General features: G+C 30.6%; 43 protein-coding genes and 1 riboswitch. Of the genes, 38 read left to right on the forward strand and 5 right to left on the reverse strand.

The window, feature by feature from the left end; genetic code table 11:
• Positions 1-46 precede the first annotated feature (46 nt).
• Positions 47-427, forward strand: a complete 381-nt coding sequence (locus AC27L2_RS11455) for a hypothetical protein (protein WP_487211892.1) — start codon at positions 47-49, stop codon at positions 425-427.
• On the opposite strand, the gene AC27L2_RS11460 is transcribed toward AC27L2_RS11455, so the two are convergent.
• On the reverse strand, positions 428-1,174 hold the full coding sequence (locus tag AC27L2_RS11460) for a phosphatase PAP2 family protein (RefSeq protein ID WP_487211893.1): 747 nt from the start codon (positions 1,172-1,174) through the stop codon (positions 428-430). It lies immediately after the preceding gene.
• A gap of 145 nt (positions 1,175-1,319) precedes the next feature.
• Here AC27L2_RS11460 and AC27L2_RS11465 point away from each other — a divergent pair, with 145 nt between their 5' ends.
• From AC27L2_RS11465 to AC27L2_RS11505, 9 genes are all read left to right on the forward strand, one after another.
• Positions 1,320-2,237, forward strand: coding sequence for a DUF4097 family beta strand repeat-containing protein (locus tag AC27L2_RS11465; protein WP_487211894.1), 918 nt, complete (start codon positions 1,320-1,322; stop codon positions 2,235-2,237).
• Positions 2,238-2,397: 160 nt separating this feature from the next.
• Positions 2,398-2,637, forward strand: a complete 240-nt coding sequence (locus tag AC27L2_RS11470) for a hypothetical protein (protein WP_487211895.1) — start codon at positions 2,398-2,400, stop codon at positions 2,635-2,637.
• Positions 2,619-3,854, forward strand: coding sequence for a type IX secretion system plug protein (locus AC27L2_RS11475; protein WP_487211896.1), 1,236 nt, complete (start codon positions 2,619-2,621; stop codon positions 3,852-3,854). Before AC27L2_RS11470 ends, AC27L2_RS11475 begins: the two co-directional genes overlap by 19 nt.
• A complete protein-coding gene (locus AC27L2_RS11480; protein ID WP_487211897.1) occupies positions 3,851-4,855 on the forward strand; it encodes a Gfo/Idh/MocA family protein in 1,005 nt (334 codons plus the stop codon). The genes AC27L2_RS11475 and AC27L2_RS11480 overlap by 4 nt, the downstream gene beginning before the upstream one ends.
• A 67-nt stretch (positions 4,856-4,922) precedes the next feature.
• A complete protein-coding gene (locus AC27L2_RS11485) occupies positions 4,923-7,466 on the forward strand; it encodes a putative LPS assembly protein LptD (protein WP_487211898.1) in 2,544 nt (847 codons plus the stop codon).
• 360 nt (positions 7,467-7,826) lie between these two features.
• Positions 7,827-9,119 carry an ammonium transporter gene (locus tag AC27L2_RS11490; RefSeq protein ID WP_487211899.1) on the forward strand — a complete coding sequence of 431 codons (1,293 nt, stop codon included), beginning with the start codon at positions 7,827-7,829 and terminating at the stop codon, positions 9,117-9,119.
• A 20-nt stretch (positions 9,120-9,139) separates the two neighbouring features.
• On the forward strand, positions 9,140-9,847 hold the full coding sequence (locus AC27L2_RS11495) for a TorF family putative porin (protein WP_487211900.1): 708 nt from the start codon (positions 9,140-9,142) through the stop codon (positions 9,845-9,847).
• Positions 9,848-9,863: 16 nt separating this feature from the next.
• A complete protein-coding gene (locus AC27L2_RS11500) occupies positions 9,864-10,202 on the forward strand; it encodes a P-II family nitrogen regulator (protein ID WP_487211901.1) in 339 nt (112 codons plus the stop codon).
• A 9-nt stretch (positions 10,203-10,211) separates the two neighbouring features.
• Complete coding sequence (locus AC27L2_RS11505) at positions 10,212-10,901, forward strand: glutamine amidotransferase (protein ID WP_487211902.1); 690 nt, start codon at positions 10,212-10,214, stop codon at positions 10,899-10,901.
• Between the two features lie 11 nt (positions 10,902-10,912).
• On the opposite strand, the gene AC27L2_RS11510 is transcribed toward AC27L2_RS11505, so the two are convergent.
• On the reverse strand, positions 10,913-11,791 hold the full coding sequence (locus AC27L2_RS11510; protein ID WP_487211903.1) for an ABC transporter substrate-binding protein: 879 nt from the start codon (positions 11,789-11,791) through the stop codon (positions 10,913-10,915).
• Between the two features lie 596 nt (positions 11,792-12,387).
• On the opposite strand from AC27L2_RS11510, the gene AC27L2_RS11515 reads away from it, so the two are divergent.
• The 14 genes from AC27L2_RS11515 (at position 12,388) to AC27L2_RS11580 (ending at position 28,926) form a co-directional block, all read left to right on the forward strand.
• Complete coding sequence (locus tag AC27L2_RS11515) at positions 12,388-13,698, forward strand: NarK family nitrate/nitrite MFS transporter (RefSeq protein WP_487211904.1); 1,311 nt, start codon at positions 12,388-12,390, stop codon at positions 13,696-13,698.
• Positions 13,699-13,738: 40 nt separating this feature from the next.
• Positions 13,739-17,263, forward strand: coding sequence for a molybdopterin-dependent oxidoreductase (locus AC27L2_RS11520; protein WP_487211905.1), 3,525 nt, complete (start codon positions 13,739-13,741; stop codon positions 17,261-17,263).
• Entirely contained in the window at positions 17,260-18,723 is a 1,464-nt protein-coding gene (locus tag AC27L2_RS11525) for a rubredoxin (RefSeq protein ID WP_487211906.1), read from the forward strand. The genes AC27L2_RS11520 and AC27L2_RS11525 overlap by 4 nt, the downstream gene beginning before the upstream one ends.
• A 1-nt stretch (position 18,724) precedes the next feature.
• The gene (locus tag AC27L2_RS11530) at positions 18,725-19,678 is read left to right on the forward strand and encodes a GTP 3',8-cyclase MoaA (protein ID WP_487211907.1); all 954 of its coding nucleotides are present in this window, start codon (positions 18,725-18,727) and stop codon (positions 19,676-19,678) included.
• Between the two features lie 24 nt (positions 19,679-19,702).
• Entirely contained in the window at positions 19,703-19,945 is a 243-nt protein-coding gene (locus AC27L2_RS11535) for a MoaD/ThiS family protein (protein WP_487211908.1), read from the forward strand.
• Position 19,946: 1 nt separating this feature from the next.
• A complete protein-coding gene (locus tag AC27L2_RS11540; RefSeq protein ID WP_487211909.1) occupies positions 19,947-20,357 on the forward strand; it encodes a molybdenum cofactor biosynthesis protein MoaE in 411 nt (136 codons plus the stop codon).
• Between the two features lie 57 nt (positions 20,358-20,414).
• Positions 20,415-22,961 (forward strand): nitrite reductase large subunit NirB, encoded by a 2,547-nt coding sequence (gene nirB, locus AC27L2_RS11545; protein WP_487211910.1) that lies wholly within the window; start codon positions 20,415-20,417, stop codon positions 22,959-22,961.
• A 19-nt stretch (positions 22,962-22,980) separates the two neighbouring features.
• Positions 22,981-23,784 carry a uroporphyrinogen-III synthase gene (locus tag AC27L2_RS11550; protein ID WP_487211911.1) on the forward strand — a complete coding sequence of 268 codons (804 nt, stop codon included), beginning with the start codon at positions 22,981-22,983 and terminating at the stop codon, positions 23,782-23,784.
• Between the two features lie 69 nt (positions 23,785-23,853).
• Positions 23,854-24,207, forward strand: coding sequence for a nitrite reductase small subunit NirD (gene nirD, locus AC27L2_RS11555; protein WP_487211912.1), 354 nt, complete (start codon positions 23,854-23,856; stop codon positions 24,205-24,207).
• Positions 24,208-24,431: 224 nt separating this feature from the next.
• Positions 24,432-24,526, forward strand: a riboswitch (TPP riboswitch).
• A 66-nt stretch (positions 24,527-24,592) separates the two neighbouring features.
• Positions 24,593-25,711, forward strand: a complete 1,119-nt coding sequence (gene thiO, locus AC27L2_RS11560; RefSeq protein ID WP_487211913.1) for a glycine oxidase ThiO — start codon at positions 24,593-24,595, stop codon at positions 25,709-25,711.
• A gap of 27 nt (positions 25,712-25,738) precedes the next feature.
• Positions 25,739-25,954 (forward strand): sulfur carrier protein ThiS, encoded by a 216-nt coding sequence (gene thiS, locus AC27L2_RS11565; protein ID WP_487211914.1) that lies wholly within the window; start codon positions 25,739-25,741, stop codon positions 25,952-25,954.
• 43 nt (positions 25,955-25,997) lie between these two features.
• A complete protein-coding gene (gene thiG, locus AC27L2_RS11570) occupies positions 25,998-26,777 on the forward strand; it encodes a thiazole synthase (RefSeq protein ID WP_487211915.1) in 780 nt (259 codons plus the stop codon).
• Complete coding sequence (gene thiE, locus AC27L2_RS11575) at positions 26,770-27,396, forward strand: thiamine phosphate synthase (protein WP_487211916.1); 627 nt, start codon at positions 26,770-26,772, stop codon at positions 27,394-27,396. Before thiG ends, thiE begins: the two co-directional genes overlap by 8 nt.
• Positions 27,397-27,654: 258 nt before the next feature.
• Positions 27,655-28,926 carry an NAD(P)/FAD-dependent oxidoreductase gene (locus AC27L2_RS11580; RefSeq protein WP_487211917.1) on the forward strand — a complete coding sequence of 424 codons (1,272 nt, stop codon included), beginning with the start codon at positions 27,655-27,657 and terminating at the stop codon, positions 28,924-28,926.
• 428 nt (positions 28,927-29,354) lie between these two features.
• Here the strand turns inward: AC27L2_RS11580 and AC27L2_RS11585 are convergent, their stop codons facing one another.
• Entirely contained in the window at positions 29,355-30,116 is a 762-nt protein-coding gene (locus AC27L2_RS11585; RefSeq protein ID WP_487211918.1) for a nitrilase-related carbon-nitrogen hydrolase, read from the reverse strand.
• A gap of 148 nt (positions 30,117-30,264) precedes the next feature.
• On the opposite strand from AC27L2_RS11585, the gene AC27L2_RS11590 reads away from it, so the two are divergent.
• From AC27L2_RS11590 to hepT, 13 genes are all read left to right on the forward strand, one after another.
• The gene (locus AC27L2_RS11590) at positions 30,265-31,878 is read left to right on the forward strand and encodes a nucleoside recognition domain-containing protein (RefSeq protein WP_487211919.1); all 1,614 of its coding nucleotides are present in this window, start codon (positions 30,265-30,267) and stop codon (positions 31,876-31,878) included.
• Between the two features lie 2 nt (positions 31,879-31,880).
• On the forward strand, positions 31,881-32,837 hold the full coding sequence (locus AC27L2_RS11595; RefSeq protein WP_487211920.1) for a 2-hydroxyacid dehydrogenase: 957 nt from the start codon (positions 31,881-31,883) through the stop codon (positions 32,835-32,837).
• Between the two features lie 252 nt (positions 32,838-33,089).
• Positions 33,090-34,211 (forward strand): alanine dehydrogenase, encoded by a 1,122-nt coding sequence (locus tag AC27L2_RS11600; protein WP_487211921.1) that lies wholly within the window; start codon positions 33,090-33,092, stop codon positions 34,209-34,211.
• Positions 34,212-34,255: 44 nt separating this feature from the next.
• The gene (locus tag AC27L2_RS11605) at positions 34,256-35,608 is read left to right on the forward strand and encodes an acetyl-CoA hydrolase/transferase family protein (protein ID WP_487211922.1); all 1,353 of its coding nucleotides are present in this window, start codon (positions 34,256-34,258) and stop codon (positions 35,606-35,608) included.
• Between the two features lie 2 nt (positions 35,609-35,610).
• Positions 35,611-36,300 carry a metallophosphoesterase gene (locus tag AC27L2_RS11610; protein ID WP_487211923.1) on the forward strand — a complete coding sequence of 230 codons (690 nt, stop codon included), beginning with the start codon at positions 35,611-35,613 and terminating at the stop codon, positions 36,298-36,300.
• 471 nt (positions 36,301-36,771) lie between these two features.
• Positions 36,772-43,452: a T9SS outer membrane translocon Sov/SprA gene (gene sov / locus AC27L2_RS11615; protein WP_487211924.1), complete on the forward strand. Its 6,681-nt coding sequence runs from the start codon at positions 36,772-36,774 to the stop codon at positions 43,450-43,452.
• A gap of 26 nt (positions 43,453-43,478) precedes the next feature.
• Positions 43,479-45,053: a T9SS response regulator signal transducer PorX gene (gene porX, locus AC27L2_RS11620; protein ID WP_487211925.1), complete on the forward strand. Its 1,575-nt coding sequence runs from the start codon at positions 43,479-43,481 to the stop codon at positions 45,051-45,053.
• Complete coding sequence (gene tsaE, locus AC27L2_RS11625) at positions 45,053-45,475, forward strand: tRNA (adenosine(37)-N6)-threonylcarbamoyltransferase complex ATPase subunit type 1 TsaE (RefSeq protein WP_487211926.1); 423 nt, start codon at positions 45,053-45,055, stop codon at positions 45,473-45,475. The genes porX and tsaE overlap by 1 nt, the downstream gene beginning before the upstream one ends.
• Positions 45,475-46,128, forward strand: a complete 654-nt coding sequence (gene tsaB, locus AC27L2_RS11630) for a tRNA (adenosine(37)-N6)-threonylcarbamoyltransferase complex dimerization subunit type 1 TsaB (RefSeq protein ID WP_487211927.1) — start codon at positions 45,475-45,477, stop codon at positions 46,126-46,128. The genes tsaE and tsaB overlap by 1 nt, the downstream gene beginning before the upstream one ends.
• Complete coding sequence (locus AC27L2_RS11635) at positions 46,125-46,844, forward strand: DUF1573 domain-containing protein (protein WP_487211928.1); 720 nt, start codon at positions 46,125-46,127, stop codon at positions 46,842-46,844. The genes tsaB and AC27L2_RS11635 overlap by 4 nt, the downstream gene beginning before the upstream one ends.
• Positions 46,844-47,683: an acetyl-CoA carboxylase, carboxyltransferase subunit beta gene (gene accD / locus AC27L2_RS11640; protein ID WP_487211929.1), complete on the forward strand. Its 840-nt coding sequence runs from the start codon at positions 46,844-46,846 to the stop codon at positions 47,681-47,683. The genes AC27L2_RS11635 and accD overlap by 1 nt, the downstream gene beginning before the upstream one ends.
• A gap of 15 nt (positions 47,684-47,698) precedes the next feature.
• Positions 47,699-48,127, forward strand: coding sequence for a type VII toxin-antitoxin system MntA family adenylyltransferase antitoxin (gene mntA, locus AC27L2_RS11645; protein ID WP_487211930.1), 429 nt, complete (start codon positions 47,699-47,701; stop codon positions 48,125-48,127).
• Positions 48,112-48,507 carry a type VII toxin-antitoxin system HepT family RNase toxin gene (gene hepT, locus AC27L2_RS11650; protein ID WP_487211931.1) on the forward strand — a complete coding sequence of 132 codons (396 nt, stop codon included), beginning with the start codon at positions 48,112-48,114 and terminating at the stop codon, positions 48,505-48,507. Before mntA ends, hepT begins: the two co-directional genes overlap by 16 nt.
• A gap of 3 nt (positions 48,508-48,510) precedes the next feature.
• On the opposite strand, the gene AC27L2_RS11655 is transcribed toward hepT, so the two are convergent.
• Together AC27L2_RS11655 and AC27L2_RS11660 are read right to left on the reverse strand one after the other, a co-directional pair.
• On the reverse strand, positions 48,511-49,665 hold the full coding sequence (locus tag AC27L2_RS11655; RefSeq protein WP_487211932.1) for a cysteine desulfurase family protein: 1,155 nt from the start codon (positions 49,663-49,665) through the stop codon (positions 48,511-48,513).
• Positions 49,666-49,676: 11 nt separating this feature from the next.
• Complete coding sequence (locus AC27L2_RS11660; protein ID WP_487211933.1) at positions 49,677-50,444, reverse strand: biotin--[acetyl-CoA-carboxylase] ligase; 768 nt, start codon at positions 50,442-50,444, stop codon at positions 49,677-49,679.
• A gap of 222 nt (positions 50,445-50,666) precedes the next feature.
• Here AC27L2_RS11660 and AC27L2_RS11665 point away from each other — a divergent pair.
• Positions 50,667-50,895: Hsp20/alpha crystallin family protein (locus AC27L2_RS11665; RefSeq protein WP_487211934.1), on the forward strand; the 229-nt coding region annotated here is incomplete at its 3' end.

Below are 50,895 nucleotides of genomic sequence, written 5' to 3' on the forward strand. Positions count from 1 at the left end.
TAGTCAGAATAAAAAGATGTTATTAATAAAATAATAGAGGTTCAAAATGAGGATAATTGCATTAATATTGGTATTAACTGCAATTGTTTATGGACAGAGCAAAAGCATAGAAGAAAGATTAAGAAGCAAGAATACAGAAGAAAGAATGAAAGCAATAGAAGAAGTAATAGAGAAAAAAATTATAGAAGCAAAACCAATAATCGAAGAAGAAATAGCCAAACAGGAGTTATGGCTTAAGCCTTTATACATCGAAGCATTAAAAGTGCTTGGGTCAGATAAAGTAGAAGAAAGTATAGAAAATTATTCAAAGAAAATTGTTCAAGAGTTACAGCGCAGAAATGAAAATATTGATGAAGATGCAATCAAAAAAGTTATTAATACTTATAAAGAAATTATAAAATATAGTCAGGAGAAAATTAGTAAATAATTAAAAAATAATTTTTATACTAATCCATTGAAAATTTTGAGTGTTATAAAATTCAATACTCTCATTATTCATAACATTAGAATCATGAATCTTATGCACCCAATCTCCTACAAAATATCCAACAGCCGCACCAAGAAGAACATCAGATGTCCAGTGATTGTCCTGATAAACTCTTGATATTGCAGTTAGAACAGCAGGAATGTATGAAGCTATTTTCAAAAATTTTGAATCAGTATTTTCTGACAATATTGTTGAAAGTGCAAAGGCGAGTGTTGTATGTCCCGAAGGCAGCGAATGGAAATCATCATTAAAAAAAGTAAATGGCTTATAAGAATTAGAACCATTATTTGTAAAAGGTCTTGCTCGTCCAATTGAAATTTTTAAGAACTGAGTAATAATTCCAGAATAAAATGCTGTTTGAAATATCTCATATCCAATTCTTTTTGTTGAATTATCATTTTCAATTAAACCATACAATCCAAAAGCTCCGCCAACAATAACAGTAGTATAAATTTCTCCCCACTTTCTTCCAAATTCGACTGGAAAGCTTTTATAATAATTTCTGTTTTTTAAATACTCATCTCGAACAGGCTGGTCAATATACATTGTTAATATTGTTCCAACACTTACAGCTCCAAGTTTTATCCAGTCTTTCTTTTCCCATGTTGAAGGCTGTTTGATGAATTTGATTGATTCATCACAGAATTGCGATATGTTATATTTATTTTGGGCATTAAGTGTAAGCATTAAAACAAAAAATAGAAATAAAAGATTATGAAAAAAATATTTTATGGCACTCATAAGAATTTATTTATAATTGTTTTACAAGTGATAAATGTAACTTTATTTTTATATGTTAGTCTAAAGATATGAATAAAATGGAGGATTTGAAATGAAAGTATTACAAAATAAGTTCGGAAAAATATTTTTTCTTTTTATAGCATCATTATTTATAATGAGCATTACTCTTAAAGCAGAAGAAAAAAGAATAATAAAAGAAAAATCATTTAGTGTTAATCAAAGCGAAACTATTTCAATTGAAACTTCGGGAGCAGATGTAAAGATAAAATCATGGGATAAAAATGAAGCTTATGTAAAGATAATTGGGAATAAGAGAGCAGAAGATAGAATGAATTTCTTAATTGAAAAATCAGGGAGTGAAATTCGTGTAATTGCAAAAAGAAAGATGAGTTCATTTTTTGGTTTATGGGGCGAACTGAGTTTAAAAATTGAAGCATTTGTTCCACAAAATTTTAATGTGAATATAGAAACTTCTGGGGGAGACATTGAAGCAGAAAACTTAAATGGTAAATTTAATTTAACTTCTTCAGGCGGCGATATTAAATTGAACAACTTAGTCGGGAATTTAATTGCTAAAACTTCAGGAGGAGATATTGAATTAATTCACTCTTCTGGAAGTCTTAATGCTACAACTTCAGGAGGTAATATTGAATGCAAAAATGTTTCTGGCAATATTGATGTAAATACATCAGGCGGAGATATTGATATTTATGCAAAAGAAGGGAAAATTAATGCTGTTACTTCTGGGGGAGATATTAAAATTTCTCTGGATAATAGTTTTAGTGGAATAAAAGCAAATACATCTGGAGGTGATATATTTTTAGAATTGCCATCTAACACAAATGCATCAGCAATACTTGAAACATTTGGCGGCGAAATCGAATGCGAATTCTCAAATATCAAAACAAAAAAATTAACAAAACAAAAATTAATTGCTGATTTGAACAACGGTGGAGAAAAATTAGAAGCTAAAACAAGTGGCGGCAATATTACATTAAAAGAGAAATAAATTTTTTAATCAATTAAGACCATTCACAGAGCACAGAAATTTTATGTTTCTGTGCTTTTTTATTAATCAATTTTAATCTCTTCTCTAAATGATTGGAAAAGATTTCATTTTTCCATACTTTTTGAATAAATATTTATAACAATTGTGAAAGAGGAAGACAATGAAATTAGATTGGTCTCAATTCATTGGCAAAATGTTGAACATAACTATGTTCGAAAATTACGGTGTGGTTTATGGAAAAAGCGAAAATGAACATCCAACCTTTTACGAAATTGTTTTTAAAACCGGCAAATTGATTGCAGCTTATGATGATGGCTTGCTGCTCGAATCTAAAAGAGATGAGCAGAATTATAACATTTTCGTACCATTTACTTCGATAAAATGTGTAGAAATTTTTTAATTATATCTTTGCTGTTTGCTTTATTTATAAAAATTGATGCAAATGATTTTGTAATAAAAAGTCTGCGTGTTTATTCTTCATTAAGTGAAATATCTTTTCCGATAATTGACAAATCAGATTCTTCAAAAAAAACTATAACTATTGAATTCGATGTGCAGGGAGATTATGCCCCTAATTTGAATATTGTTTTCAAATTCTGTGATAAAGATTGGATTCCTTATGAAAATATTTTTTTGACTAACATTGGCTATAATACTGAATATAATTTATGGTTAGAAAAACTTCCTCTTCGTGTAACTGATGCAAGATATCATTACACAGGTATATTCCCAAATCAAAATGTAACTTTCCCTTTTTCTGGCAAATGGAAATTTTTTATTGTTGATTCACAAAACCCAGAAAAAATTTATGGAGAAGGGAAATTTTTTGTAGTAATTCCTGAAGTAAAGATGAATATTTCTATTACAAAAAATAGAATTGAAAATGTAATTCCAGAAATTGCTGCATTAGGAAGAACGATTACAATTTTTACATCTTTCACTTTACCGGATACTTTGTTTGAGTCAAATATTCAACAAGTAGAAATTATTGAAAACAAAAAAATTTCTTATCCAATCATTATAGATAAAGCAAAATTAACCGAACAAAATTATTACGAATGGAATGGTGGCAATAAATTTTTGTTTATTGCAAAAAATATTAAGCCTGGCAATGAATATCGCCAAACAGATTTGAGAGATATCAACCGCTTCAACCAAAAAAATGTTAATGCACAATATGATGGAATAGAAGTTTCAAACTTTTTTAAGAAAAGAAATAGAGATTTTAATGGCGGTTCAATTCTTACAAATTATAAAAGTGATTATGCAGAATATATGAATGTAACATTCAAAATTCGTCCACCAGAAAATTTAACTGCTTCAATTTTTCTTGTAGGCGCATTTAATAACTGGCAGGTTTTACCAGATTACGAAATGTTTGATGATAATGGTTTGCTTAACTTGACAATCGAATTAAAAAGAGGAGTTTATGATTACCAATATGTAACTGCAGAAAACATTAACGGCGAAATAAACAATATTGATTGGTATATTCTTGAAGGGAATTTCTGGGAAACTGAAAATGATTATCATGTATTTCTTTATTATCAAACTCCGGAAAAAGGCGGATATGATAAAATAATTGGTTATAAAAAAATTAACAGTGGTGGATTATGAATAAAGTAAAAATTGGAGTAATCGGCACAGGCCATCTCGGCAAAGTTCATGTAAAATTATTGAAAGGAATTGATAATTGTGAGTTGATTGGAGTATATGACAAAGATTTGAACAAATCAAAAAATGTAGCAGATGAATTTAATGTTAATCAGTACCAAGAATTAGAAAAACTTCTTGAAGATTCAGAAGCCGTAGTGATTGTAGCAACTACAAGTGCACATTATGAATTGGTTAAGAAAGCATTTGAATTTAACAAACATGTTTTTGTCGAGAAACCAATTACTGTTCATATCTGGGAAGCAGAAGAGCTTGTAAAAATTTCTGAAGAGAAAAATCTTAAGTTGCAGGTTGGACATATCGAAAGATTTAATCCAGCATTAATTGCTCTTGAAAAATATGATTTGAATCCGATGTTTATTCAATCAGATAGACTTTCACAGTTTAATACTAGAGGAACCGATGTAGCTGTAGTTCTTGATTTAATGATTCATGATATTGATATAATTTTGAGTCTTGTTAAAAGTGAAATAAAAGATATTAAAGCAAGCGGTATTGCTGTAGTATCAAACAACATTGACATAGCAAATGCAAGAATTGAATTTGAAAATTTTGCAGTTGCAAATGTTACTGCAAGCAGAATATCACAAAAGCGAATGAGAAAAATGAGACTCTTTCAACGAGATACTTATTTCTCAATTGATTTTATTGAAGGACATACAGAAATAATTAGACTTTTGTCTTCAGACAATTTACCAAAAGGCGGTTATCTTAATCTTGGAGAAATAGGAATTGGAGATAAAAGGAAAACAGTTGTTTATGAAAGTCCATCTCAAATAAATATTAACCCATTGCAATATGAATTGCAGCTTTTTGTTAATTCTGTTTTGAATGATACTAAACCGCCGATTACCGGAGCTGATGGACTAAAAGCACTCAAAGTTGCTGATATGATTATTAAGAAGATTGAGGAATCAATTGAAAGAGCTAAAATTATAGACTGAAATTTTTGTTTCAAATTATTAAGCTGCATTATAACAAAAAAATCATTTTTATTTCTCAAAAATTTTTATGAAGAAATTATTTCTCATATTGTTTTTAATAAATGTTTCTTTATCGGCACATGAATTTATTTTCTTCAAAACTGATTCCATCAAAGCATCAGCAGATACTGCAAAAATCGATACTTCAAAATCAAGAAAAAAATTTGATGTTGATGATGTTGTTTATGCAGCTTCTTCAGATTCAATAATTTTTGATGTAAGCAACAAAAAAATGTTTATTTATGGTAATGGTGAATTAAAATACAAGAATACAGAATTAAAAAGCGGCAAAATTAATATTGACTACAATACAAATGAATTAGAAGCTTTTGGATTACCCGATACCTCAGATACTGCAAAAGTAAAAATCAAGCAAACACCTGTTTTGAAAGAGGGAACAGAAGTTTATGAAGGGAATCAAATAAAATATAATTTTAAAACTCAACGCGGATTTATCTCACTTGCAAAAAATGAAATGCAAGGCTCAAGGTATGAAGGAGAAAAAGTAAAGAAAGTAGATAAAAATATTTATTTCATTCAGCATGGAATGTTTACTACATGCGAAAAAGATACACCGCATACTTACTTTACTGCAAGTGAAATGAAAGTAATTCAAAAAGATAAAGTTTTTGCTCGATGGATATTTATGTATGTAGGTGGTGTTCCATTTCCAATCCCTATCCCATTTGCAGTATTCCCGAGTGAAGGGGGGAGAAGAAGTGGTATAATTGTGCCGAGTTATGGAAGAGATGAAAGACGCGGTCAATACTTCTACAACTTTGGGTATTTCTGGGCAATTAGTGATTATTTTGATGTTGCTTTCACAGGAGATTATTATTCAAAAGGTGGATATGGACTTCGTTCTCGTTTAAGATATGCTAAAAGATATGACTTTAATGGTTCATTTAATGCAGGCTATTCTAAAATTAAAATTGGTGAACCCAATGACCCTGCAGCTTATAAGCAAAATGTTGATGACTGGAATTTATCCTGCTATCATAATCAACAAATTAATCCAACAACTCAATTAAATGTTAATCTTCAATTTTATTCTTCAAGTTATTTAAAAAATAATAGCATAGATTACTATGATATTCTTTCACAAAATATAATTTCGAATGCTACATTTACAAAAAGATGGGAAGAATCAGGAGATAATTTATTTATTAATTACAGCCGCACTCAAAATTTAATCAGTGGTGATATTTATGAAAATTTACCGAACATTACTTTTACGAAAAATATTTCATACCCATTCAAAAAAGAAAGCTCTCAATTATTAGGGAAACAAAAATGGTATGAACAAATTGGATATACTTACACAGGACAATTTTCAAACAACAGAAATAAAGTTGGGGGTAATTTAACAATACGTGGGGGGATACAACATAATTTATCGATTAATGCTTCTCCTAAAATAGGTTATTTCAGTGTAGCTCCGAGAATTAATTACACAGAAAAATGGTATAACAAGAGAATTAAAAAAGAAAATGTGATTGTAAAAAAAGTAAATTCAATTACGGGTGTAGTAACAGAAGAGGATTCTGTTATAACAAAAGACGTGAACGAAATTAATTTTGTCAGAACTTTTGATTTAAGTGTAACTGCAAATACTAAGTTATATGGAATATTTCAACCAAATATTTTTGGTATCGAAGCATTCCGGCATACTTTAACGCCGTCAATTTCTTATGTATATAAACCGGATTTTTCAGATGATTTCTGGGGTTACTATGATTATTACACTAATTCAAAAGGAGAAAAAATAAAATATGATAAATTCAGCAGTGAAATTTTTAGAGGGGCCGATGCTGGAAAACAACAGTCATTAAATTTTTCGCTTGGCAATGTGTTTGAAATCAAAACAACAAAAAGCAAAAATGATACATCAAAAAGTTCTGAGAGCAACAAAATTCAATTGCTAAATTTATCTGCATCTCTTGGGTATAATTTTGCTCAACCAGAATTTAAGCTTTCAGATTTATCTCTCACATATCGCACACAGGTGGGCAGTTTATTAAGTTTTTACGGCTCTTCAAATTATACTTTTTATGATTATGAAAATAAATCAAAAGTAAATAAATATTTAATTTCGGCTGGGAAGGGATTATTTCGATTAACATATTTCTATTTTTCTGTCTCATCAAATTTAACAAGTGAGCAATTCAGTGATAAGAAAAAAAATGTTCAAAAGAAAGAAGAAAAAGAAGAAAGTGAATCTTTAGAATCTTCTTACAGCATTCCATGGAGTTTAAGTTTGAGTTACAATTTTAACATAAGCAAAATTGATCCAAGCACAAGTTCAAAGTATTCAAATATTGGAATTAATCTCAGTTTCAGTTTGACAAAAAATTGGAAGTTTACAATCAGAGGCAATTACGATTTTGAATTAAAACAAATTACCACTCCTCAAATAACAATTTATCGAGACCTCCATTGTTGGGAGATGAATTTTATATGGAATCCACTCGGATATTATCGCGGTTTCAGATTTGAGTTAAGAATGAAAGCTCCAGAACTGCAAGATATAAAGATTACAAAATCTCGCGGTTTGTTCTCCGGCAGAAGATAAAAGTATAAGCATCTATTCTAAAATATTCCTGCATCTAACTTAAATAATTTCGCATTTCAAAAAAAATATAACTAAGGCATATTGACATTTAAATATTATTTATTATTTTTAAATGTAGAAATTATATTAATTATTAAGGCAATATAATAAACATTCCTTACTTATTAAGAAAACTGTATTAAATGATTATAGGGGTAATCTATATGTATAAAATAATTTGTTTGTGTTTGATAAATGTTTTCAACTTTCTTGCAGTAAAAATTGAATGGTTTTATACAGGCTTCATACAATTTTTTTGGCTTAATTGAATTCAAATAATTATTTCATTTTACCAAAAAACAAAGAAGGAGGAAATATTTTATGGAATATAAAATAATGCTTGATACTATCTGGGTGCTCTTCACAGCATGTCTTGTGTTCTTTATGAACCTTGGATTTGCACTTGTAGAATCAGGGTTCACACAAAGTAAAAATACTGTAAATATACTTTCCAAGAATTTTATAGTATTTGCAATTTCATCTTTAGCATTCTGGGTAATTGGTTGGGGCTTGATGTTTGGTGATGGAAATGATTTTATTGGATTAAAAGGATTAATTGGTTTAAGTGGAGCTGATAATAGTCCAGCCACAGGCGATGCATATCAAGGTGTATATTCTGCAATAAGCTGGACATCAGTTCCTTTACTTGCAAAATTCTTTTTTCAGTTAGTCTTTGCTGGAACAGCAGCAACAATAGTTTCAGGAGCAGTAGCAGAAAGAATAAAATATATCGACTTCATAATATTTTCATTTTTTCTGGTTGCTTTTCTTTATCCAATTACAGGCCATTGGATTTGGGGAGGCGGATGGCTTGCTAAATTAGGTTTCTGGGATTTTGCTGGTTCAACTGTTGTTCATTCTGTTGGAGGATGGGCTGCTTTAGCCGGTGCTATTATTTTAGGTCCTAGGTTAAATAAATATCGTGATAATAAAATCTATCCTATACCAGGTCACAATATGACATCGGCTACTATTGGTGTTTTTGTTTTATGGCTTGGATGGTTTGGATTTAATCCCGGCAGCACAATGGCTGCAGACATAAGTAGTATTTCAAGAATTGTTATTACAACAAATAGTGCTGCTATTGCCGGCATTCTAAGTTCAACAATAGTTGCATGGATTGTTCTTGGTAAACCAGATTTAAGTATGACAATTAATGGTTGTCTTGCAGGTTTGGTTGCCATTACAGCTGGCTGTGCATATGTAAATGTATGGAGTTCCTTAATCATTGGAGCAATTGCAGGAATTCTTGTTGTTTATGCTGTTATATTTTTTGATAAAATGAAAATTGACGACCCGGTAGGAGCTTTAGCAGTTCATCTCGTTAATGGTGTGTTTGGCACCTTAGCTGTTGGGCTTTTTGCAGAAGACCACTTAATGCCAGGTACAACAGGCAATGGTTTATTTTTTGGCGGTGGACTGAAATTATTTTTTAATCAATTAATTGGAGTTGTTTCAGTTGGTGTATTTACTTTCCTTGCTTCGTTTATAATTTGGATAATACTTAAGAAATTAATCGGCTTAAGAGTAAGTGTTAATGAAGAAATTGAGGGCTTGGATATTGGTGAACATGGAATGGAAGCTTATCCAGAATTTGAAAAAGTAGCAAAGTAAAATAAAAAAAGGAGAATACCATGAAACTATTATATAAAATTTTTGTGGTAATATTATTTTTAGCTTCATTTAATAATGCACAAACAATTTCTGTAGGAACTGATTTTGTAAATAGATATATATGGCGAGGTTTTGACCTCGGTGGTAATACCCCAAGCATTCAGCCTAATATTAAATTAACTATTGACAACTTTTCAGCTGGTTTCTGGGGTGCTTATCCTATCATTAAAGATGCAGCTTTAAGTGAGATTGATATTTATGCATCTTATTCTTTTTCATTATCTGATGCTGGAGCACTGAGTATTGGATTTACAGATTATATTAATCCAGATAATGGAATTAGAATTTTTAATTTTGCAAATCATGATTCACACAATGGACCCGGAGCTCATAGCATTGAATTAAATGCTGGGTATTCAGGACCGGAGAGTTTCCCAATTTCTTTTTCTGTAAATATGTTTGTTCACAATATCCCAAATAATCCTGTTTATTTTCAATTAGGTTATAATACTTCAATTAATGATGTAGGATTAAGCCTATTTGTGGGGGCAACTCCAGGTGATGCTAATAAATATTATCTCGTTGATAAATTTAATGTTATCAATACAGGTCTTACAGTTTCTAAATCTATAAGGATTACAAATGATTTCAGCATTCCGCTGTTTACATCAATTATTTTAAATCCCTCACAAGAAAATTTATTTTTTGTTGTAGGTTTTTCATTATAAAATTAAGGGGAAAATCATGAAAAAAATAGAAGCAATAATTAGACCTCATAAATTAGATGAGGTTCAAGAAGCATTAAGCGAAGCCGGATTTATGGGACTAACCGTATCCGAGGTTCGAGGTTATGGTAGGCAAAAAGGTCATAAAGAAGTCTACCGAGGAACTGAATACAATATCAATTTTGTACCTAAAGTAAAAATTGAATTAATCTGTTCTGATGATAGACTTGAGAAAGCAGTTCAGATTATTATTGATGTAGGTAAAACAGGTCAGGTTGGCGATGGCAAAATCTTTATTTATGATGTTAAAGATGCAATAAGAATTAGAACAGGAGAATCAGGAGAAAGCGCACTTTAATACTTTGATATGAATGGAAAGAAGTTATACATATTAAAAATGGGGTCCACTTATAAATATATTAAAGAGAAGTATGGCGATTTTGAAGATTGGATAATAAATAAAATTGATAATGACGATACTCAAATAGAAATTATTGATGTTAGGAAAGATGAATTACCAGATATAAAATTTTGTAAAGGTGTTATTGTAACTGGGGCTCATGAGATGGTTACTGATAATCATCCATGGAGTGTGAGGGTTGAAAAGTGGATCCCAAAACTTTTAGAAAATGAAATACCATATCTTGGTATTTGTTACGGGCATCAATTACTTGCAAAAGCAATAGGTGGTTATGTTGATTTTAATCCAGAAGGAGAAAAATTTGGAACTATAATGATTAACTTAACTAATGAAGCAATTAATGATTCATTATTCTCAAAAATGCCCGAAAAATTTTTTGCTCATGTATCTCATTCCCAAATTGTTTTTGATTTGCCAGAAGAAGCAAAAATATTAGCTTATGATAAAAGTAACATAATTTATTCATTTAGAATCGGTAAATGTGCATGGGGAGTTCAGTTTCATCCTGAATTTGATGAAAATATTATGAGAGAATATAGTAACAATGAATTATCGATAAACGTAAAAGATAATCGATTAGCCTCAAGTATAATTAATCTTTTTGTAGAAATGTTAATTCCCAAAATCTCTAAATGATTATCGTTTTATTAAATAGAAAAAGAACATTTCATTTTGATTGAAACAAGCCATGGTATGACTTCGTTAATAAATGAGGGACCGTGATGTGCTAAAAAGTCATAAATCCCTGGTGTTATAAAAATATTATTATACTTTATTGCTTTTATTTCACCAAACCTTTTTGTTAAAGAATCGATTATATCTTTCTGATTTCTTTTTTTCGAAAACATTTTTGGTTCATAAATAATTATATCTGGACTTTTATCCTTAACATAATTATCATTTGGTGTTAACCATTCTTTGCTGTAATTATCAAAAATATTTTTAAATCCGATAAAATTAAGAGCGTCTGTTATATAGCTGTAAGCTCCGAATGTAACTGGTCCGCCAAGATCTATTTCTAAATATACAGTCGGATTATTTTGCTGAGATTTTTTACCTTTTTCTGCTATTACTTTATAAGAACTTTTGCTATTTATTATTTCATTTAGTTTTATTAAAAGATATTTCTGCAAATTTCTTGCTTCTTCAAAATAACCAGCAACAAGTCCAGCTTCGCAGCATGTGGCTATTAGATCTGATATTGTTGCTGGTAAACGAATAGCATATACAGGATAATTATTTAAAAGTTTGTTTGCTAAATCAAGTTGATAACCTGTAGTTGTAAAAATTAAATCTGGTTTAATTTCATCAAGTTTTTCTTTCTTAAATGTTGAATAAGAACCTATTATTATTTTTTTTCTTGCTTCTTTTGGTTTTACACAATAAGTGCTTACAGCTTTTATTTTATCTTCTAAGCCGATTTCAAACAATGCCTCTGTTATAGCTGGAGAAAAACTTACTATTCTTTCACATTTTTCTGGTAAGAATAATTTTTTTTGTAATATTTCACAAAAGACTTCTCTCATTACTTTCCTCGGTTGATATTAAATAATCAATTACACATAATGCATCTTATTTAATTTGATATAAAAGAATTCGTAATTGTCTTTCTTAAAAAAATTAAGCCTGATTTTTAAAGATATTTTTAAGCCCAGAAATCTTAGCAAAATTAAATTTATTAAAAGCAATTATAAAAGTGAATATAACTTATTTGATAATTAGCAAATAAGTTTTATGGAGTATAAATTTATAAAAAAATCTTGACAAAATATCTTCAAAACCTTATTTTAGTAGGTAAATTTTGAAAGATGCCTATATGTTTAAGAATATTTAGAATAAATAGCTAACAAAGTAAGGCATGGATAACATTGAATTGAGATTTCATTTAAAATAAAATGAGCAGGTAAGATGACCTTATTTCACCATTGATAATGAACTTGGCGGTTCCTTCATGGTGAAATTGTTCAGAAGCTTTTTTGTTAAAGGTATAATCCATTTTGGATTAGCCTTTCTTTTTAGCTTCTGTTTTACTTACCTGCTCGTTTTAAAAATAAATAAAACATTAAAAAGATACAATAAAGTAAAAGTATGAAAATGCTAATTCTATTATGGAGGTAATCAAATGGAAAATTCTATAAAACCACTCGATAAGTTAAATCTAATGAGTTTTTCAAACATACAAATGAAAACATTTCATATTACATGGATAACTTTTTTCTTTTGTTTTTTTGCTTGGTTTGGTATTGCTCCTCTTATGCCAGTAGTAAGAGAAGATTTAGCATTAAGTAAAGAAGAAATTGGCAATCTTGTTATTGCATCTGTATTTGCAACAATTTTTGCTCGAATTGTATTTGGAAGATTATGCGATTCTTTAGGTCCAAGATTATCATACACAATTCTGTTGATTTTAGGTGCTATCCCAGTAATATTCATAGGCGTAAGCAATGATTATTTATCATTGTTGATATTTAGATTCTTTATTGGAATTATCGGGGCATCTTTTGTTATAACTCAATTCCATACATCAATAATGTTTGATTCTAAAATAGTTGGAACTGCTAATGCGATTGCTGCCGGCTGGGGCAATTTGGGTGGTGGGGTTACAAATCTTGTTATGCCTTTAATATTTGCAGCTATTGTATCAATTGGTTTTACAAAATTTATTGCATGGAGACTGGCTATGATAATTCCAGGAATAATATTATTGGTTTTAGCTTATGTCTACTATAATTACACCAAAGATACGCCATATGGAAATTATAAAGAAATAAATAAAGAATTATATAAAAGAAGTAGCAAAGGTAAATTCAATAAAGCAATTAAAGATTACAGAACTTGGTTGCTTGCAATGGCATATGCTGCAAGTTTTGGTATGGAAATAACGTTTGATAATGTTGCAGCAATATACTTTGTAGATTACTTCAAGGCAGACATTGTTTTTGCTGGAGCACTTGCTAGTGTATTTGGATTAATGAACATATTTGCTCGTGCTTTAGGTGGAATTTATGCAGATAAAATTGGTGCTAAATATGGAATTAAAGGAAAAGGAATTTTTTTAGGGATAACATTAATACTTGAAGGAGTTGGTATAATTCTATTTGCTAATACTAACAATCTTTACATTGCTGTTATTTCCATGCTCGTATTTGCATTATTTCTGAAGATGGCAAACGGAGCTAATTATGCTATTGTTCCTTTTATAAATAAAGAAGCAATTGGAAGTGTTAGTGGTGTTGTTGCAGCAGGCGGGAATATTGGGGCAGTTCTTGCTGGATTTTTATTTAAATCAGCTTCATTTAGTTATAAAGAAGCATTTATTTTCATAGGCATAACCGTATTCGTTATTGGATTGTTATTTATGTTGAGATTTAATCAAACAAAGAAAGAAAAAAATATTTTACTCGAAAACTTAGAGATGGAATCTGTCTCTTGATAATTTTTTATTAATGTGAAACAAATTAGAAAGTAGCATAATGAAATACGATTCATATAAATCAAAATGTTGTTACTGTGGTGTAGGCTGCGGAATAGTGATAAAAAAAATTTCCGAAAATAAAATTATAGTTGAAGGCGACCCTGATAATCCTGTAAATAAAGGAATGTTATGTTCAAAGGGAATTAATCTTCATTTTACGGTAAATGACAAATCAGACAGATTGCTTTATCCTCAGATGCGATTATCTCGCAGTCACCAAATGAAAAGGGTAACATGGGATGATGCTTTAAATCGCATAGCAAATGTTTTCAAAGCATTAATTAAAAAATATGGACCAGATTCTGTTGGTTTTTATGTGTCAGGCCAATGTTTAACTGAAGAGTATTATGTTATCAACAAATTGATGAAAGGTTTTATTGGTTCGAATAATATTGATACAAATTCAAGATTATGTATGAGTTCTGCAGTTACAGCTTATAAATTATCATTGGGCGAAGATGCAGTTCCGTGTAGTTACGAAGATATTGAATTGGCAGATTGTTTTTATATATGTGGAGCAAATCCAGCTTGGTGTCATCCTATTTTGTTCAGAAGAATTGAAAAACATAAAAACAATAATCCAGATGTAAAAATAATTGTAGCTGATCCAAGACGTACTGAATCATGCTCGATTGCGGATATTCATCTTCAATTAAAACCCGGAACAGATATAGTATTAAACAATGCTATTGGGCGTTGTTTGATTGAAATGAATTATATAGACGAAAATTTCATAGAAAAGCATACAGAAGGATTTGAAGAATACAAAAAATTAGTTATGAACCGAAGTCTAAGTGAAGCATCTGATATTTGTGATGTCCCTGTAGAACTAATAATTAAAGCAGCAGAATTTATTGGTAAATCAAACGGCTTTATTTCTTTCTGGGCAATGGGATTAAACCAAAGTGTAGTAGGAGTCAAGAAAAATTTAAGCCTGATAAACTTATCACTAATTACAGGCAAAATAGGAAAACCTGGCTGCGGACCATTTTCATTAACAGGTCAACCTAATGCAATGGGAGGAAGAGAAGTAGGCGGAATGTGCAATCTTTTGCCTAATCACAGGGAACTATCAAATCCTGAACATAGAAAATTTGTACAGGAATTTTGGGGCAGTAAGGAAATTCAAGCAAAGCCAGGATTATCTGCAACCGAAATGTTTGATGCATTGATTGAAGGTAAACTTAAAGCAATCTGGATTATATGTACAAATCCTGCAGTAAGTATGCCCAATGCAAGAAAAGTTGAAAAAGCACTGCAAATGGCAAAGTTTGTTGTTGTTCAAGATATATCTAAAAATTCACAAACATTGAATTATGCCGATGTTATTTTGCCAGCTGCTTCCTGGGCTGAGAAAGAAGGTACGATGACAAATTCAGAAAGAAGAATTTCTTACTTGTCTCCAGTTGTATCACCGCCAGGCGAAGCATTGCCCGATGCTGAAATCATAATTCGATTTGCTAATAAAATGGGTTTCGGAGAAGCATTTAATTATAAAAATATGAGTGAAATATTTGATGAACATTGCCAGTTGTCAAAAGGAACCAATACAGATATCTCTGCTCTTAACTATTCTATCTTAAAAGAAAAAGGCACTGTTCAATGGCCATTTAAATCATCGAATGATTTCCAAACAAAAAGATTGTTTACCGATTTTAATTTCTATACAAAAACTAAAAGAGCAATAATTCATGCAACACCAGATATGAATGAATCTGAAAGTACAAATGATAATTATCCACTTGTTCTTACCACTGGCAGAATTCGTGATCAATGGCATACTATGACCAAAACAGGCAAAGTACAAAAGTTAAAACAACATATTCCTTATCCATACTTGGAAATAAATCGCCTTGATGCTAAAGAAAGAAATATTTGTGATGGAGACCTTGTGGAAATTAAAAATAGAAGAGGCAATGTTATTGTTGAAGCTAAGATAAGTGAGGAGATAAAAAAAGGTGTTGTTTTTCTTCCAATGCATTGGGGTAAAATTTTAAATTCAGATTTATGCCGTGCAAATAATCTAACAAGCAACCTAATCGATCCATTATCTAAAGAACCTGACCTTAAGTATGCTGCGGTAGAAGTTAAAAAGTATATAAAACAAAAACAAAAAATAATAATTATTGGAGCTGGTATAGCTGCATTCAATTTTATTAAGTATTATACAAAACTTAATGCCAGTGATGACATTGAAATCTTTTCTGAAGAATTACAACCATTCTACAATAGAACACTTTTACCGAATTATATCTCGGGAGAATTAAACTGGGAAAGTATTTTAATGAAAAGTAAAAACGATGAATGCAATATCTCCATAAAAAAAGGAGTTGCTATTAAAAAAATAAATAGAGAATCTAAAACTGTTATTGATACTAATGGTACCGAACATAATTATGATGTTTTAATTTTGTCTACAGGAAGCAGACCTAAAATTATTGAATCTCTTAATCTAAATATTGAGGGCATATTTTATTTGAGAACAATTAATGATGCGGATAGATTACTGCCATATTGTAAAAAAGATAATCGCATTGTTATTGTTGGAGGAGGATTGCTTGGTATTGAATTAGCCTCTTCATTATCTGAAAAGGGAGTGCAAGTAACTATTATTCATAGAGCATCTCGCTTGATGGATAAATATCTGGATTTTCAGGCATGTCAATTTTTACTTGAAGAACTTATAGATAGAGGGATAAAAATTCACTTTAATGATGAAGTAGAATTAGTATTTGGAAAAGAAAAGCTAACAAGTATAAAATTAAAAAGTGGAGAGTATATTGAATGTGATGCCTTAATACTTGCTGCTGGTACAATACCTAACATTGAATTAGCTAAAGATGCTGGGTTGGAATGCGGTAAAGGTGTAATTGTAAATAAGTATTTACAGACATCAGATTCGTCAATTTATGCAATTGGTGAAATAGCTGAGTTCAATAATATTTGTTATGGGAATATTGTAGCAATAAAAGAACAGGCAGAAATTCTTGCAAAACATTTAAGCGGAAACATGAATGTTTATTATGAAGGTTCTTTGTCAATGAATACACTAAAAATGAATTCTTTTGATTTAGTCACAATTGGAACAACACAAATTCCATCAGGTGATGAAAATTTTGAAGAAGTAATATTTATCGATAGAAGAAAGAGATATTATAAAAAATGTGTTGTCCATAATCAAAGATTAATCGGAGCTATATTTATTGGAGATAAAAGCGAGGTTAACGAATTTAAAAATCTTATAAAAAATAAAATTGAACTCTCTGAAGAAAAAAGGTCTAAATTATTAAGACCTTCTAATGATGATATTTCATTAAATGGGAAAATAATTTGTACCTGCAATTCTATTAGTGAATCAATTCTTATTAATAAAATTAAAACTGGAATTACAAATATTGATGAATTATGTAATGTAACGAGTGCTGGTACAAGTTGTGGAAGCTGCAGACCAGAAATCAAGAAAATATTAGACACACAACTTAAAAAGCATAAATCAATAATCAAGGAAGATGTTTTATTATGATAAAGAGAAAAAACATTATAAAAGTAAATTTTAAAGGTGGAATTGTTTATGTAGACCAGCTACGATTAATAATAGATATTATTAAAAATTATAACAGGATTAAGATTTACTTAGGCAATAGACAAAATTTGTATTTAATTCCAAGCAATAAATATGTTGATGAACTTCTTTTTTCACTCAGTCAAAACAATATAAAATATTTTACTGATGTAGAAAATTATCCAAATATTGTTAGCTCTTATGTTGCAATAGACCTTAAAGGTACAACTTCCTGGATTAATGAGAGCATTTTAAACGATGTCCTTGATACTTTTGATTATCAACCTAAGTTGAAAATCAACATTATTGATATCAATCAGAATCTTGCATTACCTTTTAATTGTGATTTGTGTTTTGTTGCTTCAAGCTATCATAATTTCTGGTACTTCCTAATTAAAAATCCATTACAGAATAAATTTTATTTCTGGAATAAACTAATATATAGTATTGATTTGGGAGCTTTAGCTAAAGAAGTAGAAGAATATATAATTGATAAGCATGATTATGATATAGGAAATATTCAGAAATATATTAATGAAAAATTCAAATATATTTTTATTGAAAAACATGAAGAACTGAAATTTCAAAAGGTGTCTAACAATTATAACAGAATAAATCCTAATGGAGATAATTCGTGGATAGAACTTTGCAATTTTGATTCAGAAAATTCTATTAATTTCTTTGAAAGTATTGTGGAAGAATGCATAAAAAGAAAAATTAATAAAATCTATTTTACTACATGGAGAACTATCATAATAAAAAACATAAAAGAGGAAGATTTAATTGACTGGAAAATAGTACTTGGTAAAAATGGTTTTAATATAGAACATTTATCATCAGAAATTTATTGGAAATATGAAGATTTCGATACATCTGCGGAAAAATTAAAATCATATCTGATAAAGGAACTATATAAAAATGGTGTCAAAAACTCAGGTATAATCTATGGTATTTACACAAACGATAATTTTAATTTTACAGCAAACATTTCTATTAAAATAAAATATCCATTCCCGTTTCTACCATTTTTCAAATACTATGATATTTATTATTCGGAGAACCTCAATTCAGGGAAAGAAAATTTAGTTTTTATTAGTCGAGAGTATCTTAAAAATAATCTGATTAACACAATAAAGTATCTATCAAAAAAATATTACGAAGATTTAGGAAAATTCTATCATAATAATAATCAGACTAATCATAATTCAAAAAAAATAAAGCATTATTGGGTGCCTGGGAAAATCTATGTATGCAAAGACTGTAATACAGTTTATGATCCTGAGGTAGGGGATATTTACAATAATATTAAACCAGGAACTTCTTTCGATGATTTGCCAGATGATTATTCCTGTTACATATGTTCAGCACCAAAAGAAAACTTTGAGATAAGATTAAAAACATTAGAAAAATTTGAAGAATAAAATGTTTATTAAAGATAAATATGGAAGAACATTCGGTTCGCTTAGAGTGAGTCTTACAAATGTCTGCAACTTTTATTGTACATATTGTAGAGAAGAAAATTCTCTATCAAAGAATAATGGACTGAAAGTTCTTGACTACAAGAAAATTTCCGAGATAGTTATTGTATTAAATAAACTATTTCATTTTAAGTCTATTCGATTAACTGGTGGTGAACCTACATTATATAATAATCTAATTCCTTTTATTGAAAGATTAAGATTACATAACATTGATAACATTAAGATTACAACTAATGGATTTCTCTTAAAAAAAATAGCACAAAATTTATCAGATGCGGGAGTAAAAGAAATCAATATTTCATTAGATGCAATCGAATCAAAAATATTTTACTTGATAACAAGAATTGATGCATTAGATAGAGTAATTGAAGGAATAGAAGAATCACTTAGAAATAATATCTCTGTAAAAATAAATTCAGTTATTATGAGAAATATTAATGAAAATCAAATAATTCCATTGTTAGAATTTGGGATATCAAAAAATATCAAGATTCGGTTTCTGGAATTAATGAAAATGGGGCATCTATACTTTAAAGAATTCGATAAATACTATTATTCTACGAATGAACTTTTGAGTGTAATTAATAGTAAGCATTTGATTGTTAAGTCTTACAGAAGAGCAAATGCTACTGCTAAATATTGGCAAATTGAAAATGGTTATGAATTTGGAACTATATCAAACGAATCACATCCCTTTTGTTCTGATTGTGACAGATTAAGATTAGACTGTTATGGTAATATTTATGGCTGCATAAGCAGTGAAGTAAAAGAAAACATTGCAAAAATTATTTATGATGAAAATTTACTTAAGGATAGTTTAATAAAAGCACTAAATCAAAAACAACCTATAAAATTTATAGGCTGTGCAACACCAATGATTGCTATAGGCGGTTAATAATAAAAAATCAACGGGATTAACATGAAAGTGACTATAAAAATATTTGCAAATCTTAAAGATTATTTACCAGAAGAATTTCAACTTATGATTGACGAAGGTAGTTCTATAGAACAATTGAAAAATTTATTAATTAATAAACAACCACAAATAAAAAACATATTAGTTAATTCTCGCTTTGCTATAAATGAAGAATTTGTTGATGATAATACAATCATCAAAAAAAATAATACTATTTACATCATACCTCCAGTAAGTGGAGGATAATATGCAGTATTTAAATAGAAGAAAAATTGATGTAAATAAATTTTTATCTGAAGTGGAAAATTTTAATGGAGGTGCAGTTGTAATCTTTTGTGGAAAAATCCGGCCAAATAATAAAAATAAATCCGTGAAATACATTTTATATGAATCATATATATCAATGGCAGAAAAAATGATTAAAAATATTTTAGAATCAGCTATTATAAAGTGGAATCTTTTATATGCAAATGTAATCCATAGAATTGGAAAAGTTAATGTAAATGAAATTGCAGTAATTGTAATAACACAACACAATCATAGGTTAGAAGCATATATGGCTAATCAATATATCATAGATAAAATTAAACATGAAGTTCCAATCTGGAAATGCGAATATTATAATGATGGAACATATATGTGGCTGCCAAATTCCTAAACGAAAATTTTTATTATAGCTTAATAAGAAATAAAAACAATATGAAAGGTAAATAATATGATAAAGCTGACTCCAAATGGAAAAATGAAAATTGTAGTAGTTGGCAATGGTATGGTAGGCTATAAATTTTGTGAAAAGTTAATTGAAAAAGTGGGCAATGCATACTTTGATATAATAGTTTTTGGCGAAGAACCAAGAATAGCATACGATAGAGTTCATCTAACAGAATACTTTAAAGATAGAAATGAAGATAAACTTATTCTTGCCCCCCTAAAATGGTATAAAGAAAATAATATAACTATACATATTAATAATCCAGTTATTTCAATCAATCCTGAATTAAAAATTGTTAAAGCAAAAAATGGCTTAGAGGTGAGTTATGATAAATTAATCTTAGCTACTGGCTCTTTCCCATATGTTCCACCTATACATGGCAAAGAAAAAGAAGGTGTGTTTGTATATAGAACAATTGATGACTTAAATAAAATTATAGATTACAGCAAACATGCAAAAATTGGTGCAGTATTAGGCGGAGGTTTATTAGGCCTTGAAGCAGCAAAAGCATTGCTGGATTTAAATTTAGAAACACATATAATTGAACATTCACCTCGATTGCTACCACGTCAGGTTGATAATGAAGGAGGAAAAATTCTTAATTCGAAGATAGAATCTATGAACATTAAAGTTCATCTTAATAAGTCTGCCAAAGATATTGAAGGCAATAACAAAATCGAAAAAATTATTTTCACAGATGGAACACACTTAGAAACAGATATATTGGTAATTTCTGCTGGAATTCGTCCAAGAGATGAATTAGCAAGACAAGCTGGATTAGTAGTTGGCGATAAAGGTGGTATTGTAGTTAATAATTTTTTACAAACATCTAATCCCGATATTTATGCAATTGGAGAATGTGCTTTACATAACAATACAATTTATGGACTTGTTGCCCCTGGATATGAAATGGCAGATGTTGTGGTTTCTCATTTAACCGGCGGGAATAAAAAATTTATCAATTTTGATATGTCTACTAAATTAAAATTAATAGGAGTAGAAGTTGCAAGTTTTGGAGATTCATTGGGTAATAAAAGTGAACATCATTCAATTGTTTATAAAAATTATAATAAAGGACTTTATAAAAGATTAAATATTTCGCCTGATGGTAAATATTTATTAGGAGGTATATTAATAGGCGATACAAAAGATTACAATAAACTTTTGCAAATTTATAAGAATAAATTAATCCTACCAGTAAATCCAGAAGAATTGATATTTGATAATGTTGCTGTCAATAATGATAAAGGCTTTGGTGTATCTTCTTTACCTGATGATGCAATAATATGTTCTTGTGAAAATGTGTCAAAAGGGAAAATTTGTAATGTAATTAAAGAAAATAATTTGAGCGATATCGGTTCAATAAAAAAAATAACGAAAGCTGGAACAGGTTGTGGTGGCTGCACTTCAATGCTAACTGATTTATTAAATGATACATTGAAAAAAATGGGAGTATACAGAAAGAAAATTTTATGCGAACATTTTGATTATTCTCGTCAACAATTATTTGACCTTATTCGTTTTCATAAAATAAAATCTTTTGATGAATTAATTGCTCGCTATGGCAAAGGTCATGGCTGTGAAATTTGTAAACCTGCTGTAGCTTCTATGTTATCAAGCATCTGGAACGAAAATGTACTCGATAAAAAACACAGAACTTTGCAAGACACTAACGACAGATTTTTAGCTAATATTCAAAGAGGTGGAACTTACTCAGTTGTTCCAAGAATACCTGGAGGAGAAATTACACCAGATAAATTGATTACTCTTGGTCGTGTTGCAAAGAAATATGGATTGTATTGTAAAATAACCGGTGGACAAAGAATTGATATGTTTGGCGCGCAATTAAATGATTTACCAAAAATTTGGAAAGAATTAATTGATGCAGGTTTTGAAAGTGGTCATGCATATGCAAAGGCTGTAAGAACTGTCAAAAGTTGTGTTGGTTCTACATGGTGTCGTTTTGGAGTTCAAGATTCAGTTAGCTTTGCAATAAGAATCGAAAATAGATATAAGGGAATTAGAGCACCACATAAGATTAAAGGTGGTGTTTCAGGTTGTATTCGTGAATGTGCTGAAGCTCAAGCAAAAGATTTTGGGATAATTGCAACAGAAAAAGGCTGGAATCTGTTTGTATGTGGTAATGGAGGTGCTAAACCTCAGCATGCTGTTTTGTTAGCAGCAGATTTAGATGAAGAAACCTGTATAAAATATTTAGACCGGTTTCTTATGTTTTATATCCGTACAGCTGATCCTTTAACTCGAACTGCAACATGGCTTAATAATCTGGAAGGAGGTATTGAATATCTTAGAGATGTTATCATTAATGATTGCTTGGGTATCTGTGATGAACTGGAAAAAGAAATGGAAAAATTAATTGCTTCATATAAATGTGAATGGAAAGAAGCGATCGAAAATGAAACTATAAAAAAACAATTTAGATATTTTATTAATTCGGACGAAAAGGATTCAACATTAGCTTTCAAAGAAGTAAGAGGACAAAAGATTCCTGAAGGCTGGGGAAATATTTACAGTCTCGATAAAGTGTAATTTTTATTGAGGAATTATTATGGAAAACAAAGTAATTGCAATTTTAGAAAATAGAACGAGTGAACAGTTAGCAAATCTAATCAGAAAAAATGAGGGAATTCCTTTCTTAGCCCCGGCAATTTCTGAAGTACCTGATATTAATACTAATGAACTTATTAATTTAATAACTAATTGGGATTTTATGCCGCCTCATATTTTTATATTTCAAACCGGTGTAGGAGTAAAGTTTTTATTTGAGGCTGTAAAAAACATAGGACTGAATGATAAATTTTTCTATCATCTAAACAAAGCAAAAATCATTGTACGTAGTAATAAACCTGCTGCTGCGTTGAGAACATACAATGTTAATCCTACGGACTATGCCAAAGAACCATTTACTACATCTGAAGTAATTATTGAACTAATGAAATACGATTTAAAAAATAAAAATATAGTAATACAAAACTATGGGGAAAAAAATGAATTATTACTAAAAACAATTGTCGAAAAAGGTGGAAATGTTACAGAAATTACATCTTACAAATGGGGTTTCCCAAGTGATATACAACCATTGATTGGATTAATGGATGCACTTGAAAAAAATGAGATAGATGTTGTAGCATTCACAAGTGCTGCACAAGTAAGTAATTTATTTACTGTTGCTAATAAACTAAACAGAACACAAAAATTAAGAGAAAATTTAAATAGAACATTAATTGTATCGATAGGACCTGTATGTTCATCAGCACTTAAAAATTTTGGAGTTAATATTACCAAAGAATCTAACCCGCCCAAATTAATGTATCTTATAAAAGCAATTAATGAAGTAATTCAAAAGAAGTGATTTACCACACTACCTAAATTTTATAATAAGAATAAATACACATTAATTAACAAAGAAAGGGGGATATATATGATAGATATAATTGAAAAAAAAATATGGATATATGCCTGCTCGGTAAATGATGTGCCAGAAAATGGTGGTGTATGTGTAAAATATGAGGATAAACAAATTGCATTATTTAATTTTACTTCTCGTGGTGAATGGTATGCAGTACAAAATTTATGTCCTCATAAAAATCAGTTGGCTTTATCAAGAGGGATAATAGGTGATAAAAATGGAGAACCTAAAATAGCTTGTCCGTTTCATAAAAAAAATTTTTCTCTTATCTCGGGATATAATCTTGATGGAGAAGGTTATGAAATTGACACATACCCAGTTAAAATAGAAAATGGTAGAGTATATATCGGGATTGATGATGAATGATTTATAACAATTATTTGAGTTAGTTAATTAAAAAATTATTAATGAAAAATATCTAAGAAATTCATTGCTATAAAGTGAAAAATTCTTTTACTGGATTTTATTTTCTGTTATATCAAAAATAAGTATTATAATCATTGGGAATATAATAGATGCGATTCAGCTTTAATAAAATATTTGACAAAAGATATAAGATGCAATAAATTTAATTATCAAATAATAAAGAGTAATTCCGTTAGGGGTGCCCAAAATTCTGGGCTGAGATTAAACCCTTGAACCTGAACTGGGTAATACCAGCGGAGGGAAACGGAAAGAAATTTTATAGCCGTTTTCCTCTTCAATTAAAAGGAAACGGCTTTTTTATTAAATAAATATCACAACTAGGAAAATGGAAAAAAAAATTTACATAGTCGGGGGAGGAATAATAGGATTAGCAGTTGGCTGGCAATTAATACGTAATGGAAAAAATGTTGAAATATACGAATCTCATTCAGCTGGTAAAGCAGCCAGTTGGGTTGCTGCAGGTATGCTGGCTCCTTATGCGGAATCGTATTTTGAAGGATTAGAACTTTTTGAACTTTGTAAAGAAAGTCTTCGCCTTTATTCAAAATTTCTTGACGAATTAAAAGAAGATTCTGGTATTTCTTTGAACCTTGATAAATGCGGAACTTTAATTATTGCTTTTAATAGAGATGATGTTGAACGAATCCAGCGTCTTTATAATTTTTATGTTCAAAATCAATTTCCGGTTTATTGGTTAGATGGTGATGAAGCACGTGAGATAGAACCCCTGTTATCTCCAAAAACTATTGCTGCCCTCTGGATTCCTGATGAAGCTCAAATAGATAATCGCGCTTTAATTGAAGCATTAAAAATAGCATTTGTAAAACGAGGGGGGCATATTTACGAAAATAAACTTGTTGATGAAATAAAATTAAACAATAATAAAGTTGTAGGAATTAAAGTTAATAATTCTTTTTTAGATACATCCAATAGTGTAGTTATATTGGCTGCTGGTTCCTGGTCAAAAAAAATAAAGGGATTATCGGAAGAAATACTTCCACCTGTTAGACCAGTAAAAGGACAAATTATTTCATTAAGTATGAATGACTCTTGCAAATTAACTCATATAATACGAGCTCCGGATGTCTATCTTACACCAAAATCAGATGGAAGGCTTTTAGTAGGTGCATCGAGTGAAGAAATGGGTTTTGATCTTACTCCAACTGCTGGAGAAATAATGTGGCTTTTGAGACGTGCATGGGAAGCAGCTCCATTTGTATATGAACTTGCTATAAGTGAATTAAGTGTGGGGTTGAGGCCTGGAAGCCGTGATAATGCTCCTATAATAGGTAAATCAAAGATTGAAAATTTGTATTTTGCTACAGGCCATTATCGTCATGGAATTCTTTTAACACCTATAACTGCTTATGGTATGAAAGAATTAATTATGACTAATACAATTATTGATTATATAAAACCATTTCAACCTTCAAGATTTTTTTAAAATAATATTTGTAAAAAGGTATCTGCTATGAAATTAATTATTAATGGAGAAGAGAAAATAATAAATATAACTAATGAAAATCTTTCACTTGAAGAACTCCTAACTTATTTGAACATAAAAAATAATCTTAATGGTATAGCAATAGCAGTAAATGAAAATGTTGTCAAAAAAGATGATTGGAATAAACCCATAGTAAAATCAGGTGATGTAATTGAAATAATCCATGCAGTTCAGGGTGGTTAAATATTTGTTAAATATTTTTTTAATTAAAAACTAAGAGAAGGTTATGAGTGAATTAATAATTGCCAATAAAAAATTTAATTCGAGGTTAATTCTTGGTACTGCAAAGTATCCTAGCCCTCAAATTATGTTAGAAGCATTAAAAGCAAGTGAAACAGAAATTGTAACAGTTGCTATTAGGCGTATAAATCTGAATAATCCTTCGAATGAAAATTTGGTTCAACTATTGGTCGATAATAATTTTTTTATAATTCCTAATACTGCTGGTTGTTATACTGCAAAGGAAGCTATTTTGACAGCACAACTTGCTAGAGAAGCACTAAAAACTAACTGGATTAAATTAGAAGTTATAGGTGATGATGAAACACTTTTCCCTGATATACCAGAATTACTTAAAGCTGCAGAACAATTAATAAAAGATGATTTTATAGTTCTTCCGTATTGTAATGATGACCCTGTAACGTGCCGTAAATTAGCAGATTTAGGTTGTGCAGCTATAATGCCTTTAGGAGCTCCTATTGGTTCAGGAATGGGTATTCGTAATCCGTATAATATTCAGATTATTCGTGAATTGATTAATTTACCTTTAATAATAGATGCAGGTGTTGGAACAGCATCAGACGTTGCAATTGCATTTGAACTTGGAGCTGACGGTGTTCTATTAAATACCGCAATAGCTTGTGCACAACATCCAATCAAAATGGCTAAAGCTATGTGCAATGCTGCCAAAGCTGGACGTTTAGCTTTTGAAGCTGGCCGTATTCCTAAGAAACTTTATGCTACAGCTTCAAGTCCTGTTAATGGCATCATAGGTAGAAATGTTTAAGATTGACTTTAAATTATATCTTATAACCAATCGAAAATTATGTTCAAATTTATCACTACAAAATGTAATTGAACAAGCAGTTGAATCTGGTGTCAAAGCTGTTCAACTTCGGGAAAATGATCTATCAGATGATGAACTCTTAAACTTGGCTAATCAAATTTATTCTGTTACTTCTACCACAAATGCAAAACTTTTTATTAATAATAATATTGATATTGTAATTAAAACAAATGCGCAAGGTATTCATTGCAAGGAGAATGGATTATCTATTAAAATAGTTAAAAAACGTTTGCCAAAATGCATTATTGGTGTAAGTGTACACTCGTTAAGAAGTGCTTATCAGGCTGAATTAGATGGTGCAGATTTTATTGTCTTTGGACCAATTTATTCAACTCCATCAAAAATAACTTATGGTCCACCTCAAGGTATAGATAAACTTCAAGAAATTACTTCATCTATAAAATTACCTGTTTTTGCAATAGGAGGTATATCCCCCGGAAAAGCAAAAGAATGTCTTGATGCAGGAGCGTTTGGTGTAGCTGTCGTTTCTTCAATAATGTCATCTAATAATATTCCTAAAGTTATTGAGGAATATAAGGAAGTTCTCGGGGAATTATAATGAGTATTTATATTATAAAATTAATTAAGGTGATATTTTTGATTATACGGATTTTTTAATAATGAGTAAAATAAAAAGTAATATTTAATTATTATATTCAAATAGTATATATCATCATTATAACAAGTTTTTTAATCTCTATGTTTTTTTCAATTACTTCATTGGATATTAATAAAAATTATTTTGTAGAATTAGTACTGAAATATTTGGATGAATATAAAAGTGAAGTTTGATTGAATGTTTATATATAAAAAAATCATGAAAAAAGTTATTATCATAGGTGCTGGTTTTGGCGGCTTAACTGCTGCAAGATCATTAAAAAATTCTGATTGTGAAATTTTATTAATCGATAAAACCAATCATCACTTATTTCAACCTTTATTATATCAAGTAGCTACTGCTGCATTATCGCCTGCAGATATTGCTGCTCCTATTAGGTCTATTGTAAGTAAGCAAAAAAATGTTACCGTGATTTTATCGGAAGTAAAAAAAGTTGATCTTGAAAATAGAAAAGTACTTGTAAGTGTTGGAGAAGAGCAAGAGATAATGAGAGAGTATTTTTATGATTATTTAATTTTAGCTGTGGGCTCAAAACATTCATATTATGGGAAAGATGAATGGGCTAAATTTGCTCCAGGTTTGAAAACAATTTCCGACGCACTTTATATTCGTGAAAAAATGCTTTTGTCTTTTGAAAAAGCAGAATTGCTTAATGATGAATCAGAGATTCATAAATATTTAACTTTTGTAATAATTGGAGGTGGACCAACGGGAGTAGAGCTGGCTGGAGCTATTGCAGAAATAGCGAAGAAAACAATGCTGAAAGATTTTAGAAAGATTAATCCTGCTAAGACAAAAATCATTTTAGTTGAAGCCGCAGATAGAATTCTACCTGCAATGGATGAAAGGTTGAGTTATTCTGCAATGCAGTCACTACAAGAATTGGGTGTGAAAGTTTTGCTTAATACAAAAGTAACTGATGTTAATAAAAATGGTGTGAAGGCAGATGATAAATTTATTGAGACATATAATGTAATCTGGGCTGCAGGTAATACAGCCGAGCCTCTTACTAAATCATTGAATGTAGAACTTGATAAAAGTGGCAGAGTAATTGTTGAAAAAGATTGTTCAATAAAAAATTATCCAGAAGTATTTGTAATTGGAGATGCTGCTCATTTTGAAGAGAATGGTAAACTATTGCCGGCTATTGCTCCAGTTGCAATTCAACAAGGTAAGTATGTATCTAAAATTATAAGTAAACAAATTCCATTTAATGAGAGAAAACCTTTCAAATATTTTGATAAAGGAATAATGGCTACCATAGGAAAAGCAAGAGCAGTTGCACAAATTGGAACTCTAAAGTTCAGCGGATTTATAGCCTGGCTTTTGTGGGTTTTTGTTCATATTCTTTATTTAATTGGTTTTAGAAATAGATACAGCGTTTTAACAGAATGGATTTGGCTTTATATTACTAACCGCAATGGGATAAGATTAATTACACATAAGTTAGAAGAGACAAAATGGAATTGAGAATTCAGAATAAATATTTATATGAGCATTACTTACCAATTTTTATAATTATTCAGTTCTATAAATAATAAACTGCAGAGTTCGCAAAATCGTAAAATTTTTTTATTTCTCGTAAAGTCGCAAAGCCGAAAATTTTTATTCGCGTCTTTTATTCTATGCTGCATTGCTTGAAATTATTTTTAGAGATTCTTCGTCGTCACGATTAATCGGGACTCCTCAGAAAGACTTCGTTTAGTTTTTCAATGCTGAATTTAATCAATTATAATAAACTAATATCCAATCTAAGTTTCCTTGAAAATTTTTTTCAATTTTTCTTTCAACATAGAAAGTCGCCAAGTATTCGCAAAAAACACCAAGCAAGCAAAGATTTTATACAAGCAAGCAAAGAATATAAACTAAAGAATATTTGCAATGTCAATCTTACTTAATCAAATTAATCTGATATCATTTAAAAAAGGCAGCGTGGTTCTTACTTCAGTTACTTTGTTTAAGTCAATTTCACATGTTATAATTTTTTCTTCATTTTCATTAATTATAATTTCATTTCCCATTGGGTCGAATACTGCACTAAAACCATTGTATTTGCAAAATAGGTCTTCCCCAATTCTATTTACTCCAATCATAAAGCATTGATTTTCAATTGCTCTTGCTTTAAGTAAACATTTCCAGTGTTCAATTCTATCAATTGGCCAGTTGGCAATATTGATTATAATTTCTGCTTTTTGTTTTGCATATAATCTAAAAAGTTCGGGAAATCGAAGATCGTAACAAATACTCAATCCAATTTTTGTTTGGTTAATTTTTGTTATAACTGGTTCATCTCCTCCAGCATAAAACTTATCTTCTTTTGTATACGAGAAAGGATGAATTTTCCTATAATATGCAGCTATCAATCCTTCTTTGCTTAGGTGAACCAATGAATTAAAAAATTTATTATTATTCTTTTCAATTATTCCAAAGAAAATATTTGTTTTAAGTTTAGAAGCCAGAGATAAAAAATATTTCATACCAGTTCCATCAATCTCTTCAGCATAAATATTGCTGTGCATAGTAAAACCTGTGAGTGTCATTTCCGGGAAAATTAACATATCAACATTTTCAGATAATTCATTTAATAATTTTTCAATTTTCTGAATACTTTCTTCTTTATTTTCCCATGCTGGTGAGAATTGTACTAATCCTGCTTTCATTGTTATTTTTCATTTTTGATATTGTAAAAAATCTTTTTACAAAGATATAGGAAATTTTTTATTTCATTAATAATGTTCTAAAAAAATCTGTGTTTTTTGATATTAATTTTTAATTTGATGTTCAAAAAATATTATTCTGAGAAAAGTTATGCTCAATTATATCTGGTTTGCTCTTTTAGCGCTTGGAATTGGAACTGCTCTTGCTTTAGATATAATTGACTTATCTACAAACAAATATAAAAATGGTGAACAATTAAATGTAATTTGTCAATTTGATGAAAAAATAGTTGACGAAAGGAAATCATTTAATTCTACTCTTAATATCACTTCAAAAACTTTTAATGATTTTTATAAATCAAGTATTCATAGTGATATCGAACAAAAAGTTAAATTAACAAAAACAGAAAATCAGAATACCTTTCAACTTTATTTCAAAATTAAAAATGATTCTCCAGAAATCTGGAAGACAATTGCAAAATCATCAGGCAAAGAAGATGATGTGACTGGAAAGTTAGTTTTACAAAATAAAATTGATTCAACTCATTATTCAGCTTCTGTGTATTTAGAAAAAGTTTCTTTCATAAAGATGAAGGAAGTTACGAATGCGGTGATTGAATATGCTTCAACAGCTGTAAAGATTGCATTAGGATTAATTGGCATAATGGCACTTTGGCTTGGGATTATGAAAATTGCTGAAGAATCAGGAATCATAAATATTATTGCAAAGGCTGTTCGTCCTTTAACTAAATTCTTATTCCCAGATGTTCCTCAAAATCATCCTGCAATTGCTTCAATGATTATGAATATTTCTGCTAATATGCTTGGACTTGGAAATGCAGCAACTCCATTTGGATTAAAAGCAATGGAAGAACTTGACAAACTAAATCCAAATAAAGGAACTGCAACTAATGCAATGTGTACTTTTCTTGCAATTAACACTGCTGGATTAACATTGATTCCTGCAACCGCAATAGCTGTTCGTGCAGCTGCAGGTAGCAGCAATCCAACAATAATAATTGGGACATCATTTTTTGGTGCGCTTTGTGCAACTATTACAGGAATAATTGCAGCTAAGACTTTAGAAAAATTTCCAATAAAATTTAATCAAGTAAATTCATTAATCAGAGTAAATATAAAATCAATTATCATCGCATTTTCAATTTTAGCTGGATTAATTTTTTTATTCTTCTTTGCAAAAAATTATTTGGGAGAAATTAATATCAGCTTAATCAAAAATTTTATAGAAATATTATCTGTACTTGCAATCCCATTGATAATCATAATTTTTGTTGTCTATGGTTTGGTAAAAAAAATAAAGATATATGAAACATTTGTCGAAGGTGCAAAGGAAGGATTCAACATAGCAGTAAGAATTATTCCTTATCTTGTTGCAATGTTGATTGCAATTGGAATTTTTAGAGCAGGCGGCGCAATGGAATTTTTAATTATAATTCTATCTCCATTCACTAATTTAATTGGATTTCCTGCAGAAGCATTGCCTATGGCATTAATGCGTCCGCTTTCTGGAAGCGGTGCACTTGGAATTATGTCCGAAATTATTTCAGTTCATGGTCCTGATTCTTTCATAGGAATTCTAGTTTCTACAATTATGGGAAGCACAGAAACAACATTTTATGTACTTGCTCTATATTTCGGTTCAATAAATATTAAAAGAACGAGACACGCAGTTGCTGCAGGAGTACTAGCAGATATTGCAGGTATTCTCGGTGCTTTCTTTATTGTTAAATTAATTTTTGGATAAAAATGAAAAAGAAAGTTTTTATAACTCAAAAACTTGTTGGTAATATTGAATCATTTCTCAAAAAAAATGGACTTGTAGTTGACACATTTGAAGAAGATAGATTAATCACAAAAAGTGAATTAATTCAACGAGCATCTGATGCAGATGCTTTAATTTGTTTGTTAAGCAATAAAATTGATAAAGATGTAATTGACAATCTTTCAAAATGTAAAATCATTGCTAATTATGCTGTTGGATATAATAATATTGACATTGAATATGCAAAATCAAAAAACATTATTGTAACAAATACACCTGATGTTCTAACTGATGCAACTGCAGATATAGCAGTATCACTGATACTTGCTTGTGCAAGAAGACTTCATGAAGGCAACAAATTAATGCGCGAAGGAAAATTTGATGGCTGGAAACCGTCATTATTGCTTGGTTATGATATCAAAGAAAAAACAGTTGGAATAATTGGGGCAGGAAGAATTGGAACAGAAGTAGCAATTCGAATGAAAGCATTCAAAACAAAAATTATTTATTTCAATCGTTCGAAAAATGAAAAATTAGAAAAGTTGACTGATGCAAAGAAAGTAAGTTTGAATTATTTATTAAAAAATTCAGATATAATTTCAATTCATGTTCCACTTACAGAAAAAACTTTTCACTTATTGAACAAGGAAAATCTTTCTTTGCTAAAAAAAAGTGCAATAGTTGTTAATACTTCGAGAGGAGAAGTTATTGATGAAAAATATTTAATCCAGTTACTCAAAAAGAAAAAAATATTTTCTGCAGGATTTGACGTTTATGAAAACGAACCCAATGTAAATCCAGAACTTTTGAAACTTGATAATGTATTTTTATTGCCTCACATAGGGAGTGCAACTTATGAAACACGCACAAAAATGGCTTTGCTTGCTGCTCAAAATGTAATTGAAGTTCTAAAAGGAAATAAACCAATAACCCCAGTTTAATTATAAATTAATTGTTTGTAGAAACTGTTTTTAATAAGTATTTTTCGTTTAAGTAAAATGTAAGATGTAAGAAGTCAGAAGTTAGAAGTCAGAGGTCAGAGGTCAGAAGTTAGAAGTCAGAGGTCAGAGGTCAGAAGTAAGAAGTAAGAAGTCAAAGGTCAGATGTAAGAAGTAAGGAGTCAGAAGTCAGAAGTCAGAAGTAAAAAGTAAGAAGTAAAAAGTAAAAGATCATAAACTAATTTTCATAAAAAAATGAGAATAGGAATTCCAAAAGAAATAGCAAGAGAGGAAAAAAGAGTGGCTATTGCACCTGCTGGAGTAAACACACTTGTAAAAGCAGGTCATACTGTTTTTATTGAAACAGGGGCAGGTCTTGAAAGTCATTTTACTGATGATGAATACCGTTCTGTTGGAGCGAATATTGTCTACAATGCAGAAGAAGTTTATCATCGTTCAGAGATGATTGTCAAAGTAGCCCCTTTAACAGAAGAAGAAGCTGATTTACTGCAGGAAGAACAAATTATCTTTTCATTTCTTTATCTCGCAGTAGGTAAGAAAAGCATTATTGAAAAACTTATTGCAAAAAAAGTAACTGCAATTGCATACGAGCTTATTGAAAAAGATGAGCAATTACCTGTTTTACAATCAATGAGTGAAATTGCTGGACAATTAGCCATTTCTGTTGGAGAGAGATTTCTTGGAAGTGACTCTAAGTATGGAAGAGGAATTTTAATGGGGGGAATTGCTGGTGTGGCGCAGGCTGCAGTTGTAATTATTGGGGCTGGTGTTGTGGGTTTTAATGCAGCAAGAAGTGCTTATTCGCGCGGTGCACATGTAATTGTTCTTGATAAGGATTTAAGAAAACTAAAAAGAATTAATGATTTTATTTCAAAAAGTATTACAACTGTTGCAGCTAATCATTATACAATTACAAGAGGTGTTAAATTTGCCGACCTTCTTATTGGGGCAATTCAAATAAAAGCTGGTAAAACTCCTCATATCGTAACTGAGGAGATGGTTAAGTCAATGAAAAAAGGAGCAGTTATTATTGATGTTTCAATTGACCAGGGGGGATGCATTGAAACAAGCAGACCGACAACAATTTCAGACCCAATTTTTGTTATGCATGATGTAATTCATTATTGTGTTCCAAATATGCCTGCACTTGTTTCAAGAACAGCAAGTTATGGATTAACAAATGCATCAATTGATTATATCACAGAAATTGCAAATAATGGATTATCAAGAGCATTATTGAGTGATGCTGGTTTATCTAAAGGTGTTTGTACTTATAATGGTTATTGCACAAATGAAATTATTGCAGAAGCTTTTAATCTTGAATACAGACGGCTTCATATTTTCCCGACCAATTAATTTGGTTCACCATTTTATTTGGTAAAATAAAAATTGGAATTTGTATGACAATAGAAAAAATTAACATTGAAAAACCTGCTAACGCTGCTTGGGTTAAAAAATATAATTCAAAAGTTACAACAGCAGAAGAGGCAGTTAAAATTATAAAAAGCGGTGATAAAATTATTATTCAACCAGGCTGCGCAGCTCCTCTGGAATTAATAAAAGCTCTCGTCGAAAGAAAAGATGAACTTCATGATGTTGAAATTTATCATATCCTTGTTGTTGGAGATTTACCTTATACCAAACCAGGAATGGAAAAACATTTTAAACACAAAGCCTTTTTTATTGGAGCTAATGCTCGTCAGGCAATTAATGAAGGAAGAGCAGAATTTATTCCAATATTTTTATCTGAAGTTACACTTTTGTTCAAGAGGGGAGTTATTCAGGCAGATGCAGCTTTCATTCATGTTTCTCCTCCAGATGAACACGGCTTTTGCAGTTTTGGTATTGATGTAGGTAATATTAAAACTCCTGCTGAAAAAGCTAAATGTGTAATTGCTCAGGTTAATAAACAAATGCCCCGCGGCTTGGGAAATAGTTTTATTCATGTTAATAAAATTGATTACATTGTTGAAGTTGATCAACCTTTGCAGGAACTTCCTCAAGTAGATCCAGATGCTACTCCAGATATGCTTGAAATATTTGATAAAATCGGGAAAAATGTTGCAAGCTTAATTGAAGATGGTTCAACTCTTCAAATGGGAATCGGTGCAATCCCCGATGCCGTTCTACGATATATGCATGATAAAAATGACTTGGGTGTTCATACAGAAATGTTTTCTGATGGATTAATTGATTTAATTGAAGAAGGTGTTGTAAATGGAGAGAAAAAAACTTTGCATCCTGGAAAAGTTGTTGCTGGTTTTGTATTAGGAACAAAAAAATTATATGAATATATCGATAACAATCCTATCTTTGAATTTCATCCTCAGGAATATGTAAATGACCCTTTCCTTATTGCTCAAAATAATAAAATGGTTGCTATCAATTCTGCAATTGAAATTGATTTGACTGGTCAGGTTTGTGCAGACAGCATCGGAACAAAATTTTTCAGCGGTATTGGCGGTCAGGTTGATTTTATTCGCGGTGCTTCGCGTTCCGAAGGAGGCAAACCAATTATTGCACTTCCTTCTGCAACAAGAGATTTAAAATATTCCAAGATTGTTCCAATGTTAAAACCCGGAGCCGGAGTTGTTACGACTCGTGGCGATGTTCATTATGTTGTAACTGAATATGGTATTGCAAATTTATTTGGTAAAAGTATTCAAGAAAGAGCTCGTGCTTTGATTAATATTGCTCATCCATCTTTTCGAGATGAATTAACCGAATTCGCAAAGAAAACTTATCATATCTGATTATGGTTGCTGTCATTGGTGATATTCACGGCTGTTATTATACTTTGGTTGAACTCTACGATAAAATTACAGAACTTTATCCTGAGGTACCGGTTTATACAGTTGGTGATTTAGTTGACAGAGGTAATTACAGCTATGAAGTTATAAAATTTGTTATAGAAAAAAATATAATTCTAACACCCGGCAATCACGATTATATGTTCTACCATTTTTTCAAAGAACCATCAAGTATTTTTGCTCGTTCATGGTTTTTTAATGGGAACGAAACAACTTTGCTATCATACGAAAATCATGAAAAAGAAATGTTCGAGCACATTGAATTCATTAAAAAAGCTCCTCTTTTTCATAATCTTGATGACTGTTTTATTTCTCATGCAGGTATTTCTATTCATTATGAAAAATATTTACCTCCAGATTTTAGAAATAATCTCGATTTATTGGCACCATTAATTGAAAATGATATTTCAAGCGACAGAGGAATAATGTGGACTCGTGACCCATTGTTAAATCTTGGTAAACTTCAGATTGTGGGTCACACCAAGCAGCCTGATATAACTTATGTAGAAGATTCTAATGCTCTTTATATTGATACTGGAGCTTGTGTGGGAAATAAATTGAGTGCTGTGATTATTGAAAAAAATTCAATCATCGATACTATTCAAGTTAAAACACATTTGAATGATATTATTTAGTCCAAGAAATAATTTCAATAAATATTCTTATGTGAAGAAAAAATTTTTCATCAGCGTTAATTTTGAATAAAGAAAAAGAAGAAAGTTTAACGATTGATATTTCCTGAATTTTTTTATTAAATTTGAGCCCAAAAATTAGAGGAGGATTTATAACTTTCTTTCTACCATTATTGTAAATAATTAGAAGGTTCTGCTATCTCTTCCGAAAATAAAAATATTTTTGGCTTCTGGATAAAAATTTTATTCATTCCGGTATTTCTATTTAGCATCATAGCCTTTTTTGGATTTACAAATCAATCCAATCAAAAAACAGATTTAATTTTATTTGATGCTTGCTTCAATTTTGTTAATTCATCAAATCCTGAAATCGATAAACCATCAAAACCAAATAAAGAATTATTTAATCAATATCTTGCTTATCTCAATTCTCAACTTGTTATTCCCGATACAACAGATAATAAAGAAAAACCTTTGATAGGCAATGATACTGTAAAAGTAAAAATGTCAAGAGCTGATTCGATTCGATTTAAGGCTAAACAGGATTCAATAAGAAGAATTGATTCGCTTTCAGCAGATTCAACAGCAAGATTAAAATATTTTCGTGCAGCAAGAGAAGATTATTATGTTGTTCCTTTCAGACCCAAAAGACAATCACCATTTTTTGTTTATCCATCTTCTGCAACTTTGAATCGAATAGTTCAACTTGATTCAACAGGAACTAAAGTTATTATCAAAGAAGTAATCGGAGGACAGGAAGCAAAAATATTTCTTGAAATGCCTCTTGAAGAATATATCAAATTGCGTCTTGAAGCAATTACAAGAGATAACTGGGAGCAGCTGGGTTATCAATACAAATTAAAAGATACTAAAAAAGATTTGAGTCAATTGATATCGGATATTACAAATATTGAAATACCTCTTCCGAGTAAATCTTTGTTCAGCATTTTTGGTCCTCCAAAAATAAATATTAAAATTGCTGGTGCTGTTGATATTCATGGTGCGTGGCGAAATGAAACTACAGAAGGAATCACAACATCTGCACTTGGAAATACAAGAAATGAACCCGACTTTAAACAGCAAGTACAAATTAATCTTAATGGAACAATTGGAGATAAATTAAATCTTTCTGCAGATTGGAATACAGAAAGAACATTTCAATACGAAAATCAATTGAAAATTAAGTACACAGGTTATGAAGATGAAATAATTCAAAGTATTGAAGCAGGAAATGTTTCTTTGCAGTCTTCGCCGCTTGTTGGAGGAAGTGAAGCATTATTTGGAATTAAAGCTCAAATGCAGATGGGTCCATTCAAATTAACTGCTTTAGCTTCTCAAAAGAAAGGTGAAGTTCAGGAAGTTGCTGTAACAGGCGGAGCTAAAACTCAACAATTTCAAATTCATGCTTATGATTATTCTCCAAATCATTTCTTCATCAACGATGTTTATGCAGATCCGAAGCTGAATGTGTTTAATGATTATTATGGAAATTCTATTCCAATAGTTCACGATTCAATTCGTGTTAAAGATATTGAAGTTTGGAAGACTGTTACAGGTCTTGTAAACCCAAACGAGCGCAAAGGAAATGCTTACATTGATTTGCCAAGAAGGACAAGAAATCAAAGATATGATAATTTAAGAAATACAAATGAGCAGACTATTCCCGGAGTAAAAGAAATTGACAGACGATGGGTTATGCTTCAGCAGGATGTTGATTATGTAATTCACAAAGAAACTGGTTTTATAAGTTTTAAAACTCAAATTCAAGACCAGGATGCAATTGCTGTTGCTTATAGAATTGAAGGTCCCACATCTTCACCAGATGATGATATTTATTATGGTGAATTTGTTCAGGATGTTGCTGCAGATTCAAGTGCAAGAATTGTTTTAAAACTTGTTAAGCCGCCAAATCTTCAGCCTCAGTTCAAAAAAGCATGGAAACTACAATTAAGAAATATTTATCCAATTGGTGGAAGAGATGTTAAAGAAGAAGGATTCACTCTTGATATAAAATATCAATTCGAAGGAAGTGAACCTCAAAGTGATTACAATGGAATAAAATTGATTCAAGCATTTGGTCTTGATAAAACAGATAAAAGCGGAACTGGAGGACCAGATGGTGCATTCGACTTCTTTCCCGGAAGAACAATTTTTCCTCAAACTGGTGAAATTATTTTTCCAGTTCTCGAACCATTCGGCAGAGATTTTCCAAAAGGTCCAAATGGTTTGCCAGATACATTAAAATATCAAGCTGTTTATGATACAACAGTTACTTTTGCTAAACAGGACCGCTCTAAAGATAAATTCTTAATTACTGGTGAATATTCTGCAGCTGTTACATCTTCTTACAATATTGGTTTTAATGTTGTAGAAAATTCTGTTAAAGTAATTTTAAATGGGAATCAACTTCGAGAAGGAGTTGATTATACCGTTGATTATAACATTGGTCAAGTTATAATCAGAAAACCAGAAGCACTTGTTCCTGGTGCCGATTTAAGAATTACTTACGAACAAAATGATTTATTCCAGCTTGCATCTAAAACTCTTGTAGGTTTAAGAGGTTTGTACGAATTCAATCGAGAAACTACACTCGGATTTTCATTCTTTAATTTGAATCAACAGACATTAAGCGACAAAGTTCGAATTGGAGAAGAACCTTTGAATAATTCAATGTTTGGGATTGATTTTAAGACAAACATGAATTTACCATTTATCACAAAAGCTCTTGATAAAGTAATTTCAACAAGTGCAGCATCATCTTTTAATCTAAATGCTGAATATGCTTACATGAATCCAGACCCAAATACAAAGAAAAGTACAATTGAAAGTGATGAAGGGAAAAGTATAGCTTATATTGATGACTTTGAAGGAGCAAAAAGAACAATCCCTCTTGGAATGCAATATGGCTCGTGGAAAGATATTAGTGTGCCAGATGATATTCCCTATCTTGAAGGAATGAGCGAGCAACAAAAGATAAATTACAAAGCAAAAGCATATTGGTTTAATCGTCTTCCTTCTGATGTAACGATAAGAGACCTTTATGGCGATAGAAAGCAAGCACCTCCCGACCAAAGTTTAATTACTGCACTCGACCTTGTTTATTTGCCCGATAAACCAGGTTATTATAACTGGTATCCTGATTTGAGTGATACACGCAAAAACTGGGCTGGTATTATGAAAGTTCTTTCTTCAACAGCAAATAATCTTGTTGAAGAAAATATTCAATTCATCGAATTCTGGATGAAAATTGAAAATGCTCCTCCTGATTTGAAATTAAATATTGATTTAGGACAGATTAGTGAAGATGTGATTCCAAATGGAAAACTTGATACTGAAGACAAAAATTTTAATGACCTTGTTGACCAGGGAGAAGATACAGGTATGGATGGATTAAAAGATACTGAAGAGCCTGGTTATGACCCTGTTAACAATCCGGATCCAAGTCATGATGATTATGCATTTCAATTAACTGCAAATGCAGATTATTCCAAAATTAATGGAACAGAAGGAAATGCTGTTTCAATTGATTTAGGCAGACTGCCAGACACTGAAGACTTGAATCATAATTTTACTCTTGACAAAGTTAATAGTTACTTCCGCTATGTAGTTCCGATTGATACAAATAAGCAAGTTAATCCATTTGTTCAGGGAGGAGGCAGCAATTCTGGATGGTATTTGTTTAGAATTCCTCTGAAAGATTTTAAAGAAAAAATTGGCGATCCAAGTTTTTCTGTAGTTGAATTTATTCGATTCTGGATTTCAGGTTCAAACAAACCTGTCCATTTAAGATTTGCAGAAATGAATCTTGTTGGAAATCAATGGCAAAAAGTTCTTGACCCTCCAAACAGCACCAAACTTAGAAAAGTTACAGTTGATGATACTGTGCTTACAGTTTCTGTAGTGAATGTTGAAGATAATCCTGAATATCATTCTCCACCAGGAGTTCATAGAGAAAGGGACAGAAGTCAGCCAGATTATCAAATATATAAAAATGAACAATCTCTTGAACTAATTATTAAAGGATTGGAAGATGGAGATAAACGCGAGGTTGTTCGTTATCTTTATAAACCTCTGGATGTTTTTAATTATAAACAGATGAAATTGTTTATACATACTGATGAAAATGTATTCCCCGGCAATGTTTCTTATTATAAAGACATTAATAATTATTCAGCAGAAGTTTATATTCGATTTGGTTCAGATACATCTAACTTTTATGAATATCGCCAGCCGTTAAGACCAAGTGAAAAGGCAACTGACCAAAACTGGAATGAAGTTAAAATTGTATTCTCTGAACTAACTGCAATTAAACAGAGAAGGGATTCATCTCAGTTTAAAGAACTTTATACAGTTCCAGTTGAAGGAAAGGAAGGTCATACTTATGGAATTAGAGGAAATCCAACTTTAACAAGAATTACATTTTTTACAATTGGAATTGTGAACCCAGCAAATAAAGGAACACCTGGAGAAAAAATATCTGGAACTGTGTGGATTAATGAGCTTCGTGTGCTTGAAGCTGATGATACACCCGGTTGGGCTTATAGTGCAAGTGGCTCTCTTGCTCTTGCTGACTTAATGCGAGTAAATTTTAATGTAAGTCAGTCCAATCCTTATTTTCATAAATTGAATGATAGATTTGGAACACGCGAAGACAGATTAAATTGGGGTGTGACTGTTGATATGGATTTGTTGAAATTAATTCCACTTAATCTTGCAGGAAGCAATTTAAGAATTTCATACTCGAGAAATGAACAAACAATAAATCCATTATTCAAACCCGGCACAGATATAAAAGTTGTAGAAGCTCAAAATCAACTAAGAAAATATTTGACAGAAAAAAATCTTGACCCAGCAGTAATTGAAGATTCGGTAAAGAGCATTAAAAGAGAATCACAAACAGTTAATCTTACTGAAACATGGTCACTTTCTAATATTCGCATAAAACTTCCAACAGATAAATGGTATATACGAGATCTTATAAATAATTTAACTTTTGGATTTAACTATAACAAAACTTCAGGTCGCTCACCAACAATTCTTCAAAGTAATGGTTGGGTATGGAATGCAAGTGCAAGTTATTCAGTTAATTTAAGCAGGGATTTATTTTTCAAACCTGCTGATATTCCATTAATTGGTGATGTTGTGAATATTTTCAGTGATTATAAAGATGTAAGAATTTATTTTCTGCCTCAAACATTTAATGCATCTGTTAATGCATCAAGAAGAAGAAACTTTACACAAAATAGAACCCTTGCAAATAAACCAAACATTCAAAGAGATTTTACTGCATCAAGAAGTGCAGGATTTAACTGGAATATCACTGAAGGTGGTCTTTTGAATCTTTCTTTAGCATATAATTTTGATGTTCAATCAACTCTCACTTATTTATGGGTTGTTGATGAAGTTGAAAGACCTGAAAGTGAAATTTGGCATGATATATTTAGTAAAAATCTTTTTGGAAGAGATTTTAATTACAGACAAAATTTAGATTTACGGCTTAATCCAAGACTTCCATCAATCTGGGATTTGAACAGATATATAAATGTTAATTTTTCTTATGGTGTTGCTTATAATTGGCAAAATAATTTTCAGCAGGCAGATCTTGGAAGAAGTGCAGGTTATTCTAACAGAATATCAAGCGGTGTAACTTTTCGTATCAAATCTATCTTTGCACCACTATTTCAGGAAACACCAAAAACACAAGCACCTGCTCAGCCTCAACAACGGATTGAAGGAGGCAGAGGCGGAAGAAGAAGTCAGCGTTCTACTAATGTTGATGAAAGGATTCGAGCTCAACAAACAAAAGTTAGCGATAGCACGAATGTAACCGATTCAACATTGCAATCTAAAAAACAATTAACAGAATTGAATGAAACTGAAGAAGATACAATTAAAGGTCCAAGCAATATTCAAATTGCTTTGCAATACTTAAAGCTTGGAATTAAATGGCTGTTCTTTGATTACGACCAGATTTCTATAAACTTTTCTCAATCGAGCAGTTACACTGGTGGAGGCTTGCTCGGCGAAGGAACCGGATTTAATAATTTCTGGGGTATCAAACAATCACCGCTTAAAGGTCCATCAAGATTATTTATGCTAGGATTGTCGAATGACATTGGTCCACGTGCTGCTAATGGAAATTTATCTGATAATTATTCTCATAAAAATGATATTGATTTAAAAACATCTCGACCACTCTGGGAAGGTGCTCAACTTGATTTGAATTGGAAAGTTGGATGGGGTGTTAATAAATCAATAACTTTTAGAACAGATTCACTCGGCAATATTTATTCAACTACAGTAAATTCAACAGGAACAATTGACCGTTCTTTCTTAACATTTCCTCCAACATTAATATTTGCATTCTTTGGTAATGGAATTAAAAAAGTAAGTGAACTTTATGATAAACGTGCACCAAATCCAAATCAAAGTCTTTCCGATGCATTTGTAAAAGGATTTGAAACAACATCATTTCTATCAAAAATTCCAATTCTTTCTAAATTTGCTAAATATATTCCACGCCCAAACTGGAATTTTTCATGGTCTGGTTTAGAAAAATATTCAATATTCTCATTTGCAAAACGAGTTTCTTTGAGCCACACTTATACTTCAACTTATAGTGAAGGATGGAAAATTAATCCTGATGGATTGCAGGAAGTTCAGAGTCAAAGAATTGATTATGCATTTTCTCCATTACTTGGATTAACATTTCAGTTTGATAATTTATTTGGTGGTTCATTCCAGAGTTCAGTTCGTTATACTGCAAGAACTTCTTACAGCTTAAGTGCATCAACTAGAAATATAACAGAAAGCTTATCAAGAGATATCAATATTTCAGCAAGTTATTCAAAAAGCGGTTTTGAACTTCCAATGTTTGGAATTTCATTAAAGAATGATATTGAAATTTCGTTTTCTTATACAAATGGAAAAACTTCGAGTGTAATTTATGATATGGAAAATTTTAAAGAAGGGGGAACACCGCAGGATGGCAAGACAAATGTAACAATTGAACCAAAGATAAGATATGTGATGAGTTCTCGTGTAACAATGTCAATTTTCTACAGAAGAACTACAATTCAACCGCAAGGAGCATCAAGAATACCGCCGACTACAACGAACGAGGCTGGTGTTGATGTTCATATTGCTATTCAGTAAAATTAACTATAAATAATTTGGCAGCTATGAAAAAAAATAAAATTCTCTGGGTGGATGATGAAATTGAGCTTCTCCGTTCTCATATAATTTTTTTGAATGAAAAAGGTTACGAAGTTGATACAGTAACCAACGGAGAAGATGCAATTGACCAGGTTAAAAACAATCAATATGATTTAATTTTTCTTGATGAAATGATGGCAGGATTGGGCGGCTTGGAAACATTAGCTCAAATAAAAGAAATTAATCCTGATATTCCTGTTGTAATGATTACTAAAAGTGAAGAAGAATCTTTGATGCACGATGCAATTGGAAGTAAAATAAGTGATTATCTCATTAAGCCAATTGTTCCTTCCCAAGTTTTAATGGTTTGTAAAAAAATTTTGGAAAGCAAAAAAATTTCGAGCGAGTATGTTGCAAAAGATTATTTGAGTGATTTCAATGAGATTTCAAGAAGATTAATTATGAATCCTGATTTCTCAGATTGGATTGAAATTTATCTAAAACTTGTTTACTGGGATATGGAATTTGATGCTCATCCAGAAGTTGATTTCCGCCAAACATTAATTGACCAGAAGCGGGAATGCAATCAGGAATTTTCAAAATATATTGAACATGAATATAAAAACTGGCTCGATAATCTGAATAGTGAAGATAATCCTACATTAACAGTATCAGTTCTTAATAAATATGTTTTGCCTCATGTTGCAAATTCTCAAGGTCCAATTTTTCTGTTTGTTATTGATTGCTTGAGATTGGACCAATGGCTTGTTATGGAAAAACATCTAAAAGAATTATTCAACATTAAAAAAGATTATTATTTTTCTATTTTGCCTACTGCTACACCTTATGCAAGAAATGCTTTATTTGCAGGCTTATTCCCATCAGAAATTGAAAAATATTATCCAGATTTGTGGAGCTCGGTTCCTGATGATGATGAAAACAGCATGAATAAATATGAAAAAGAATTATTGCAATTGCTGTTAGACAGAAAAAAAATAAAATTGAGAAATGATTTAAAGTATATAAAAATTATTGACCCAGAGGTCGGGCGTTCATTTGAACAGAATGTTTTATCTTTTCAGAATAATCATTTTATGGCAATTGTTGTAAATTTTCTAGATATGATTGCACACGGCAGATCCGATTCTCAAATTCTTAAAGAAATTGCTCCAGATGAATCTGCTTACCGCTCATTAACAAACAGCTGGTTTCAACATTCATATTTGTTAAATTCATTTCGATTAATTTCAAAAATTCCTAAAGCCAAAATTATTGTTACCACAGACCATGGCAGCATCAGAACATTAAGAGGTGCAAAAGTCTTGGGTGACCGCGAAGCTTCATCAAATCTCAGATTTAAATTTGGCAGAAATTTAAAAGTAGATGACAAGCATGCAATCTATATTAAAAATCCTCAAGAATATAAACTTCCTAAACGAGGAGTAGCAGTGAGCTATATAATTGCTAAAGAAGATTACTATTTTGTTTATCCAACTGATTATCACAAATATTTGAGTTATTATAAAGATAGCTTTCAACATGGTGGAATTTCAATGGAAGAAATGATTTTGCCAATTGTAACTATGGAGAGCAAAGCCTGATGACCATTCCTTGTGAAGTATTAGTAAAATCAGAAATAGAAACCGAAAATTTATCAAAATCATTGACTGAAATTTTTCAAGAAGGAGATGTGATTGCATTAAATGGAGAACTTGGTTCGGGCAAAACATTTTTTGTTAAATCATTCTGTAGAAATTTGGGAATTGAAAATGTCTCGAGCCCCAGTTTTGCAATTGTTAATGAATATAAAGGAAAGAAAAAAATTTATCACTTCGATTTTTATAGAATAAAAAAAATTACGGAACTCTATGATTTGGGCTTTGAAGATTATTTAAAAGAAAATGCTATTGTATTTATTGAATGGGCAGAGTTGTGGAAAGAAATTTTACCAAATCATTATTACGAAATGAATTTTAAATTTGTCGACGAAAATTCACGATTAATTACAATTAACAAAATATGATGAATAATTTACCGATACTTGCAATAGAAACTTCAGGAGAGTTGTGCAGTGTTGCTGCAATGCTTGATGAAAAATATTTCATCGAATCAAACATAAAAGGCAAACATGTTCACTCCGAAAAAATTTTTGATATGATAGATTATGTTGTGAAAAATTCAAAAATAGAACTGAATGAATTTAATCACATTGCAGTGTCAATGGGACCCGGGTCATTTACTGGATTAAGAATTGGACTCTCTGCTGCTAAAGGTTTGGCACTGGGCAGTAATCTGCCAATTGTTCCTGTTCCAACTTTTGAAGTAATGGCATTTGAAATTTCAGAAAAAATGCTTGAAGGGAAAAAGTTAGCAATATTAAAATCTGCAGGAATTGACGACTTCTATTTTGCCACTTATGAAACTGAAAAAAATGGATATCGAAAGATTGAAGGTGTATCATTAATTCATAAAAATGAAATAAATGAAAAAATAAAAGGAATTGATATTATATTTGCAGATAAAGATATTGCTTATGATATAAAAATTATTACTGGGCCACATGCAAGTTATATTGCGCTATGGTCATATTTGTTCGGCAAGGATTTATTAACTTATGATTATGATTATTTGGAACCATATTACTTAAAACAATTCATTGCAAGGGTGAAAAAATGAAAAGAATAATTTTATTAGCAGCAATTTTTTCGACAATAATTTTTGCACAAAGTAAACAGCCAAAAATATTTTCACCTGAACCTGATTATAACTTTAAAGAGATTTTGGAAGGACAAACTGTTGAACATGAATTTGAAATTGTAAACCAAGGGGATGCTGATTTAATAATTAATGATGTGAAAGCATCATGTGGCTGCACAGCAGTTCAGCCTTCAAAAAAGATTTTAAAGCCTGGAGAAAAAACAAAAATTAAGATTGAATTTGATTCACGCGGAAGAATTGGTCCACAAAAAAAATATATTTATGTTTTTTCGAATGACCCTAAAACACCTCAATACAGATTATCTTTCGATGCAGTTATTGTTGAAAAGCTGATGGGTTCAAGCGATGGGAAAAATCCCAAATTAGTTTTAAGCAGTAATCAATTTAATTTTGGAGAAGTTGATGAAGGGAAAGTTGTAGAAGCAAAAATTGAATTTAAGAACGAAGGAAAAGGTGTTCTCGAAATAAATGATGTTAAAACTACATGCGGATGCACAGCTGTTTTGTTAAGCAGCAAAAAACTTCAGCCTGGAGAGACTGGAACCATTGGAATCAATTTAGATACATCAAATAGAATTGGTCAATTTGTAAGAACTGTAGCAATTTATTCGAATGACCCCGAACAACCTATTCATGTTATAACTTTATCAGCAATAATAAAGAAGAGAAAATAATGGCATGGTTTAAAAGAAAAAAAGAAAACATTTCACCTGAAAGCAAAAAAACTGATTTGCCCGATGGGCAATGGTCAAAATGTGAAGATTGCGGTGAAATCATTCACAACAAACAACTTGAAGTAAATATCTGGACATGTCCAAAATGTGGATATCATTTTAGAATTGGAAGCGAACAATATATTTCATTAATACTTGATAAAGGTTCTTTCAAAGAACATGATAAAAAAATGCGTTCAGCAGACCCGCTTCAATTTGAAGATACAAAGAAATATACCGAACGTGTTGAATCCACAATTAAAAAAACTGGCTTATATGATGCAGTAAGAACAGGTGTTGGGAAAATTGATGGGAAAAAAGTTGCTTTTGCATGCATGGACTTTAATTTTATTGGTGGAAGTATGGGTTCAGTTGTTGGAGAAAAAATTGCTCGCATAATTGATGTTGCATACGAAGAAAAAATTCCTTTGATAATTATCAGTCAAAGTGGCGGGGCAAGAATGATGGAAGGTGCATATTCATTGATGCAGATGGCAAAAACAAGTTCGCGGCTCGCTCGTCTTGCAGATGCAAAAATTCCTTACATTTCTGTGTTAACCGACCCCACAACTGGCGGCGTAACTGCAAGTTTTGCAATGCTTGGTGATGTCATAATTGCAGAACCAAAAGCATTGATTGGATTTGCAGGTCCAAGAGTAATTAAACAAACAATTGGAAAAGATTTGCCGGAAGGTTTTCAGAAATCAGAATTCTTGCTTGAAAATGGTTTTATCGATTTTATTGTCCCAAGAAAACAACTGAAAGAAAAATTATCGTTGATGTTAGATTATCTAACTTAATTTATGAATTAAATAATGTCAGAGGAAGAAATAAAAAATTATCTTGAAAAAAATGATAACATAATCTTTGCAATTTTTTTTGGAAGTTATGTCCAAAACAATTCTGTTTACTATAATGATATTGATATTGGGATATATACAAAAAAATCTTTTAGTCTTCTTGAATTAGGAGAAATTATTGCTCACCTCGAAATAATGACTGAGAAAAAAATTGACATTGTTGAACTGAATAATCTTTATCGAAAATCTCCTTTGCTTGCTTACAATATTATCTCTAACTGCAAAATTATTTTTGTTAGAGATACAAATGTTTTTAATCAGTTTAAAAAACTAACTTTTTTATTTTACTTTGATACTGAAAGATTAATAGAAGAAGGAAGAAAATCCTTGTTAAAAAGAATCGAAAACAATGAATTTGGAAAAAGAAAATGCTTGAAAGATTAAATCAATTAGAAACTAATTTGAACGAGCTCGAAAAAGTTAAAGAAGAATATAAAATTGATGATGTAAAAAAAGATTTAAGATTACAATGGATAATTAGATATGGGTTATTTGAATCAATACAAATTGTTATCGATGTTTCCTGTCATCTTGTCACAAAGTTAAACTTGGGCAGTCCAAAGTCATATTATGATTGTATTAAAAAATTAAATGATGAAAAAATCTTGAGTGATGATTTAACAGAAAAATTATATAGATTAATTGGGTTAAGAAATGTTTTAGTACATGAATATATTGAGATAGATATGGAGAAGTTATTTTATTATTTAGAAAACCTTAATGATTTCAGAAAATTTGTTAAAGAGGTTAAAGATATTTTATAAAAATCATTTTTTGAATTTATCTATCATCTTTTTAATGACCTCGAGTGTGTAATCTACTTCTTCAATTGTGTTTTGACTTCCAAAAGAAAATCGAATTGTGCCAGCAGCATCTTCTTCTTTATAACCAGAATTTAAAATTACATGAGAAGGTTTAAGTGTCCCAGAAGTGCATGCAGCTCCATTCGAAGCTGCAATGCCATTTATATCGAGAAACATTAACATTGCTTCTGCATCATTTTTATATTTTTCAGAAAGAAAGGTTATATTCAGAATATAGGGGAATGCATCTTCACCGCCGTTAATTTTGATATAATCTTTATCCAAAGATCTGATGCCTTTAATAAATTCATCTCGAAGTTTTTTAACATGTTCATAATTTTTTGTCATTTCCAATTTTGCAATTTTAACTGCTTCAGCAAGACCAACAATTCCAGCAACATTTTCTGTACCGCCTCTGCGATTCCTTTCCTGTGAACCGCCAAAAATTAATGGGGCTAATGGAGTTCCACTTTTTACAAAAGCAAAGCCTGTTCCTTTTGGACCATTAATTTTATGAGCTGAAGCAGTCAATGCATCAATTCCTAATTCATTAACATCAATTTTAATTTTACCAAAACTTTGAACAGAATCTGTATGAAAATAAATTTTTTTTTCTTTTACAATAAAATTGATTTCATTTATTGGATTAATGCTTCCAGTTTCGTTGTTGATATGAATTACAGAAGTTAAAGAACATTTATTGTCAAGTAAATTTTTTAAATCATTCAAAATAATTTTTGAATCTTTGTCGATGTCAACAAATTGAACTTCAAAACCATCTTTGGATAGTTCTTGGCATGTATCAAGAACACTGTGATGTTCTCCTTTAGAGGTTATAATTTTATTCCTTTTTGATTCTGCAAATTCAGTTTTAGCAATTCCTGTTAATACAAAATTATTTGCTTCAGTTCCACCGCTTGTAAAATAAATTTCTCCAGGTTTTGCATTGATAAATTCAGCAATTACTTCGCGTGCTTCTTCAATTGCAACTCTTGCCTTTCTTCCAAATGAATGAATAGAAGATGGATTACCAAAATGTTCAGTAAGATATGGTTTCATTTTTTCAAAAACTTCGGGACGAAGTTGAGTTGTTGCTGCATTGTCAAAATAAACTTTCATAATTTTTCTTTCTATCTTAAACTAACATCTCCATAATGAATTTTTTCTATTGTATCTCCAACTTTTAATACCAAAAATCCGTTCTCGTCAATATCATCAAATACACCGACTTTAATTTTATCATCAAAAACAACTTTAACTTTTTCGCCAATCATTTTGCATCGGTTGCGCCAGTCGTTTAATATTTTGTTTGGGTCATCTTTAATTAGTTGTAAAATATTTTCAAAATTGTTAAGAACTTCGCTTAGTAATTTTTCTCTGCTTACTATTGACTTAAATTCTTTCCTAACAGAAGTTGGTTGAATATCGTATTTGCCAGGGAAGTTTGGCTGATTAACATTGATCCCAATTCCAATAACTACTTTGTTAATCTTATTCCCTTTGGAAGTTGATTCAAGTAAAATTCCAGCAATTTTTTTCTTATTAACTAAAACATCATTAGGCCACTTTAGTTCAACATCGAACTGATATAAATTTTCTAATGATTGAGCCACAGAAAGACTGCTGCCAAGATTAATAAGGTTGACTTTTTTTTCTTTGAAATCTCCTTTTAGTAAAATAGAGAATGTTAAATTTTGTCCTGCATTGCTAACCCATGAGCGGTTTCTTCTTCCTCTTCCTTTGCTTTGATATTCGGCAAGGAGGACAGTTCCATCTCTGTTAAAATCTTTGTTAGTCAGCAATACATTATTTGTTGAATCGACCTCATCGCAATAAATAAAATTGCGGCCTATAAATTCAGTGTCGAGTTTGATATCAAATTCTTCGATATTAAACAATTTTACCTCCAACTGCTTGTTTATAAAATTGGCATATAATTCTGTCAAAAGTAAGTTTTTAACATAAAAGTTCAGAACAATCTGTCAATCTTTCAAATTTCTTTAGTGAATATAAAATTCTCATAACTTATTGAAAAATAATGAATTATAAGAAAATTGAATATCTGGCACACCTCTTGTAATTATAATGGCAAAAATTAATAAAAGAAGGAGGTGATAGCCATGACACTCGTAAGATTTGAACCTTTAAAAGAACTCGAAACCTTACATGACAGAATTCAAAGATACTTTGAAGATTTTGCAAATTTTGGCTTCTCCTTTACAGATAATTTCAATCCGAGAATTGATATCTCGGAAGACGACAATAATATCAATGTTGTTGCCGAAATTCCAGGTGTAAAAAAAGAAGATTTAAAAATTACATTGCAAGATAATATTTTGACAATAGAAG

Source organism: Rosettibacter sp. KY25 (genome assembly GCF_057554405.1).

Bases quoted from the DNA above. Each gene is read 5' to 3' on its own strand.
- mntA (WP_487211930.1), top strand. From the start codon at position 47,699: ATGTCAGAGGAAGAAATAAAAAATTATCTTGAAAAAAATGATAACATA.
- AC27L2_RS11585 (WP_487211918.1), bottom strand. From the start codon at position 30,116: ATGAAAGCAGGATTAGTACAATTCTCACCAGCATGGGAAAATAAAGAA.
- AC27L2_RS11595 (WP_487211920.1), top strand. From the start codon at position 31,881: ATGAAAAAGAAAGTTTTTATAACTCAAAAACTTGTTGGTAATATTGAA.
- AC27L2_RS11635 (WP_487211928.1), top strand. From the start codon at position 46,125: ATGAAAAGAATAATTTTATTAGCAGCAATTTTTTCGACAATAATTTTT.
- AC27L2_RS11600 (WP_487211921.1), top strand. From the start codon at position 33,090: ATGAGAATAGGAATTCCAAAAGAAATAGCAAGAGAGGAAAAAAGAGTG.
- nirB (WP_487211910.1), top strand. From the start codon at position 20,415: ATGATAAAGCTGACTCCAAATGGAAAAATGAAAATTGTAGTAGTTGGC.
- AC27L2_RS11485 (WP_487211898.1), top strand. From the start codon at position 4,923: ATGAAGAAATTATTTCTCATATTGTTTTTAATAAATGTTTCTTTATCG.
- tsaE (WP_487211926.1), top strand. From the start codon at position 45,053: ATGACCATTCCTTGTGAAGTATTAGTAAAATCAGAAATAGAAACCGAA.
- AC27L2_RS11605 (WP_487211922.1), top strand. From the start codon at position 34,256: ATGACAATAGAAAAAATTAACATTGAAAAACCTGCTAACGCTGCTTGG.
- AC27L2_RS11550 (WP_487211911.1), top strand. From the start codon at position 22,981: ATGGAAAACAAAGTAATTGCAATTTTAGAAAATAGAACGAGTGAACAG.
- AC27L2_RS11510 (WP_487211903.1), bottom strand. From the start codon at position 11,791: ATGAGAGAAGTCTTTTGTGAAATATTACAAAAAAAATTATTCTTACCA.
- AC27L2_RS11490 (WP_487211899.1), top strand. From the start codon at position 7,827: ATGGAATATAAAATAATGCTTGATACTATCTGGGTGCTCTTCACAGCA.
- AC27L2_RS11535 (WP_487211908.1), top strand. From the start codon at position 19,703: ATGAAAGTGACTATAAAAATATTTGCAAATCTTAAAGATTATTTACCA.
- AC27L2_RS11465 (WP_487211894.1), top strand. From the start codon at position 1,320: ATGAAAGTATTACAAAATAAGTTCGGAAAAATATTTTTTCTTTTTATA.
- thiE (WP_487211916.1), top strand. From the start codon at position 26,770: ATGTTTAAGATTGACTTTAAATTATATCTTATAACCAATCGAAAATTA.
- AC27L2_RS11530 (WP_487211907.1), top strand. From the start codon at position 18,725: ATGTTTATTAAAGATAAATATGGAAGAACATTCGGTTCGCTTAGAGTG.
- AC27L2_RS11525 (WP_487211906.1), top strand. From the start codon at position 17,260: ATGATAAAGAGAAAAAACATTATAAAAGTAAATTTTAAAGGTGGAATT.
- AC27L2_RS11495 (WP_487211900.1), top strand. From the start codon at position 9,140: ATGAAACTATTATATAAAATTTTTGTGGTAATATTATTTTTAGCTTCA.
- AC27L2_RS11500 (WP_487211901.1), top strand. From the start codon at position 9,864: ATGAAAAAAATAGAAGCAATAATTAGACCTCATAAATTAGATGAGGTT.
- AC27L2_RS11580 (WP_487211917.1), top strand. From the start codon at position 27,655: ATGAAAAAAGTTATTATCATAGGTGCTGGTTTTGGCGGCTTAACTGCT.
- thiS (WP_487211914.1), top strand. From the start codon at position 25,739: ATGAAATTAATTATTAATGGAGAAGAGAAAATAATAAATATAACTAAT.
- AC27L2_RS11455 (WP_487211892.1), top strand. From the start codon at position 47: ATGAGGATAATTGCATTAATATTGGTATTAACTGCAATTGTTTATGGA.
- AC27L2_RS11520 (WP_487211905.1), top strand. From the start codon at position 13,739: ATGAAATACGATTCATATAAATCAAAATGTTGTTACTGTGGTGTAGGC.
- hepT (WP_487211931.1), top strand. From the start codon at position 48,112: ATGCTTGAAAGATTAAATCAATTAGAAACTAATTTGAACGAGCTCGAA.
- AC27L2_RS11590 (WP_487211919.1), top strand. From the start codon at position 30,265: ATGCTCAATTATATCTGGTTTGCTCTTTTAGCGCTTGGAATTGGAACT.
- accD (WP_487211929.1), top strand. From the start codon at position 46,844: ATGGCATGGTTTAAAAGAAAAAAAGAAAACATTTCACCTGAAAGCAAA.
- AC27L2_RS11505 (WP_487211902.1), top strand. From the start codon at position 10,212: ATGAATGGAAAGAAGTTATACATATTAAAAATGGGGTCCACTTATAAA.
- AC27L2_RS11610 (WP_487211923.1), top strand. From the start codon at position 35,611: ATGGTTGCTGTCATTGGTGATATTCACGGCTGTTATTATACTTTGGTT.
- thiO (WP_487211913.1), top strand. From the start codon at position 24,593: ATGGAAAAAAAAATTTACATAGTCGGGGGAGGAATAATAGGATTAGCA.
- AC27L2_RS11655 (WP_487211932.1), bottom strand. From the start codon at position 49,665: ATGAAAGTTTATTTTGACAATGCAGCAACAACTCAACTTCGTCCCGAA.
- nirD (WP_487211912.1), top strand. From the start codon at position 23,854: ATGATAGATATAATTGAAAAAAAAATATGGATATATGCCTGCTCGGTA.
- porX (WP_487211925.1), top strand. From the start codon at position 43,479: ATGAAAAAAAATAAAATTCTCTGGGTGGATGATGAAATTGAGCTTCTC.
- AC27L2_RS11540 (WP_487211909.1), top strand. From the start codon at position 19,947: ATGCAGTATTTAAATAGAAGAAAAATTGATGTAAATAAATTTTTATCT.
- tsaB (WP_487211927.1), top strand. From the start codon at position 45,475: ATGAATAATTTACCGATACTTGCAATAGAAACTTCAGGAGAGTTGTGC.
- AC27L2_RS11475 (WP_487211896.1), top strand. From the start codon at position 2,619: ATGTGTAGAAATTTTTTAATTATATCTTTGCTGTTTGCTTTATTTATA.
- AC27L2_RS11515 (WP_487211904.1), top strand. From the start codon at position 12,388: ATGGAAAATTCTATAAAACCACTCGATAAGTTAAATCTAATGAGTTTT.
- thiG (WP_487211915.1), top strand. From the start codon at position 25,998: ATGAGTGAATTAATAATTGCCAATAAAAAATTTAATTCGAGGTTAATT.
- AC27L2_RS11480 (WP_487211897.1), top strand. From the start codon at position 3,851: ATGAATAAAGTAAAAATTGGAGTAATCGGCACAGGCCATCTCGGCAAA.
- AC27L2_RS11460 (WP_487211893.1), bottom strand. From the start codon at position 1,174: ATGCTTACACTTAATGCCCAAAATAAATATAACATATCGCAATTCTGT.
- AC27L2_RS11470 (WP_487211895.1), top strand. From the start codon at position 2,398: ATGAAATTAGATTGGTCTCAATTCATTGGCAAAATGTTGAACATAACT.